Genomic DNA, 57671 nt, shown 5'->3' with positions numbered 1-57671 from the left:
TATTTCCTGACCAAATCAACACAGTGGCCAGTGGCGGTAAAAAGTAAATCAATGGCATAGCGCGTTCCCTTGTCGTTAGCCTGGTAATGTGACGTGCTTTCGCAAGAGGAGCAAGTGCTTTGCCACAAAGGTTGATGGTTTCGCAAGGCGGCTAAAGGGTGACAGATTAAGGGGTGTAAAGGACTGTACGTGAGGCGGTGTATGTCATACGCTTGTTTGAATGTGCTTAATAATATAAAGGAGTACCGTGATGAACCATACGCCCGCTTACCCGCATCTGTTTCGACCACTGACCGTTGGCCATTTAACGCTACCTAATCGCGTATTGATGGGGTCAATGCACACCAATTTAGAAGAAGCTCCCAACGGTTTTGAGCGCCTAGCAGCCTTTTATGCTGAGCGAGCTCGTGCGGGTGTCAGCCTGATTGTGACGGGCGGCATTGCTCCTAATGCTGAAGGTGCTGTGTTCCAAGGGGCAAATGCCCTTACCGACGAGTCTCAGCTCGCTGAGCATAAGAGCGTTGTTGATGCCGTTCATGACGCAGGCGGGCATTTGTGTATGCAGATTCTCCATGCCGGGCGCTATGCCTACTCGCCAGAGCTGGTGGCACCTTCTGCGCTGCAGGCACCGATCAACCCGTTTATGCCTCGGGCACTTTCAAGCGACGACGTTGAGCAGCAGATAGACGACTATGTGCGCTGTGCGCAGCTTGCCCAGCAGGCAGGCTATGACGGTATTGAGGTAATGGGCTCTGAAGGTTATTTGATCAACCAGTTTATTTGTCGTCGCACCAATCAGCGTGATGATGCGTGGGGCGGTGATTTTGAGCGACGTATTCGCTTCCCGATCGAAATTGTGAAACGCATTCGCGCGGCAGTGGGCGAGCGTTTTTTGATGATCTTTCGCCTATCGATGATTGATCTGGTGGAAGAAGGCAGCACGTGGGAAGAAGTGGTGCAACTTGGCCAAGCCATTGAAGCTGCTGGCGCGAATGTAATTAACACAGGTATTGGCTGGCACGAAGCTCGGGTGCCAACCATTGTAACCAGCGTGCCTCGTGCAGCGTTTACCGAAGTTACTAAACGCATTAGATCGGCACTATCCATCCCGCTGATTACCACCAACCGTATCAATATGCCCGAGGTGGCGGAGCGTGTGTTGGCTGATGGGCATGCGGATATGGTGTCGATGGCACGCCCGTTTTTGGCTGACCCTGAATGGGTGCGTAAAGCCGAGGCGGATCTTTCAGACGAAATTAATACCTGTATTGCCTGTAACCAAGCCTGCTTAGACCACACCTTTATGGGCAAGCTCACATCGTGTTTGGTTAACCCCAGAGCGTGCCATGAAACCGAGCTGACCCTCGAACCCACGCAAACACCCAAGCGGGTAGCGGTTGTCGGCGGCGGTCCCGCGGGGCTTGCCACCGCCGTGGCCGCTGCTAGCCGGGGGCATCATGTGGTGTTGTTTGAGCGACGTAGTGAGTTGGGTGGGCAGTTTAATTACGCCCGTAAAATTCCCGGTAAAGAGGAGTTCAACGAAACGTTGCGCTACTTCCGGGTGATGTTAGAAAAACACGCGGTAGATGTTCGCCTAAATACGGCGGCTACCCTCGATACACTAGCTGAATTTGACGAGGTGGTGATTGCCACCGGCGTTACCCCCCGTGAGCTTGCGCTACCGGGGGCCGATCATGCCAGTGTGCTTAGCTACGCTGAAGCTATTGAGCACCCTGAACGTGTGGGCCAGCGTGTAGCGGTGATTGGCGCTGGTGGTATTGGCTTTGATGTATCAGAGCTGCTCGCTGACCAGGGACATCCTGAAATGGATGTGGCAGCCTGGTGTGATGAGTGGGGCGTTGACCTTGCCGTGGACGATCGTGGCGGTCTAAAGCCGCCAATGCCGCCAGTCTCTCCCCGTGACATTGTTATGCTTCAGCGCAAAAGCTCTAAGCCAGGTAAGAACCTGGGCAAAACCTCGGGCTGGGTACATCGTGCATCACTAAAACAGCGGGGAGTTAAAACCCTGACTGGCTGCGAGTATTTGAAAATCGATGATGCCGGTCTTCACATTCGCCGCGATGGCGAGGAGCAGGTGCTGGCGGTGGACACTGTCGTGGTATGCGCTGGGCAGGAGTCGGTTCGCGAGCTTATCGCGCCCTTAATCCAGGCGGGAGCATGCTTTCATGTGATTGGCGGTGCCGATGAAGCTGCGGAGCTAGACGCTAAACGAGCCATCGATCAAGGCACGCGTCTTGCCGCTTCCCTGTAGCGATAGGGCCAAGCGAGTCAGGCGGGTGACGTAAGCGCTGCAATGGCGATAGACTGGTCGATCAAGGTGGCTGTTAACCACAGTTAACAAATTAAGGCGCGAGTGGCACCCAGCTTGCGCCGTAAGATCGTCAGATAAAAGGACTATCGTCATGACCTCGGAGTGTACCCCACGATTTTTAGCCAGTGACAACACCTCAGGTATCTGCCCAGAGGCTATGGAATACCTGCTTGAAGCCAATCAAGCTGATGATTTGGCCTACGGCAATGACCGTTGGACTGCCCGTGCCGCAGATCGTTTTCGTGAAATGTTTGACTACGATTGCGATGTTTTTTTTGTGTTTAACGGTACTGCAGCAAACTCACTGGCACTTTCTGCAATGGGGCGCAGCTACCACAGCGTTATTTGTCATGAATTGGCTCATATTGAAACCGATGAGTGTGGTGGCCCTGAGTTCTTTTCTAACGGCGCGAAGCTGCTGACCTCGCCAGGGGCTAACGGTAAGCTAACGCCACAGGGCATTGAAGCGCTGGTCACTAAGCGTAGTGATATTCACTATCCAAAGCCTAAAGTAGTGTCGCTTACCCAAGCGACAGAAGTTGGCACGGTCTACTCTCGGGAAGAGTTACTGGCAATACGTGCCATGGCAGACAAGCACGATTTACGCTTACATATGGACGGCGCGCGGTTCGCCAATGCCTGCGCTGGTCTTAATGCAAGCCCCGCTGAGCTAACGTGGCAGGTAGGCGTCGATGCGTTGTGCTTTTCAGGAACCAAGAACGGGCTAGCGTTTGGTGAGGCTATTCTTTTTTTCAACCGTGATTTGGCTGAGGACTTTTCCTACCGTTGCAAACAGGCAGGTCAACTGGCTTCGAAAATGCGCTACGTTTCTGCCCCATGGCTAGGGTTGTTGGAAAGCGGCGCGTGGTTAACCAACGCTGAGCATGCCAATGCCATGGCACGGTATTTATCCGAAGGGCTGCAAGCACTCCCTGGCGTTTCACTAATGTTTCCGACTCAGGCGAATAGTGTTTTCGTTGAGTTTCCTCCTCATGCTATCGAGGCGTTGAAAGCCAAAGGCTGGACCTTCTATACCTTTATTGGAGCGGGTGGTGCGCGTTTTGTATGCGCTTGGAACACTACCGTTGAATTGCTGGATCAACTGTTGGCAGATGTAAAAGAAGTGCTGGGATAATACTGCCTAAACGGTGTCTTTTCGACGCGTTGTTACCCGCCATAGCGCCGCCTGAAAGGCGGCGCTATGCGTTCTGAACACTGTTTTTAGGGCCATCGCACATTCAACGCAACTTAATCTCTCCTACCGTGCTCAAATTATTAAACATTGTGCGTTGAAGGTTTAGTCATCACTTTTTGCTAATGCTGACTACGCTGATAGAGCAACACCTCGTATTGCGCACCGCTTGATGTTTGGGCTTGGCGGTAGCTGCTGGGGGATGGGCCACAGGAGAGTTCCATGAGCATCTTTGATCACGTTCAAGACCGATTTGCCCGCGTTCAGCAAGAAGACATGAGCCTAGAGGAGTATTTGGCGCTTTGTCGCCGTGATCCAAAGGTTTATGCCAGCGCCTCGGAGCGTATGCTGGAAGCCATTGGCGAGCCTGAAGTGATCGACACGGCGAAAGACCCGCGTCTATCACGCATTTTCTCGAACAAGGTGATTCGCCGCTATCCTGCTTTTGCTGAATTTCATGGTATGGAAGAAGCTATCGAGCAAATTGTGTCGTACTTCCGTCATGCCGCGCAGGGATTAGAGGAGCGTAAGCAAATCCTCTATTTACTAGGGCCAGTAGGTGGCGGTAAATCGTCGCTGGCTGAACGCTTGAAGCTGTTGATGGAACGTATCCCGTTCTATGCCATTAAAGATTCACCCGTGTATGAGTCACCGCTAGGACTTTTTTCGCCGGAAGAAGATGGTGAGCTTCTGGAGCAAGAGTACGGTATTCCCCAGCGCTATCTGCGCAGTGTTATGTCGCCATGGGCGGCGAAGCGCTTAAAAGAAGCGGGCGGCGATATTTCTCAGTTCCGGGTGGTGCGCCTTTATCCCTCGCGGTTAAATCAAATTGCCATCTCCAAAACTGAGCCTGGCGATGAAAATAACCAGGATATCTCGTCGTTAGTAGGTAAAGTCGATATTCGTCAGTTGGAGCTTTACTCGCAAGATGACCCCGATGCCTACAGCTTCTCTGGCGGGCTTTGCCGCGCTAACCAAGGGTTGATGGAGTTCGTTGAGATGTTTAAAGCGCCGATTAAGGTGCTGCATCCATTACTTACCGCCACCCAAGAAGGTAACTACAACCCTACCGAAGGCATGGGGGCAATTCCCTTTGACGGTGTGATTTTAGCCCACTCAAACGAATCGGAATGGCAGGCGTTTCGTAATAATCGCAACAACGAGGCATTTTTGGATCGTGTCTATATCGTCAAAGTGCCTTACTGCCTGCGGGTCTCCGAAGAGATCAAGATTTACCAAAAGCTGCTCGAAGACTCCTCGCTTAACGCAGCCCCTTGCGCCCCTGATACGCTGCGTATGTTGGCGCAGTTTTCAGTGCTTTCGCGGCTAAAAGTGCCAGAAAACTCCAGCATCTACTCCAAGATGCGCGTTTATGACGGCGAAAACCTGAAAGACACCGATCCTCGAGCAAAGTCGATCCAGGAGTATCGTGATGCGGCGGGGGTGGATGAGGGCATGCAGGGGTTGTCTACCCGTTTCGCCTTCAAGATACTTTCTAAAGTGTTTAACTTCGATGGCACTGAAGTCGCCGCGAACCCTGTGCATTTGCTGTATGTGCTAGAGCAAGCATTAGAGCGCGAGCAACTGCCTTCAGAAGTATTTGAGCGTTATATCGGCTTTATCAAAGAGTTTCTGGCACCGCGCTATGTCGATTTCATTGGTAAGGAAATCCAAACAGCGTACCTGGAGTCTTACAGCGAGTATGGGCAGAACATCTTTGATCGCTACGTAACCTACGCGGATTTCTGGATTCAAGATCAGGAGTATCGCGACCCCGAAACGGGCGAATTGTTGAACCGTCAGTCACTGAATGACGAGCTCGAAAAAATTGAGAAACCAGCAGGCATCTCTAACCCGAAAGACTTCCGTCACGAAGTGGTTAATTTCGTATTGCGGGCGCGTGCACAAAACAATGGCATGAACCCCAGCTGGCAGTCTTATGAAAAGCTCAAAGGCGTTATCGAGCATAAGATGTTTGCGAATACTGAAGAGCTATTACCGGTTATTTCGTTTAATGCGAAGGCGTCGAAGTCGGATCAGAAGAAGCACGAGGACTTTGTGGCGCGCATGGTGGATCGTGGCTATACCGAGAAACAGGTTCGGCTGCTTTCCGAGTGGTACCTACGCGTGCGCAAGTCCCAGTAGCGGATAATCGGGAGGTCGTATGACCTACTTTATTGATCGAAGGCCTAACGCTAAGCATAAAAGCGCGGTCAATCGGCAGCGCTTTTTGGAACGTTATCGCAAACATATCAAGCGTTCGGTGGAGGAGGCGGTTAACCGCCGCTCCATTACCGATATGGAGCGAGGGGAAAAGGTATCCATTCCTACCAAGGATATCTCTGAACCGGTGTTTCAACATGGCCCGGGCGGTGCGCGCAATATCGTATCGCCCGGCAACAAGGAGTTTTTAGAAGGAGATAAAATTCGCCGCCCTGGTGGCCAGGGCGGCGGAGATGGCGCGGGCGAAGGTGGTGCTTCCAATCAAGGCGAGGGTGACGACGAGTTTGCTTTTACCCTGAGCCGCGAGGAGTTTTTGGAGTTTGTATTTGATGGTCTTGAGTTGCCTAATTTGCAGCGCAAGCCATTGAAGTCACTCGAAGAGGTAAAAATGGTGCGTGCGGGGCTCGCGCGTGACGGGGTGCCGTCGCGAATTAGCATCACCCGATCAATGCGGGAAGCTTACGCACGTCGCATTGCCATGCGTGCCCCCATTAAGCGAGCGTTGAAAGAGGCTCAAGAGGCGCTCGCCGCAGAAGAACGCAAGGATCCGGTGCTGCGCAATCCGGCGAGAATAGTTGAGCTAAAGGCAGAAATAGAGCGCTTGGAAAAGCGCATTGAGGCGGTGCCATTTATTGACACCTATGATCTGCGTTACCACCAGTTGGCAGCGCAGCCTCAGCCTTCCAGTCAGGCGGTGATGTTCTGTGTCATGGATGTTTCTGGTTCCATGACCCAAAACCATAAGGACATTGCTAAGCGGTTTTTCCTATTACTTTATCTATTTTTGGAAAAGCATTACGAGAAAGTAGAGCTGGTATTTGTGCGCCACCACACGGCTGCGCGGGAGGTAAACGAGGAGGAGTTTTTCTATTCCCGTGAAACTGGTGGCACCATCGTTTCCAGCGCGCTCACCCTGGTAAATAAAATCATCGAAAAACGCTATCCCGCTGGGCAGTGGAATCTGTATATCGCTCAGGCATCGGACGGCGATAACTGGGATGATGATTCGAATATTTGCCGGGACTTACTGGTTAAACAGCTCATGCCGCAGTTGCAGTACTACGCTTATGTGGAAATTACTCCCCATGAGCATCAGTCGCTGTGGCATGAATACGAAACGGTCGCCGCGCAATTTCCCGAACGGTTTGCGATGCGCCAAATTGTCGATGCTGGGGATATCTACCCGGTCTTCCGTGAGCTGTTTAAACGTCGGTTGAGTCAAGAGCAGTAACGCGAACCGAGGAGTACGCCATGAGTGTAGCCCGTAAGCCAATAGCGACTGGTTCCGACTGGAATTTTAGTGTGTTGGAGCGCTTCGACGAGGAGCTCGCTAGGCTCGCCGATGAGTACCGCCTAGATACTTATCCCAATCAGATAGAAGTGATTACCACTGAACAGATGATGGATGCCTACGCGAGCGTAGGGATGCCGGTAGGGTATCACCACTGGTCGTTTGGTAAGCAGTTTCTTGCCGTTGAACAAGCCTATAAGCGCGGCCAGATGGGGCTTGCCTATGAGTTGGTGATTAACTCCAACCCATGTATTGCCTATCTAATGGAAGAGAACACGCTAATGATGCAGGTATTGGTCATTGCGCATGCCTGCTATGGGCATAACTCTTTCTTTAAAGGCAATTACTTGTTCCGTGCCTGGACCGATGCCGACTCCATCGTTGATTACCTAGTATTTGCTCGTAAGTATATTGCTCAGTGCGAAGAGCGCCACGGTGTCCATGCTGTGGAGCAATTGTTAGATGCCTGTCACGCTCTCCAAAACTACGGTGTAGACCGTTACAAGCGACCCTCACCCATTTCTGCTGAAGAAGAGGTAAGGCGTCAAGAAGAGCGCGAAGCCTACCTGCAGACCCAGGTCAATATGTTGTGGCGCACGATCCCTGGCGCGCCCGATGGCGTTTCTCCACTGCCGGGTAGCCTGCACAGCGAGGCAGATCCACTTGGCCTGCACAGAGGCGGTATTTATCCCTCAGAGCCACAGGAAAACTTGCTCTATTTTATTGAGAAAAATGCGCCGCTTCTAGCTCCCTGGCAGCGCGAAATTGTGCGTATCGTACGTAAACTGGCGCAGTACTTTTACCCCCAGAGACAAACCCAGGTGATGAACGAAGGATGGGCTTGTTTCTGGCACTATACGCTGATGAATCGTTTATACGATGAAGGGAAAGTCGATGAAGGCTTGATGCTGGAGTTTTTGCAATCCCATGCCGCGGTTATCAATCAGCCAGGCTTTGATAGCCCACACTACAGCGGCCTTAATCCCTACGCGTTAGGGTTTGCGATCTTTATGGACATTAAGCGGATTTGTGATGCGCCAACGGATGAAGATCGGGAGTGGTTTCCCGATATTGCAGGTAGCCCGTGGCGCGATACCGTTGAGTTTGCAATGCGGAACTTTAAGGATGAGTCGTTTATACAGCAGTTTTTATCCCCCAAGGTAATACGCGATCTCAAGCTGTTCTTAATTGTTGATGATGATCAGATGGAAACACTGGAAGTCGCAGCAATTCATAATGAGCGAGGCTATCGGCGAGTGCGTGAGGCGCTGTCAACTCAATATGCGCTATCGGTGCGTGAGCCCAATATTCAAGTTGTCGAAGCGGCTATACGCGGGGATCGTTCGTTGACGTTACACCATGTACAAGATAGCCGTCGGCCCCTTGGTCGCAGCGTATATCCGGTGATTCGCCATTTGCAGCAGCTATGGGGATTTCCGGTGCATTTGGTCTCAATGGAAGAGGGGCGTGTGACGCGCCGTTACCAGTGGCCGATTGAGGAGGAAAACAAAGAGGTGAGTTAAGGTTAAATAACTACCCCGCGGCAAGCGCGGGGTAGTGGTCAAGCTTGATTGTTTCACCAAGATCAGTTGGCTACTAATATTAGCCTTTGGCAGTCCAGGACTGACACCAGCCGCCTGCTTCAACGCTATTTTGCGGGAACAGCTGGCAACCTGCGGTTTCTGCATTAAAGAACATGCAGTTTGAGCACAGCTCCCCTTCCTCGTAGGCCGGGTGGTCGCTTGCGTCACTGGCTACTTCTACGTAATTAAGTGCCTGGGCAGTAGAGTTAGATGGGTCAAGGCGAGGCAGTTCCTGGGCAAAAGCAGTCTTTGACAGGATGCCAGCACCAAATGGCAGGGCGGCTAGACCCATTACGCTATTACGCATGAACTTACGACGGCTCTGATTGGCCATGGTGTCTCCTTAGCGTCACGGTTTGACGTTTTTTTGCTTATGTTATTGGGTGGTGAACCACCTCTAATACTCCGACAGAGCTAATAAGCCGGAGTTCTCTAAGCCATGCTAGCGCATGCTCAAAATTAGTGCGAATAACCTTATGAAAAGCGCGACAATTAACCACGTCACTGAGTGGTGCTTGGTCTTATCAAGCAGCCTGTTATACTCGCCTCTGATTGCTGATTAGATTGTTGTTAACGCTATTTTGGGGGTGCTATGCAAAACGCTGTGATTTTAATCAATACTGAGAAAGGCCAGGTAAAAGCAGTCGCCGAGCGCCTTGCTGATGTAGACGGTATTAGTGAAGTCTATTCGACGTGTGGTCGCTATGATTTGGTCGCCATTGCCCGGACCCCTGATTTTGAAAGCCTTGCAGAACTGGTCACGGAACGTCTAAACGCTGTCGAGGGTATTAGCGATACCGAAACGCTGAATGCCATGCAGGTGCACTCCCGTCACGACCTAGAAACGATGTTTTCCCTGGGCTGGTAACCAATAAATTACCTGACATAAAAAGCAGGATGCAGAATCATTATTGTAGGGAGTAAGTCTGTTGGGGAAATCGCTTTCGCGCTGGCGTCGTCAGGGAAAACGCCTGGGTATCGCTGTGCTTTTTGTCATAGTAGGAACGGGGCTTTGGGAGTTTCAGGAGCGTCAGCATCAGGATGACTATACCTGGATGGGTGTGCCTACCTGGGATGGATTTCAGCTAACAACGTTTCACCGTGTGCTGAGAAACGATGGCTTCTTAGCGGGATGGTCTGATGTGCGGGTAAACCCACTTTGGGTCAGTTATCAAGTTGAAGCGGTGTCCGATGATACTCGTATTGGCCCACGGCCTAATTTTAAGGCCGACTGGCGAACGTTATGGCCAATAGGTACGGATAGCTATTCCGGCAGTGGCTATGATCGCGGACACTTGGCACCTAACTATGCCATTGCAGCGGTGCATGGTCGTAACGCTCAGGTCGATACCTTCTTGATGAGTAACATGACGCCTCAGCGACCTAATCTGAATCGCCAGCTTTGGCAGCGTCTTGAAGAGTCGGTGATGGATCATTTTGCACCGCGCTTTGATCGCTTGCAGGTGATTACTGGGCCTATTTTTCCTGAGCGCTACATGGACAATGTGTTTAATCGCGTTGGTTTTGTGGAAGTGCCAGAAGCGTTCTATAAGATCATTGTTGTGCCGGATGAAGAGGCTCCGTTGGCGCTTGCCTTTATCATGCCGCAAGACGTTCGTGGTAATGAACCGTTAGATGATTATCTGGTAACTATCGATGAGATCGAGTCGCGCACAGGGCTAAACTTCTTCCCTGATTTAGCGGCAGAGCGTGAAGCTGTATTGGAAGGGCAATTGCGTACTCAAGGCTGGGCACTAGAAGAAGTATCGCGTCGTCCTGGGCGTTTCCAATAATGCAAAAATACCGCGATGGCGAAGACGGTCGCTTGAGCGGTGTTTTTTTGAGCGGATCTTTCTAGGCAGGATTTTCTGAATAGTATTTTCTGAATAGGGAGGGGCTAAACAAATAGTCTAGATAGATAGTGGGAGCATCAAGCAGGAAGCGTTGAAGTTAGTTGCTGAACGGCGAGTGGTGAAGTGTTGATCAGCGCTGATGTAAACTGAATCTATGAAATGGTGCCCAGGAGAGGACTTGAACCTCCACGACCATACGGTCACTAGCACCTGAAGCTAGCGCGTCTACCAATTCCGCCACCTGGGCATATCATATTTCGTTACTGATCTTACTGCTGTTTGTATTCGTATGGTGCCCAGGAGAGGACTTGAACCTCCACGTCCATACGGACACTAGCACCTGAAGCTAGCGCGTCTACCAATTCCGCCACCTGGGCGAATACAAACGTTTTGCTAATACTTTATCAATACTATTTCTAAATAGTACTGCTTGCCGCTACACCATTTTACACCATGAAAAGGGGATAACATGACATAAAGTGGTGCCCAGAAGAGGACTTGAACCTCCACGTCCATACGGACACTAGCACCTGAAGCTAGCGCGTCTACCAATTCCGCCATCTGGGCAAGTGGCGCGTATGATACCGAGGCCACGCTTAAATGCAAGACCCGGTAACTGTTTTTTATCATTAAAATCGTACAATTGCCGTGCTAGGTGGTTGGGTGATTGAGCGGGCAGCGCTATAATGCAGTTATGACCAAACCAAACATGATGTTTTTCAGTCGATCAATGGCTGAATCCCCCCGCCCGCAGCGCACTGCGCCTGCGCAAACTGTCTGCCTCCCGCAAACGCAATCAAGGATGTTGATCGCATGAAGTACTGGACGTTGAGTGATGATCCGCACGCCGAGCGCGAGGCGCAAAAGTATGATAATCCTGCGCCCAGCCGCGAATATTTATTAGCTGCCCTGGAAACGTACGGCAAGCCAATAACCCACGAAAATATGAGCCGCATGCTCGGCATTGAAGATGAAGATCATCTTGAAGCTATTCGCCGTCGTATGGCTGCCATGGAGCGTGATGGTCAGGTGCTGCGCGATCGACGCGGCGCTTATGCACTAATTGATAAACTTGACCTTATTAAAGGGAAGGTACTGGGCCACCGAGATGGTTTTGGCTTCCTACTGCGTGATGATGGTAAAAAGCCAGACTTAGTATTGCCCCCTCGTCAGATGCGCCGTGTTTTCCACGGCGATTATGTGCTGGCGCGTGTTAGTGGCCGCGACCGCCGCGGTCGTGATGAGGCGACTATTGCCGATGTGATTGCGAGAAATACCCAAACGATTGTGGGTGTATACCGTAGTAATTCACCTGAGTTTGGTGTGCTGATTCCTGAGAATCCCCGCATTACCCAGGAAGTTATCATTCCTCATACTGCAAGCGCTGGCGCGAAAGATGGGCAGGTGATATCAGCGAAAATCGTTCAGCAGCCGGCTACGCGAGTTCAGCCAGTTGGTGAAGTTATCGAAGTGCTGGGTGAACGGATGGATCCTGGCATGGAAATAGATATCGCGATTCGTAGCTACGATATACCCGCTGAGTTTCCGCCAGAAGTGCTTGACCAAACCAGCGGTATTTCAGCAGAAGTATTAGAGGAAGATAAGCAACACCGTGTCGATTTGCGTGAGATTCCGTTGGTCACCATTGACGATGAGTCCGCCAAAGACTTTGACGATGCGGTATGCGCTTGGAAGACCAAGTCGGGCAGTTGGAAGCTGCTGGTAGCGATTGCTGATGTATCGCACTACGTGCGCCCGGGGACTGCGCTTGATGATGAGGCGCGTACGCGGGGGAACTCGGTGTACTTCCCAGGCCAGGTTGTGCCGATGCTGCCTGAGCTGCTCTCAAATGGCTTGTGTTCGTTAAATCCTCAAGTAGATCGCCTTGTGATGGTTTGCGAGATGAATATCTCCAAGACGGGCGCTATTAGCCGCTACTCATTCTATGAGGCGGTAATGAACTCCCACGCTCGCCTGACCTACAATAAAGTGGCGGCCATCCTCGATAAAGAGAGTGATGAAGGGGAAGCGCTGCGCAATGAGCACAAGGCGCTAGTGAAGCCGTTGCAAAATTTGCACGAGCTTTATGGCCTGCTGCGTAGTGCCCGAGAAGAGCGTGGTGCGATTGATTTTGACACCACCGAAACGGCGATTATCTTCAATGATGAGCGCAAGATTGAAAAAATTGTCCCGCGTACTCGCAACGATGCTCATAAGCTAATTGAGGAGTGTATGCTGGCGGCCAATGTGGCTACCGCGCGCTTCCTGGATAAGCATGACTTGCCCGCTCTTTACCGTATTCACGAGCGCCCGACCCCGGAACGCCTTGATAAACTGCGTCTGTTCTTGAGCGAGCTGGGGCTTTCCGTTGGTGGTGGCGATATGCCGACGCCTCAAGACTATCAAGCGTTACGTGAGGCGATTATTGATCGCCCAGATGCTGACATCATCCAAACTGTCATGCTGCGCTCAATGAACCAGGCGGTTTATTCGCCCCAGAATGAGGGCCATTTTGGCTTGGCTTACCAGGCCTATGCGCACTTCACTTCACCGATTCGTCGTTACCCTGATCTATTGGTGCATCGCGCCATTCGCTCAGTCATTCGCGGGCCACGGCAAACCAATACGGTTGTTCGGGTAGAAGGCGCACCGGTTGATCCGCCAAGCAAGTGGTGCCCTTATACCTTCGAGCAAATGCTTGAGTTGGGTGAGCACTGCTCAATGACCGAGCGGCGGGCTGATGAAGCAACCCGTGATGTTGAAAGTTGGCTTAAGTGTGAGTTTATGTCCGACAAGCTGGGCGAAACGTTCGAAGGTACTATCGCCTCAGTGACTCAGTTTGGCTTGTTTGTGCGACTGGATGACTTCTATGTCGAAGGGTTGGTGCATGTCACCTCGCTGCCCTCTGACTACTACCACTATGAGGCAGAGAAGCATCGCCTCAAAGGTGAGCGCACAGGCACGACCTACCGCTTGGGTGACGGGCTTACGGTTCAGGTTGCGCGGGTAGATATGGATGATCGTAAGATCGACTTTGGTTTAGCTGACGAGAAACCCCGGCCACGCCGCCAGCCGCGCAAACGCCGCGGTGGAGAAGGTGGTGCTGGAGTAGAAGGGGGAGCTAGCAAAGCAGCATCAGCTGATAAGCAGCCGACGCGCCGTGGGCCAAGACGCACGCGTAATGGCCCGCGTAAACCATCACCGAATAAGGGTTGAGCATGAAATCGTCGTCTCGACGTAGCTCGCGTCCGGCTGTTCGTACTCCGGATGGGCTAGACCAAGTGTATGGCGTTCACGCCCTGGAAAGTCTGCTGGAACGGGGCGAAACGCCCCTTGAGTTGTGGGTGCAGCAAGGAGCGGGTAACCGCTTGAAGGAAGTGGTTGCGAGTGCTCAGGCTCGTGGTGCGCGGATTAAAGAGCAGTCTCGCGACTTGCTGGATCAGCTTACGCAGGGTGCGGCCCACCAAGGAGTTGTGGCATTTTGCCCGCCGCTGGTTCCCGAAGGGGAAGAGTCGTTGTGGTTGAAGCTACGCGCATGGCAAGCGTCTGCACCGCCGCTATTGTTAGTGCTGGATGGTGTTACCGATGTCCATAACTTTGGTGCGTGCCTGCGCAGCGCGGATGCCGCCGGTGCTCACGGTGTGATTGTGGCTAAGGATAAAGCCGCGCCGCTGAACGCGACGGTGCGGAAAGTGGCTTGCGGCGCAGCCGAGGTGGTGCCTGTTTATCAGGTTACTAACCTATCGCGTACATTGGCTAAGCTAAAAGATGCCGGTGTATGGATTACTGGTACTGCTGGTGAAGCTGAGGCTAGCCTGTTTGAGATTGATATGACTGGCCCGACTGCATTAGTGATGGGCGCTGAAGGGAAGGGCATGCGCCGGTTAACCAGGGAAGCCTGCGATAACTTGGCAAAGTTGCCTATGGCCGGACAGGTGTCCAGCCTGAACGTATCGGTCGCGACAGGCATTTGTTTGTTTGAAGCTGTTCGGCAGAGGCGGCTTGCAAGTTAAGCACTAGCCCACTAGAATGCTTTCGCCCGTTTAACTTTAAGCGGGCGCTCGTATTGGTTAACAGTTAATACGAAAAACAGTTCTGCTTGATGCCCCAAATGACATCGTTCGCGGTGAGCAACGGGCATTTCAGTTAACTCCTTGCTTCCCTGTCGTCATTGATACAGCTGTGTCAATACACACCGGAAGCTGTCAAACCGCAAGGAGATTCCATGCGTCATTATGAAATCGTGTTTATGGTCCACCCGGATCAGAGCGAGCAAGTGCCGGCTATGGTCGAGCGCTACACCAGCATTGTTACCGAAAACGGTGGCACTGTGCATCGCTTGGAAGATTGGGGCCGTCGTCACCTGGCTTACCCGATCAACAAGATCCACAAAGCCCACTACGTGCTGATGAACGTTGAGTGCACCGGCGAGACTCTCGAAGAAATCGAGAACATCTTCCGTTTCAACGACGCCATCATCCGCAGCTTGGTTGTTCGCTGCAAAGAAGCGATCACCGAAGCTTCTCCGATGATGAAGCCGGCAGAAGAAAAGCGTCCGCGTCGCGAAGATAAACCGCGCGCAGAAGAAGCTGAAGAAGAAACTGCCTAATTTCATCCACCGCACGTTTTAAGGAGCTAGTCCATGGCACGTTTTTTCCGTCGCCGTAAGTTTTGCCGCTTCACTGCTGAAGGCGTCAAGCAGATCGACTACAAAGATCTCGATACGCTGAAGGCTTACATCACCGAAACCGGCAAGATCGTTCCGAGCCGTATCACCGGCACCAAAGCACGCTATCAGCGTCAGTTGGCGACTGCTATCAAGCGTTCGCGTTACCTGGCACTGCTGCCCTACTCCGATAGCCATCAGTAAGCGTTTAACGTGATGCTGGCACTGGCGAGATGGCTCATGCGGAGCACGCCCTATGCCATTGGCGGGGCGGCGTTAGCGACGCTAGTGCCTTGGCTGTTCTGGTTAGGGGCAGCCATCGCCGCGCTAGTTACCTTACGCAAAGGTTTTGCACCTGCGCTTCCGGTAATTATCGCTGCTGCACTACCTGCGGGTTTCTGGTGGTCTCAAGGTGACGTCATTCCACTTGCTAGCGTACTGCTAGTAACGCTGATGGCGGTTATCCTGCGTGAGAGGATGCGTTGGAGTGAAGCGTTAATCGTTGGCGCATTGGCGGCAGCGGTTATGGTTCAACTCGGCATCTTTATACCGCCAGGTGGAACAGAGTTGATGCTGGAGCAACTGCGAGCAAGCTCTACTGAGATTGATCGCATGCTGACAGAATTTGCTAACCAAGGTATTGATGCACCCACGCTCGCCGCTATGGTGATCGGTGGTGTAACAGGCTTGGTGGTATTGTTGGCCGCTATTGCGTGTTTGGCTTTGGCGCGAAGCTGGCAAGCTGGGCTTTATAACCCAGGCGGCTTCCGCGAAGAGTTTCACGCACTGCGCCTATCGCCCAAAGAGCTGGCTGTTTTAGTCGTGCTTGGTGTGGGGGGTATGGTGTTGGGAGCGCACGCTCTGGCAATGCTTGGTTGGATTCCACTGCTGGTAGCTGGCATTGCGCTAGTGCATGGGTTTATTGGAATAAAGGGGATGAACGGGCTGTGGCTGGTGGCATTTTATGTGCTGCTGATCACGACCTGGCCCACGATTCTCATTGTGCTGCTGTTGGGGCTGATTGATACATTCGCGAACGTTCGCGCACGCCTTGCCCGCAGCAACTGACAAGAGGTTTACGAGATGGAAGTCATTCTGCTCGACAACATTGGTAAGCTGGGCGGCCTGGGTGACAAAGTCACTGTAAAGCCCGGTTATGGTCGTAACTATTTGGTTCCTTACGGCCTAGCCGTGCCGGCAACCAAAGATAACGTTGAAGCATTCAAAGCCCAGCGTGCTGAGCTTGAAGCCCAAGCCGCTGAGCGTAAAGCAGAAGCTGAAGCGCGTGCTGAGCAGCTTAACGACATCGAATTGTCGTTGGTTTCTAAAGCAGGCGATGAAGGCAAACTGTTCGGTTCTATCGGTCCTCGTGACTTGGCCGACGCTATTTCCTCTGCTGGCATCGAAGTTGCCAAGAGCGAAGTACGTATGCCGCAAGGTCCGATTCGCCAAACTGGCGAATACGACATCGCTCTACACCTGCATGCAGAAGTAGATGCTGTTGTTCGCGTGGTTGTTGTCGCAGAGTAAACGCTCTCGCCAACGCTGACGCCTCAAAGGGCGCGGGTCTTCCCGCGCCCTTTGTCTTTTTAATCTAAACCGTTCTAAGCGCGGTCAAAAACGTTTGAGGTGTGGGTCGAATTTTTTTGAACGTCGCTTGGCGTAGATAGGTCGCTTATGGTGGGTTTGAGATTGTCCCGCTAAGATAGTCATCGTTATTGGCTACGCTTTATGATTAAGGAGCTCACTATGCAGGACCAGCCTTCTGCTGATCAGGAAACGGCAGCGATAAAGCTGCCGCCGCACTCTCTTGAGGCGGAGCAGTCGGTGCTAGGTGGGCTAATGTTGGATAACCAAGCCTGGGACAATGTTTCGGAACGGTTGGTGGCGGATGATTTTTACCGCTATGAGCATCGCTTGGTATTCAATGTGATGATTCATTTGGCCGAATCCGGGCAGCCGCTTGACGTTATAACGCTGTCAGAGGCATTAGAAGCGCGTGATCAGTTGGATACGGTGGGTGGTTTGGCATTCTTAGCTGAGCTGGCCCGCAACACGCCTTCTGCCAGTAATATTCGTGCTTATGCGGATATCGTTCGCGAGCGGGCAACGCTGCGCAAATTAATCCGTGCGGCCAATCAAATTGCTGACGGGGCGTTTTCCCCGCAGGGCCGTCCTGCTGATGAGCTGCTTAACGAAGCTGAGCGACTAGTCTTTCAGATTGCCGAAGAGCGGCCGAAAACGGGCGGTCCTATCGGCATGAGTGAACTGCTAACCAAAGCCGTTGATCGCATTGATGAGCTGTTCAACCTAAAGGGTGAAATGACAGGGCTCTCCTCGGGGTTTCGTGACCTCGATGAAATGACTTCAGGCTTACAGCCCTCAGATTTGGTGATTATCGCGGGCCGCCCGTCAATGGGTAAAACCACTTTTGCCATGAATTTGGTGGAGCATGCGGTTATTGCTAGCGATAAGCCGGTGATGGTGTTCTCCATGGAGATGCCCGCGGAATCTCTGATGCTGCGTATGCTCTCTTCGTTGGGTCGGATTGATCAAACCCGTGTGCGTTCGGGGCAGTTGGAAGATGAAGATTGGCCGCGGCTGACATCAGCGGTCAACCTGCTCAAAGACAAGCAGTTATTTATTGATGATACTGCGGCGCTTTCGCCTAATGAAATGCGCTCACGCCTGCGCAGAGTGGTGCGTGAGCACGGCAATATGGCGCTCATCATGATTGACTATCTGCAGCTAATGCAGATTCCTGGCTTCTCTGAAAACCGTACCGGTGAGATATCGGAGATTTCCCGCTCGCTAAAAGGGCTGGCAAAAGAGTTTCAATGCCCTGTTGTAGCACTTTCACAGCTTAACCGTTCGTTGGAGCAGCGCCCCAACAAGCGTCCTGTCATGTCGGATCTGCGTGAATCCGGCGCGATTGAGCAGGATGCCGACGTCATTGCGTTTGTTTACCGAGATGAGGTGTATAACCCTGACAATCCTGACAACCAAGGGATTGCCGAGCTGATTATTGGTAAACAGCGTAACGGGCCTATCGGTACGGTACATATGGCCTTTATTGGTAAATACACACGCTTCGAAGACCTTGCGCCCGATAGCTATGGCGAAGCGTTCGGTGATTAACTTGAGCGTTAGGGGGGAGAACGTATAATGCTCCTCCCCGACCAAGCAGATAGACAGGAGTAGCAAATGGCAGGTGGTTTTAGACGTGGTAACCGTAAGCGTCTTCCTAAGCTGGAAGGCCGTGGGGAACTGCAGTCACTAGAGCGAGAAGGGCCATTTAAAGAGTGGTTGGGAATGCCTGACCTCTACCGTTACTTCCTGGTAGTGGAAGGGGAAAAATATAGCTACCAAACTGAAGATTCAGAACTACCGGTAACGGTAGGCGATAAAGTAGTTTTCCGTTACAAGGAAACTAAAGGCGGTAACTGGATAGATCGCAATTCGTTAGGTAAAGCAATCGACCCCTCTGAGTATCAATAATTCGACGAATAAGTTGACGTTTTGGTCAGGAACTCTTTTGTGATGTTGCCGTCATAGGCAGTTAGTGCCAAGGTAATAAAATTGTCATGGGGTATCGTCATGCTGTGCCCCATGATGATGAACAATCACAGGAGGGAGCCATGGAACTTAAAGAACTGAAGCAATTTGTTGCGGGTCACGATAATTTTGAAATACGCGTTATCACGCATTCGGGCAGCCGCTTTTATCAACTAGAGCTTGAAGATGTAGAGGGCGAGCGGCATATGTTGACCCAGCGCGGTAAGCCAATGCTGTTTCGCTCGCTAGATGATGTTTATCTTGAGCTAAAGCGTGCTGGGATTCACCGTGCTTACTTAGTGCAGCATGTACCCCAGGATGAAGTGATTGGACGCGATGCTCATTACAGTTCGCCGTTAACATCACGTATGCCGCTAGTGTTTTAACACTACAAGCATTGCAACATCCTATGGCGTCCTCACTTGTTTGCGTGACGCTTCTCCCACCATCGCCCTAGCCGTACACGGCGACGGGCAAAAAAACGATAGCCTGCATCCATTACTCCTCGCAGGCCTGGTAAGCAAGAAAGCCATACTAGCCACCGGTAGCCCAGTACCGCATAGAGGGCCCGGCTGGCATCCATCCCGATATACCAATTTCCTTGGCTATCTTTAACATGCAGCAGCCCCATCATGTCGTCAAATCTGCGTCCTACATCGGCTGCATTGAAATCACTGCTCTGAATATCCACTAGCGTGACACGTTCTTGATGGCGATGCTTTGCAAGCCAGGCGACTTCCACGCGGCAAAAAGGGCAGTGACCATCGTGATATAGCGTGACAGGTGACGTTGCGTGAAGCGTAGAGAAACGGCTCATTGAGTGCCCTTTGATAGATAGCCTTGTGTGTGGGAGGTCTGGCCGTAGCCTGGACTGGTGGGTAGTGAAGCAAGAAACTGTTCAGCCTGCTGACGCATCGCGTCACGCTTTTCGTCTTTCATGCGAGAGAGTGAGCCATAGATCAACTTCATGCGCGGATTGCGGTTCAGCTGTTCAGCGTTGGTTTCCAGAAAGTGCCAGTAAAGGCTGTTAAACGGACACGCCTTTGGACCTGTTACCTGTTTTGGAGAGTAGCGGCAGTGCTGGCAGTGGTCAGACATTTTGTCGATATATTTACCTGAAGCGCAGTAAGGTTTGGAGCCCATTAAGCCGCCGTCAGCGTGCAGTACCATGCCTAAGGTGTTGGGCAGCTCTACCCATTCGCAGGCATCGGCATACACCGCTAGATACCAGTCACAGAGTGCTTCAGGCTTAACACCGCACAGTAGGGCAAAGTTGCCGGTTACCATCAAACGCTGAATATGGTGGGCGTAGCTGTTATCGATGGTCATTTGAATGGCGCGCTGTAAACAGCGCATATCGGTATTGCCATCCCAGTAAAATGCTGGTAATTCTCGCTCAAAGCCAAGTCGATTCTCTCGCTTGTAAGTCGGCATTTGTGTCCAATAAAGCCCTCGAACATACTCTCGCCAACCCAGTATTTGACGAATGAATCCTTCGACTGCATTGATAGGCGCATGACCTGTTAGGTAGCGCTGCTCAGCGGCTTCACAGACTTCATGAGGTGTAAGCAGGCCGATATTGAGCGCCGCCGATAGTCTGGAGTGAAAAAGGAACGGTTCTTTATCGCTAATCGCATCTTGGTAGCGCCCAAAGTCGGCCAACCCATGGTCAAGGAAGTGGTTTAAATCCACCAGCGCCTGTCGGCGGGTGACGGGGAGGTTGAAGTTATCCAGGGATCCCATGTGTTCGCTAAAATGCTGCTTGGCATCATTGAGCGCTTCCTGGGTCAGTGCATCTTGGCGATGGGTGGGAGGCGATGGAAAGCTGAGCATTGCTTGAATCGGCTCACGGTTGTCGTGATCAAAGTTCCATTTTCCTCCAGCAGGTGTATCGCCCTCCATCAGTAGCCCAGTTCGTTTGCGCTGCTCCCGATAGAAATACTCCAGACGCAGCTGTTTACGTCCTTTAGCCCAGTTGGCAAAGTCATCAGGCGAGCTGAAAAAGCGATCATCTTCGATCACTTTCCAGGGTAGGGCGGCTGCTTGGCGCTGTTGCATGGCATCCCAAAGTCGCCATTCACCAGGTCTTGCTACACGCACTTCATGGCAACCGTACTGAGTGGCAATACGTTCAGCTTCCGTGATGAGTGACTGGGTATTGTCAGCATCATCAATGCGGCTGTAGTGAACGTTGTAGCCTTTATCGCGCAGCGCTTGAGCAAAGTGCCGCATGACGGCCATAAACAAGCCGACTTTATGTATATGGTGAGGCACATAGCGCGCTTCTTCGGCGACCTCGCAAAGAGCGATGACTGCGTCAGTTGGCGCATTGCGCAGGGTTGCCAATGAAAGCGAAAGCTGATCACCAAGGACTAACAGTAAAGGCTTCGACATGAGTTGGCCTGCAGTTATACAAATAATGTTGATAGTATAACTTTATGCCGCAACTTTGCCGAAAAGTGTTAAGATTTTGCCAACTATTTAAAGTATCCGAGGAGTTAGCGACATGGTCGATAGCGTTGTGAAAGATCAGCCGGGAGAAGGGCGCTTGGTCCATGCGCCAAGTGATCATCCTGCCGTTCCCCCTGCAAAAGTCGGCGTGGTGTTGGCTAACTTGGGCACCCCGGACGCAACCGACTATTGGTCTATGCGGCGCTACCTTAGTGAGTTTTTGTCCGATAAGCGTGTTGTTGATTACGCTAATTGGAAGTGGCAGCCGCTTTTACAACTAATTATTTTGACCAAACGTCCTTTTTCTTCTGGTAACGCTTATAAAAGTATTTGGAACAACGAGAAGAACGAGAGTCCGTTGTTAACGACGACGCGTGCCCAAACTGAAAAAATGGCTGCACGTTTGAAAGCGCTCTACGGCGATAGCGTCGAAGTTGATTTCTGTATGCGCTATGGCAATCCGTCGACTGAAAGTGTTCTCAACCGCATGAAAGAGAAGGGGTGTGAGCGGATTGTTTTCTTCCCGCTTTATCCCCAGTACGGCTCGCCTACGACCGCAACGGCAAATGATCAGGCATTTCGTACGTTGATGAAAATGAAATGGCAGCCCTATATTCGTACGGTGCCCGCTTATTTTGAGCATCCCGCCTATATTCAGGCGCTGGCGAATTCAGTTCAGGAAGCTTATGAAGGTTTTGAAACGCGTCCGACGAAACTGGTAGCAAGCTACCACGGCGTCCCCGAACGTTACTTATTAGAAGGTGACCCCTACCATTGCCAATGTCAGAAAACGACGCGTTTGATGCGTGAAAAACTGGGGCTAAGCAAAGAGGAAGTAGACACCGCCTTTCAGTCTCAGTTTGGCCCAGAAAAGTGGGTTGGCCCGCAAACCGTCGATCATGTGGCTGAACTTGCCAAGCAAGGGCACAAGCATATTGCGATTATGTCGCCTGCTTTCTCTTCCGATTGTGTTGAAACGCTGGAAGAGATCAAAGAAGAGATTCACGATAGCTTTATGGAAGCAGGAGGGGAGACGTTTAGTTATATTCCTTGCCTGAATGATCGAGACGATCACATTGATGCCCTGCTAGCGGTTGTTAACAACGAGTTGGCGGGGTGGCTGTCCGCTTCTTAATAGCGCGTTTTGTCAAAAGCCGCCAAAGTGAACTGCACCCCAAAAGTGCTCAACTAAGGCGGCTTTTTTTATGGGTGACTAGTTTTATAGAAACGTAATCAACCTTGGTATAAGGTTTGTGCATTAATAATCACATTTATTCAACGCTTAGGGCCGTTTTGGTCTTGCTACTGCCTTGGGGTTAACTGACACGTTCTTATAGGGAGAAACCACCGGATGCAATTCGCTGTATTAATGGGCTTTGTGCTGGCAGCGTCGTCGCCTATGCTCAACCGCTGGTTTGGAGAACGGACGAGCCTCGTACTGGCGCTGTTTCCTGCCTTAATGGCTATCTGGCTGTTCAGTCAGGCACCTATTGTTATGAGTGAAGGGTCACTTCTGTTGGAGTGGTCTTGGGTGCCATCCTTAGGCATTAGCCTGAGCTTCCTGCTTGATGGGCTGTCACTGTTATTTGGGCTGTTGATTACCGTTATCGGCACTTTCGTGTTGATCTATGCTGGTGGTTATCTCAAAGGCCATACGGATATTGCACGCTTTCATTTAGCGCTTGTTGCGTTTATGGCCTCTATGTTGGGGCTAGTGCTTGCCGATGGATTGCTTACGCTTTTCGTATTCTGGGAACTTACCAGCATCACCTCTTATTTGCTGATTGGCTTTAACCATACCGATATGGAGGCAAGAAAATCCGCACGTCAGGGGCTTTTTGTAACGGTTGCCGGTGGTTTGGCGCTGATGGCAGGTCTGGTGCTGTTAGGGGGGGCAAGCGGAAGCTGGTCGTTTTATGAGATTGGCCAAATGGAAAGCGATCTGCGTGAACATTCGCTTTATACCCCGATGCTCATTTGCTTGCTGCTGGGGGCATTCACAAAATCAGCCCAGTTTCCTTTTCATTTTTGGTTACCCAGCGCCATGGCGGCGCCAACGCCAGTGTCGGCATACCTCCACTCGGCCACCATGGTCAAAGCGGGTATTTACTTGCTGGCGCGCTTACACCCTGAATTGGGTGGCACAGCGCTATGGATCGGAATACTGTCGGTCGTCGGTGCGATTACCATGCTGACAGGCGCCTTCTTAGCGATTCATCACACCAATATTAAAAAGCTGTTGGCTTATTCCACCATTATGGCGCTTGGCACGCTAACTATGTTGCTGGGCATTGGTTCTGAGTACGCCATGACGGCATTTGTAACGTTCTTGCTTGCCCACTCAATGTACAAAGGGGCACTGTTTATGGTCGCCGGTATTCTGGACCATGAGACAGGCACCAAAGATGTCACCGCAATGGGCGGCTTGAGGTCTGCCATGCCAATCACTGCGGTGATTGCTTTTGTCGCGGCACTGTCGTTGGCAGGCGTGCCACCGCTATTTGGCTTCATTGGTAAAGAGCTAATGCTAGAGGCAGCGCTGGGGGCGGAGCGCTTCGATATGTTGTTAGTCCTGTTTGCTTTCCTGGCCGCTATTTTGACGATTGCAGTGGCTGCCATTATCGCCTTCCGCCCCTTCTATGGTCGGCAAATTGAAACACCCAAAACACCCCATGAAGCGCCTTTTAGTATGTTGATTGGGCCCGCTGTATTGGCGCTTGGTTCACTTGTGTTAGGGCTGGCGCCAGCCATGCTTGGTGCTGATGCGCTGCTTACGTCAGCGGCGACAGCGGTGGTAGGTGAGCCGCTGCAAGTGTCATTATCGCTTTGGTATGGCATCAATATGGCGCTGATCATGTCGATTGCCAGTCTTGGGCTAGGCTTTTTACTGTTTAAGCGCTGGGATGGTGTGCGTAGCAAGCTGGCAATGCTGGCACCAGCGATGCGGCATGGCCCCGAAGCGGGTTACGAAGGTTTAATGAACGGTATTGTGCGCTTTTCTGAATGGCAAACACGCCTGCTGCAAAACGGCTATATGCGCAACTATATTCTCGTCATGCTGGTGGTGCTGATTGCCTTGATTGGCAACTCAATACTTGTGCGCCATGCGCCTCAACTGGCGCTGACGCTGGACGTGCGCTTCCATGAGGTAATTGTCGCTGGCACCATGGTGATGGGGGCTTTGTTTGCCACTATTTCTCGTTCACGCCTTGGTGCTGTGGTATCGGTCGGCATTATGGGGTTCTCGATTGCGCTGATTTTTATTCTCTTTAGTGCACCTGATTTAGGCATTACCCAACTGTTGGTTGAGACCATGACCGTTATCTTGTTGGTCTTAGTGCTCTTCAGGCTGCCGCGTTTTTCAAACCTTTCCACAACCTTGGAGCGTATTCGTGACGGCGCAGTGGCCGCAATGATGGGAATATTGATTTTTCTACTGATTATGACCGCTTGGAGTATTAATCAGTTTGAGCCTATTTCAATGTACATGGTAGAGAACAGTGCGCCCCTGGCTTATGGTCGCAACATCGTTAACGTCATTTTGGTGGACTATCGAGCACTCGACACGTTAGGCGAGATGTTTGTGCTTGCACTTGCCGCTATAGGGGTTATCGCCATGCTTAAACTGCGCCACGGCGAAAATGAAAGCAAATCAGTAGAAGGCGAAAACGGCGAGAAAGCCAGTGTTAAGGAGCCGTACGATGGTTAAATCCGGCACCATTATTCTCAACACTGCGGCGCGGTTTTTGATGCCGCTACAACTGATGTTTTCAATTTTCCTATTGCTGCGTGGGCACGATGAGCCCGGTGGTGGATTTATTGCTGGGCTAGTAGCAGCAGGGGCTTTCACTCTCTATCTGTTTGCCTTTGGTGTCAGTGCCACCAAAGAGGTGCTGCGTATGGTCGACCCACGCGACTTAATTGGGGCAGGGCTATTGTTGGGGATGATTTCGGTGGTGCCTGCTTGGTTCATGGGCCAGCCGTTTTTAACCGCTCAGTGGTGGACTATCCCCGTGATCGATTTTAAAGCATCTACACCGCTCATTTTCGATGTAGGGGTGTACTTTGCCGTTCTTGGCTCGGTGATGGGCATGGTGATGGCGCTGATGGAGGTGGATAAGGATGAACCCTAATGCATCAGGAGGCTCCGTATGGAACCGCTAATGGCACTAGCAATTGGGCTACTCTACGCTGCCGCAATCTTTATGATGTTACGTCGCTCTATTGTGAAATTGGTGATTGGTCTACTGCTGCTGTCGAACGCTGCTAATTTGCTGATTTTCACTACCGCAGGCATGACGCGCGGCGCCCCACCATTAATACCGGAAGGTATGCTACAGCCATTAGGTGAAGTAGCCGACCCGCTGCCTCAAGCTGTTGTATTGACGGCGATTGTCATTGCATTTGGGGTGCTGGCATTTGCTGTTGTGTTAATTCGCCGCGCCTACGAAATTGTAAAAGCAGATGATCTGGACAAAATGAAGGATACCGACACGTGAGGCCTGAAGTTGCACTGCCCGTCCTATTGCCACTGCTTTCTGGCGCACTTTCATTACTTTTTTGGCGTTCTCGACCCGTTCAACGTTTCATTGCGGTAGCAGGTAATGTCGCGCTGCTACTGGTGAGTGTATGGCTGTTTGTCGCCGTGCTAGCTGATGGTTACATCACTATGCAGATGGGCAGCTGGCCAGCTCCGTTTGGGATTACGCTCATTGCCGATATGTTGAGTGCCGTTATGATTTTAATGACGGGGATCATTGGTTTGGCAATGGGGATTTATTCGCTGGCCACCACAGGGCGGGGGCATGAAAAATTTGGCTATTACCCGCTGATGCATTTGTTGTTAGCAGGTGTGGCAGGGGCCTTTTTAACCGGTGATATCTTCAATTTATATGTTTGGTTTGAGGTTATGCTGGTTGCTTCGTTTGCGCTATTGATTCTGGGCGGTGAACGGGCGCAGATGGAAGGCGCAATTAAATACGTCACGTTGAACCTGTTGGCTTCGGTGATTTTTTTAACGGCTGTGGGGCTATTGTATGGCACGGTAGGCACGCTAAACATGGCCGACATTGCGCTGCGTATGGACGAGGCTGAGCACAGCGGAATGGTCGAAGTGCTTGCCGTTATGTTTATGGTAGCTTTTGGTATTAAAGCAGCCGCTTTTCCGCTCTTTTTCTGGCTGCCTGCTTCTTATCACACGCCGCCAGTAGCGGTATCGGCGTTGTTTGCTGGTCTGCTGACAAAGGTGGGGGTGTATTCGTTGTTCCGCGTGTTCACTCTTATTTTTGACCAAACGATGGGGTATCTGCAGGACATTATGCTTTGGGGCGCTGTGTTGACGATGGTTACAGGCGTGCTTGGCGCTGCCGCTCAGTATGAGTTCCGACGGATCCTCTCATTTCACATTGTGAGCCAGATTGGCTACATGATCCTTGGTTTGGCGCTGTATACACCGCTGGCGATTGCAGGCGGTGTATTTGCTATCGTGCATAACATTATTGTTAAAACGAACCTGTTCCTAATCAGCGGTATTACCCACCGTTTGCAAGGCACTTATCAGCTTAAGAAGATGGGTGGGCTTTACCGAGAACGCCCTTGGTTAGCCGTGGCGTTTTTTATCTCAGCATTTTCGCTGGCGGGCATTCCTCCACTATCAGGTTTCTTTGCCAAGTTTGTGCTGGTTCGTGCTGGCCTGGAGGCGGAGGCGTATGTAGCAACAGGTTTTGCGTTGGCAGTAGGGCTCATGACACTTTATTCCATGGTGAAAATTTGGAATGACGTGTTTTGGAAAGCGTTGCCAGAAGAAAATAAAGTGCCCGCCTCACAAACCTCCGTCGGTGATGATGGTCGATTACTAAAACCAAGCCTGTGGATGATGTATACACCCGTCGCTGTGCTGGCCATGATGTCGTTGTTAATCGGTGTTTTCGCAGAAGCTATCATGCAGGTGATGATGCTTATTGGTGATCAGCTAATGTCCCCATCAGGTTATATTGAAGCTGTGCTGGGAGTCTCTGCTAGTGCTGAAGATGCGCTGCTTGACCGGGGTGAGTTGCAGGCGGAGATTATAGGTGACCGTGCGGAGGATGCCCCATGACTGGTGCGATTTGGAACCTTCTGCTCGGGTTAGCCTGGGTACTACTAAGTGGCGATTTTTCCGGACTTAATCTGCTGGTCGGAATGATTTTTGGCTATATTGCGTTGCTGTTAATTGAACCTCAAGTCGACGCGTTAAAAGGCTACCCCGCTCGTGTGCCACGAATTATTGGTTTTATTGGTTTTTTTATTAAGGAGTTGGTGCGGGCAAATCTGCGCGTCGCCTTCGATATATTGACCCCTCCCTGGCACATGAAGCCCGGTGTTATTGCGCTGCCTCTCTCGGCGCGCACGGAAATGGAAATTACTATCGTCGCTAACCTGATTTCGCTAACGCCTGGCACGTTGAGCCTTGATGTCTCTGACGATCGAAAGGTGCTCTATATTCACGCGATGTTTTTAGATGATGAAGAAGAGCTTCGAAATAACTTAAAAGAGATGGAGCACCGTGCATTGGAGTTATTTCGTTAATGGATACCGTTATTCTGATAAGCCAGATAATTATGGGGCTGACGCTTGTACTTACTTTCGTACGTGTCGTTCGTGGCCCTAGTTTACCTGATCGTGTTGTTGCGCTTGAATTGTTTTCCACTACCGTGGTGGGGCTGGTGGGTGTTTATGCTATTCAATCGGGTGTGGCGAGTTTCCTAGATGCGGCAATCGTGATCGCTCTGATGGGTTTTTTAGCCGCGATTGGGTTTGCACGCTTTCTGGAACGTGGAGGACCGCGAGATGATTGAATTTATCAAAGGCGCGCTATTGATAACGGGGTCAAGCTTTATGTTGCTGGCGGCTATCGGTTTGTTGCGGCTGCCGGATCTGCTGACCCGCATGCACGCGACCACTAAGGCTGCAGCGCTTGGCGTTATTTTAATTATGCTGGCATCGGCCATGCATTTTGCCGAAGTTGGTGTGGTTGCGCGCTCGTTCGCGATTATTGTGTTTATTTTAATAACGGCACCGATTGCTGCCCATGTGATTGGCAGGGCTGGTTACTTTGTTGGCTCGCGCCTCTGGAGCGGTACCGTTAAGGATGAGCTGAGACCCAATTATGACCCGCTTACTCATGAGCTTAAAAGTGGCCTAGAAACCCATGAAAATGCCAAACGGCATCCTCGCGCCACAGACCCTGATTGACCAGGACTTGCGGTGCTTTATCTCGTATCACACTCTTTTTCATAGTTATTAATTGCTGCTCCAGTACCTGTTCGAAAAGCCATCCAGCCAGGATGGCTTTTTTTATTTGCAGTGCTTTGGGGAAAAGTTGCAGAGATAAGCGTGAAAAAAATCGGGTAAACAGTAGGAAAGGGGGCTCAGGAAAAAACATGACGTTAAAAACACGCATGTTTATCTATGTACAATAGTTATACCGTGAAGGATAATGTGTCTATGTTTTTGATGCGTGCCGTGTAAGTGTTAGGCAGCGAGATGGAGTGTATGCGACGTAAGCAGGATTTACCGCAAAAATACTGTGTGCAATGCCAGCGTCCTTTTACTTGGCGGAAAAAGTGGGCGCGTTGCTGGGATGAAGTGCGCCATTGCAGTGAACGCTGCCGTCGCGAAGCTAAGCAGTCCAACGCACCAAGGAGGCAAATGCATGAGCAGCACGACTGATATTGTATGGCTTCAGGATAATTTGCGGATAGCTGATAATCCCTTGTTGAATTTTGACTCCCCTCCTGAGCAGATGCTTTGTCTCTATGTGCTAGACCAGAGATGGTTTGAAAGTTCGATTGCGGGTGATGCTTCTCCCAGGCTGGGGCCTGCTCGGATACGCTTTTTATGGCAAAGTTTGATGGAGTTACGTGGCGAGCTGCTGCAGCGTGGCAGTGATTTGCTAGTCCGCATCGGTGATCCTGCCAGCATCGTGCTAGAGACTGCTGCCATGCTTGGTGCAAGAGAAGTACGTGTGGCAGCGCATTCTGGGTATGAAGAGTCACAGCATATTGCGCGGGTCGCTGACCAGCTCCCGCCGGCCTGTCAGTTATTTTGTGCTGATAGCGGTTATTTAATTGACGAAGACGAGCTTCCCTTTGCATTGAATGAGTTGCCGCCCAGCTTTTCGGCATTTCGGCGACGTGTTGAAAAGCATTGTACGTTTTTAGCGCCCTTGCCAGCGCCAGTGACACTACCACCCTGGCCAGAATCTGCTCCCCGAGGGTTTCCCCCGCTCAAGGCAGTATGCGAAGAGAGTGCTGTCTGGCAGCCTGATAATCGCCAGGGCTTTGTATTTGTGGGAGGTGAGTCGGCGGCTAGTGATCGTTTACAACAGTATCTCTGGCGGCAAAACGGCGCGGAATCTTACAAGAAAACCCGCAATGGCTTATTGGGGGCTAATTTTTCCACACGTTTTTCACCGTGGCTGGCGCGAGGTTGTTTATCCGCTCGCCAAGCGTACCAAGAAGTAAAAAACTGGGAGGCCGTTCACGGAAGCTGTGAATCAAGTTATTGGATTATTTTTGAATTAATGTGGCGAGATTATTTCCATCGAGCGGCTCAACTGGAAGGTGCTGCATTATTTGGTCATGAAGAGTTACCGCCCGCTAACAGTGCTTTTGATGCGTGGCGCAACGCTACAACCGGCGTGCCATTTATAGACGCTGCCATGCTAGAACTGAAAGTTACCGGGTGGATATCTAATCGAGCACGCCAAAATGTCGCCAGTTTTCTAGTGAAAGATCTAAACGTCGATTGGCGCCTTGGTGCATCGTGGTTTGAGCGCTGCCTGATTGATTACGATGTGGCGAGTAACTGGGGCAACTGGCGTTATATTGCCGGTGTTGGTCGTGATCCCCGCCAAGACCGTTACTTTAATGTGCTGAAGCAAGCAGGGCATTATGATCCAAACGGGCTTTACGTTGCCTATTGGCTGCCTGAGCTGGATTCGCTTCCGTTAGGAATGGAGCGACACCAACCCTGGCGAGTAGCGTCTTCTAAGTTTGATGCACCTTGCGTAGAGCCCGCTGAGTGGGAGCGTTGGCTAGTGGCTAAAACAGAGCTTCAAGAAACGGATGAGTAAGATTTCACTCAAACACGGACGATAGAGCCCAAAAGATAGGTTGTGCAATATGAGTGAGATAAGTAGTGACCGCCGCGTTGCTTGGTTTCTAGGCCTTGCGGGTTTAGTACCCTTTATTGCTGGAGGGCTCCTAGCCTGGTGGGCACCTCCTGTATGGCAGGTAACGGCGGTATACGCGTTTAGCTATTACAGTGCAGTTATTCTGTCTTTTTTGGGTGGCGTTCATTGGGGGAGTGCTCTTCAAGTGCCTCGCCCAGGTAATACCCGACGTTTGATCATTGCAATGGTGCCCAGCTTAATCGCTTGGCCTGCGTTAATGTTCAACGTCATGACTGGGCTATGGGTATTACTGGCAGGATTTGTTCTAATCGGTGGCTATGATATCAGCCGTGATGGCCGAGAAGGATTTCCACGTTGGTATCTTAAGCTTCGTTGTGTACTGACTTGCGTCGTGGTGGTGTTTCATCTGATTGTTTTGCTGCGGCTAGGTAGGTAGGGCTAGTATCTAAGCTATTTCTGAGCCATTATCGGACGCACGCCAAGGATTGCCAAGAGATTAATGCTATGTCTTTGAAAGTTAAAGGTTCAGTGAGTATTCGCCCTGCATTGTATTTATCGTTTGCACTCGCAGCAGGCAGTGGGGCATTAAGCACAAATGCAGTCGCTAATCAGCAACTGATGAGCGAGGTGGATGCACAGGCGGCAGAACAAGTTAGCTATGCCAACTTTAACCAGTGGTTGGCTGATTTTCGTCGCTATGCTGCTCAGCAGGGTATCAGTGAGGCAACCCTTGCCTCTGCTTTCGATGGTCTTCGCTATCGTGAACGCGTCATTGAGCTTGATCAGTATCAGCCAGAGTTTGTTCGTCCCATTTGGCAATACCTAGACACAGCGGTTTCCAGCACACGGATTAATAACGGTCTAGAGAAGCTTGCGGCTCACCGTGATACCGCGCAACAAATGCAGCAGCGTTATGGTGTTCCCGCGGAAGTCATCGTCGCTATTTGGGGTATCGAAAGTAACTACGGCAGTAATTTTGGTGACTTCTCGACACTTGAGTCACTGGCAACACTTGCCTACGACGGTCGTCGGCGTGATTTCGCACGAGGTGAGCTGTTAGCTGCGTTACGTATTATCGACCAAGGTGATATTGCTGCCGATCAAATGAAAGGCTCTTGGGCTGGTGCCATGGGGCACACGCAGTTTATACCTAGCAGTTTTGAAGCCTATGCCGTGGATGGCGACAATGACGGCCGCCGAGACATTTGGGGCAGTATTCCTGATGTTATGGCTTCTACGGCTAACTACCTTGCGAGGGCAGGGTGGCAAGCTGGTCAGCCTTGGGGCGTTGAAGTGAACTTGCCTGACTCCTTCGATTACTCACAAACGCAACGTCGTAGCAGTGCTGAATGGGCAGCACAAGGCGTTCGCGCATTGAGTGGTGAGCTGCCCGCGTTCGATAGCGCTGCGGTCATTGTCCCAGCAGGAGCAAATGGCCCAGCATTTTTAGTAGGGCCTAATTTTCGGGCAATTTTGCGCTATAACAACGCAACTAGTTATGCGTTAGCCGTGTCTACCTTGGCGGATGCTATTGCGGGGCGTGACGGCATAGCCCAGTCCTGGCCCAGAGATCAGGCACCACTGACACGTGATGATGTGCGTACCCTACAGCAACGCCTAAATAGTGCTGGATATTCGGTGGGTACTGCGGACGGCATCATGGGGCCTAATACGCGTGAGGGCCTACGTGCTTTTCAGCGTGACCAAGGGCTTACGCCCGATGGTTTTGCCACTCAGGCGCTGTTAGAACGGCTGCGTTAATGTTTCGTTTCGATGAGTCTCTTTAGCGAGTCAAATGTCTCACGCTAGGCAAACTTCTCACCAAGGACGAAAGCTAATGGGAAAAACTTTTTTAGGTGTGCTGGCTGCCAGTGTAATGGTCAGTACATTGTCAGTGAGCACAGCCATCCAAGCAGAAGATAAAGTGTTTGGTTGGGTTGAAAATGCCTCAATTGAACCGTGGGGTATCGCTGTAAAAGCGAAGCTAGACAGTGGCGCGCTAACCTCTTCGTTAGACGCGCGTAATATTGAGATGTTCGAGAAAGACGGGGAGGAGTGGGTTCGCTTCCGCCTGAAGCTCGAAGATCAGGAAAGCGGTGAAACGTTTAGCGATCGAATTGAGCGTCCCCTCTATCGAGAGTTAGCGGTGCGTGGCGCAGGTGGCCGTGATGAACGTCCAGTGGTGCTAATGGATGTTTGCATGGGCAATACGGTATATGAAGAGCAGTTTAGTCTGCGAGATCGTGAAGAGATGATCTACCCACTGCTCTTGGGGCGTCGCACAATTAGCCACCTAGGGTTATTAGATGTGCGCGATACCTTCCTTCAAGACCCTGAATGTGGGGACGATGCGGCCTATGTTCCCCACGACCCAGAAGATGAGCAGTCCTGATCAGGGCTCTCTGAGCATATCAGTCTCGTTATGCTGCATACGGGGCTAATCAGCGATTAAAAAAGTCGTGATAAAAGCGCGGTCACGGCAGTTTCTACCCGTAAGATGCGAGGGCCTAGGTGCATGCCCTCGCAGCCTGCCTCAAGTAGTTTTTCAACTTCCCATGGTATAAAGCCGCCTTCCGGCCCAACGAAAAGCAGTACTTCTCCATCAATATTTCGTGGGCAGGCATTCGGCATGCCAGGGTGTGCCACCAGCCCGCGTCGATCTTTGAGTAGCTCGGACAGTTGTTCTTCTAAAAAGGGGCGAAAGCCTTTGCACAACGTCACATTAGGCAACTGTGTGTCTCGCGCTTGTTCCAGGCCAAGCACTAAGTGGTGATGAATTTTTTCTGTACGGAGTTCTGGGGACTGCCAGTAGCTTTTTTCCACCCGTTTACTGTGTAGCAGTGTAATATTTTTTACGCCAAGAGCCGTGACATGCTCTAAGGTACGTGCCAGCATTCTGGGGCGAGGAAGCGCTAATACTAAGTGTACTGGTAGGGGCGGCGGGGGAGGCTCATTCAGGTTGTCCAGCGTAAAGGTTGCCTGAGTATCGAGCAGTTCAGTTAACTGCGCTTTCCCCATCTTGCCACCCTGTAGGCCGACTGTGTAGTAGTCCCCTACACAAGCGCGGTGCACCTCGCGTAAATGGGTGATACGTCGTGTGTCAGTAAGGTAAGCATAAGCTCCCTTCACTTCGCTCGGATCAAGCAGAATAAGATTCATGATTGTCGTCTATTGGTCATAAGGAAGACACGCCTAACGGTACTAATCCGTTAAGCTGGCTTGCATAGGCGCATGTTGCAGGCACAATAGCAGCAACGGCGACAAAGCCTCTACCGCGTTTAAGGAGATGCGCTGTGCGCGTAATTCGCAAATATGCCAACCGTAGGTTGTACGATACTCAACAAAGTCGTTACGTGACGCTTGAGGATCTGCGGCGTTTGATTATTGAAGAAGAACCCTTCCGCGTCGAGGATGCAAAAAGCGGTGAAGACCTGACGCGGACCATTTTGCTGTCGATCATTATCGAGCAAGAGCAGGCTGATAGTGAAGCCGAAGTTTTCTCAAATGACCTGCTGGCTCAGTTGATCCGTGTGTACGATATGTCATCGCCTTTACCGCTAGCACGTTATTTAGAGCAAGGCACCCAGCTCATGCTGGAACAGCAAAAGCGCATGCAAAGCCAGTGGCAACAAGCGATACGCCACTCTCCTATGGAGTTCATGCGTGAGCTGGCCGAAGAAAATATGCGTTTTTGGCAAAAAACGCTTAATCAGCCTAATCAAACAGACGATGACGATACGCCGGATAAAAGCTCCTGACGCCGCTGGTTGAGTCGTTGTGGCATAATATGCCGATTAACGTAGTTACGCTTTCAGCTAATCTCAGCTAGGCACTCCCGTTTGAGAAGGATGATGATGAACGTTTTAATGATAGGTGGCGGTGGTCGCGAGCATGCACTGGCGTGGAAACTAGCGCAGTCTAGTGACGTCGAGCAGGTGTTTGTAGCACCAGGTAATGCAGGTACTGCCACTGAGCCTAAATTGATCAACGTAGCTATTGAAGCAACAGATTTAGACGCGTTGGTGGCGTTTGCCCAGCGCGAGCAGGTAGCGCTAACAGTCGTAGGGCCAGAAGCGCCGTTAGTTGAAGGGGTGGTTGATCGTTTTCAGGCGGCTGGCCTGACAATTTTTGGGCCTTCACAACGCGCCGCACAGTTGGAAGGCTCTAAGTCGTTTACTAAAGATTTTCTGGCACGCCACCAGATTCCTTCTGCCGCGTATCAAACCTTTACAGCGGTAGAGCCAGCCTTGGCTTACTTAGCTGAGATGGGCGCGCCTATTGTCATCAAAGCTGATGGCTTGGCGGCGGGTAAGGGTGTCATTGTAGCGATGAGTGAAGCCGAAGCTGAAGCGGCTATTCGCGATATGTTAGAGGCGAATGCATTTGGCGATGCGGGTGCGCGCGTTGTTATCGAAGAATTTCTGGAAGGCGAAGAAGCCAGCTTTATCGTCATGGTTGATGGTGAGAATGTGGTGCCGATGGCCACTAGCCAAGACCATAAGCGTGCCTATGACGGCGATACCGGCCCCAATACAGGCGGCATGGGAGCTTACTCTCCGGCGCCGGTGGTAACCCCAGAGATCGACGAGCGCATCATGGAGCAGGTTATACTTCCCACCGTGCGGGGCATGGCGGAAGAGGGGAATGCATATACCGGCTTCTTATATGCGGGCCTAATGATTGATGCTGAAGGCAACCCAAAAGTAATCGAATATAACTGCCGTTTTGGTGACCCCGAAACTCAGCCAATCATGATGCGGTTAACGTCAGATTTAGCCGCGCTTTGCTTGGCTGGCGCTAAGGGCGAGCTTGCCGATAAGCAGTGTGAGTGGGACTCCCGCGCAGCCGTGGGTGTTGTGATAGCGGCAGGTGGCTATCCCGGCAGTTACCGCAAAGGCGATGTCATTCATGGCTTGGAGCAGGCAGGCCAGGCGCAGTGCAAAGTATTCCATGCAGGCACTACTCAGGCTGCTGACGGCAGTATCGTAACCGCAGGCGGGCGAGTGCTATGCGTAACCGCATTAGGCAACACAGTATCTGCTGCTCAACAGCAAGCATACCAGGGGGTTAAAGCGATTCACTGGGAGGGTGCTGAATTCCGCCGTGATATCGCATTCCGTGCTATCGCCCGAGAAAAATAGCGATCAGCGATGATCTCGCCGGAGCTAAACCACCACTGACAAGGAGCTAAGCATGGAGCGTGTCACGCTAGATTTCCCCACGGCAGCGATTATTCATCGGCATCCTTTAACGGTGCGCGTCACGGATATGAATTACGGTCGCCACTTGGGGCATGACGCTTTAGTATCGCTGCTACATGAAGCTCGCGTGCATGCGTTCGCTGCGCTAGGTTTGCCTGAGTGGGATATGAAAGGCTACCCGAGCATTGTTGCTGACCTAGCCGTTCAATACCAGAGTGAGGCGCGCTGGCCAGATGCTTTGGTAATTGAAACCGCTGTCCCTGAGCCACAAGGCAAAGCGTTGACGGTTTATCAGCGCATTTGTCATGCAGAAACCGATAAGGTGGTGGCAACTGCTCGGGTTAACCAGCTTCTTTTAGACCTTTCTTCTGGGCGGCCTGTCAAAGTGCCTGATGAAGTTGCGCAGGCGATTGCTCGCGCGACTGCTCAGGAGAGAGGTGCTTAATGTCGCGGGAATATCCAATCATTGCCATCACGGGCTCTTCAGGCGCGGGTACTACGACGGTGCGTCGCAGCTTTGAGCGCATGTTCCTGCGTGAAGATGTGCACGCTGCCATGGTGGACGGCGATGCCTTTCACCGCTATACCCGTGATGATCTCCAGCGGATTTTTCGTGACGAGCCCGAACGCAAAGATGAGCTTTCTCACTTTGCAGTAGAAGCTAATCTGCTTGATCGGCTTGAAGGGCTTTTTGTTGAGTACGGTGAGCATGGAGCGGGTACGTTCCGTCACTACATTCATGCAGAAGATAAGCAAAAAATTGAGGCAGGTTATAGGGTAGGGACGTTCACTGAGTGGCAGTCACTGCCTTGTGGTACTGATCTGCTCTTTTACGAAGGACTGCATGGCGGCTTGGTGACACAAGAGTATGATATTGCTCGTCACGTAGATTTGTTAGTCGGCGTTGCACCGACCATGAATCTTGAATGGATTCAAAAAATTGATCGTGATACCAAGCTGCGCGGTTATTCCCAGGAAGCGGTCATCGATACCATATTAGGGCGCATGGATGATTACGTGCGCTACATTCAGCCGCAGTTCTCGCGTACCCATATTAATTTCCAGCGTGTGCCCACTGTCGATACGTCGAACCCCTTTGAGGTTCAGGATATTCCGACCGATGCAGAATCGTTTGTGGTGATTCGCTTTAGGGATCCCTCAACGGTGGATTTTCCTTGGCTATTGGCGATGATCAAAGATTCATTTATGACACGCCCGCACACGTTAGTGGTGCCTGGGGCGCGTATGTCGTTAGCGATGGAGCTGATTTTAGCGCCGCTGGTTCGCCATTTGCTGTCTCAGCGCCGTTTTCGCTAAGGCTGTTTTCGCTCGTTAGTTTTCGCCACTTACAAAAATGAAGGAGGCCGTATGGATTGCCTGTTTTGCAAAATCATAAACCGCGAAATTCCCGCAGATATCGTGTTTGAAGATGAGCATGTGCTAGCGTTCAATGACATTAGTCCTCAGGCGCCAACGCATCAGTTGATTATTCCTAAAAAGCATATTGCTACGCTTAACGATATTGCCCCTGAAGACCTAACCTTGGTTGGGCGTTTGCAGCACACTGCCGCACAGCTGGCCAAGCAACAAGGCTTCGCGGAAGATGGATATCGTGTTGTGATGAATTGCAATGAAATGGGTGGTCAGACGGTTTACCACATCCATATGCATTTATTGGGAGGTCGGCAGTTTACTTGGCCGGCAGGCTGATAGCAGGTTCTGTTTATTTTATAGCCCAACAAAAGTAAAAAGCCCCTGTGCGTTTTAGCGTACAAGGGGCTTTTTACGTACTAGCGGTATAGCAACAAATCGTTAGGCGTCGATGCGCTTATACTTCATCCGCTTAGGTGTGTCGTTACCCACGCGCTTCTTGTGGTCTTCTTCATATTCGGTGTAGTTACCATCGAAGAAGACGACTTCAGAATCGCCTTCAAAGGCGAGGATGTGCGTAGCGATACGGTCTAAGAACCAACGATCGTGAGAGATCACCATCGCGCAGCCTGGGAACGCCAGCAGCGCTTCTTCCAGGGCGCGTAGGGTCTCGATGTCCAGATCGTTTGAAGGTTCATCTAACAGCAGTACGTTCGCGCCTTGTTTGAGCGTTTGGGCAAGCTGAAGGCGACCGCGTTCACCACCAGAAAGCTCATCTAGACGCTTCTGCTGATCGTTGCCCTTAAAGTTAAAGCGGCCAACGTAGGCGCGCGAAGAAACTTCATAGCCGTTAATGTTGAGAATATCCTGTCCGTCAGAGACGGCTTCCCAAACAGTTTGCTTGTCGTCTAGCGCGTCACGCAACTGTTCAACGTACGCAATATCAACAGTCTCACCAATCACTACTTCGCCAGCATCCGGCTGTTCTTGGCCGGTGACTAGCTTGAACAGTGTTGATTTACCGGCCCCGTTACCACCTACAATCCCGACAATCGCCCCTTGAGGGATGGTAAAAGAGAGATCCTGGTAGAGCAGTTTGTCATCAAACCGCTTGGTCACGTTATGGAACTCGATGACCTTATCACCCAGGCGCGGGCCAGGCGGAATATAGATCTCATTTGTTTCATTACGCTTTTGAAAGTCGCCAGACTGCATCTCTTCAAAGCGATTAAGGCGTGCCTTACTCTTCGCTTGGCGTCCTTTAGTGTTGCTGCGCACCCACTCAAGCTCTTGCTTGATAGCTTTCTGGCGCGATACTTCCTGTTTGGCTTCTTGGTTCAGGCGCTGCTCTTTCTGCTCCAGCCACTGAGAGTAGTTGCCTTCAAAAGGAATGCCCTGGCCGCGGTCAAGTTCCAGAATCCATCCGGCAACGTTGTCCAGGAAGTAACGGTCGTGGGTGATGGCCACGACAGTGCCGTTATAGTCGTGCAAGAAGCGCTCTAACCAAGCAACGGATTCAGCATCCAAGTGGTTGGTAGGCTCGTCGAGTAAGAGCATGTCGGGGCTGGAAAGCAGCAGGCGGCACAGTGCTACACGGCGGCGCTCGCCCCCAGAAAGATTGCCTACTTTGGCATCCCAAGGTGGCAGGCGCAGCGCTTCAGCTGCAACTTCCAGCTTACGCTCAAGGTTATGCGCATCGGCGGCTTCGATAATATTTTCAAGGCGTGCTTGTTCGCTCGCTAGGGCATCAAAATCTGCATCAGGCTCAGCATACGCAGCATACACCGCATCTAGTTTTTCCTGTGCTTCTTTAATGGCGCCTAACGCCTCTTCTACCGTATCGCGGACGTTCTTTTCGTCATCAAGCTGTGGCTCCTGGGGAAGGTAGCCCACATTAATACCAGGCATCGGACGAGCTTCACCTTCAAACTCTTTATCGACACCGGCCATAATGCGTAGCAGTGTGGATTTACCGGAACCGTTCAAGCCAAGTACGCCAATTTTGGCGCCAGGGAAGAACGATAGCGAAATATCCTTGAGAATTTGCTTTTTGGGCGGCACAACTTTGCCAACCCGGTTCATGGTGAATACGTATTGCGCCATGGAAATCCGTTAGGTTGTTGGAGAAAAGAGTCGCAGCTGTGTGCTGGCGTAGGGCTAAGATGATAGTGCTCCGCGCGGGCAAAGGCCAGAAGCACAGAAGATAAGTCGTTTTGATACGTTGATCAGCAGCCTAGTGAAGGCTCCGTGCGCGACAATTACGTAGAGTAACTAGACATCGTAACTAAGCTGCCAATCAATGAAAGTGATTGAGGCGATCAGGTTATTCCTCTTCATCCCAATCATCTTCAATAGCGCGCTGCAAACGGCGCTCTTCAAGCCATGCTTCTACTTGGCGGCGGGCGCGAAGCGTATCTGCTTTGCTGGGCTTGCTTTTGCCGTAATGGTCATCGTTCACAGCGTCTAAGTTATCGAACTCATCGGCATCGATTGCATCACTGGTATAAGATTCACGATTTAAGGGGTCACGGCTCATGGTATGCCCTCCAACCCAAGCCGGCGCACCGGCATCACAACGGCTTCTTCTTTCAATCGATAGATGAAACAAGAAGCGCCTAGCGCTTTTATGCGCTTAGCCGCTATATACCGCCACTTAGGTTGAAGTTCAAGCCCCTGAGGCTACTTTATTGTCGTTTTTATTTATTCTGTCAGTTCTTGGCGCTTCTGAAGGGCGGCCAATGCTTGCTGTGCTTCTACGCGCTCCGTCACGTCTTTCTGTACGCCGATGTAGTACATCAAGTTATCAGCTTCGTCAAAAACGGGTGTAATGGAGAGCTCGTTCCAGAACATGGTGCCGTCTTTGCGATAATTGCGCAGTACTTCACGAGAAGGGCGACCCTCTTTCAGCGCTTCTCGGATAGAGGTCAGTGCATCTTGGTCACGGTCTTCGTTTTGCAAAAAACGGCAGTCGCGATAAAGAATTTCATCTGCACTGTAGCCGGTGAGGCGTTCGAAGCCTTGGTTGACGTAAATGAGAATGTTTTCATCGCCTTCTTGCTCTGCAACGACGATGCCATCCTCGGAAGCGTCAATAATGCGTTCGAGTAACTCAGGGCTGATCAAAGGAGATCGTTTCATCAATGGGTTCCTGTTGCTGCTCTCGTTCTTCCGAAGCTATGCGCTGTCCATCAACGCGGAGCTAAGCGGCATTTCATATTGCTTAATAAAGGTAGAATAGCAAAAACCCAGCTAATCACCGCTAATTACCTACCATCATGGCGAGCGTTGTGATGCATTGCAATCGGCAGCGCTATTCTGCCTCAGGTAATTGTTGGGCTGATAACATGGCACCGAATGCTGTCCCAGCGAGTATTAACAACAGCGGAGCGCTACCAAGCCACTGAGCCAACCCACCGATTATCCCGCCTACCACCAGCATCAACACCCCAGTCAAGGTGTTAGATAGTGCCACATATAGCGCGCGATTCTCCTGGGTAGCAATGTCGACTAAGTAGGTTTTACGGCCTAGTCGTACGCCGTGATGAACGATAACCAGAAAGGCGTAAATAATCGCATAAGGCCAAACGCTTTCACTCCACTGGCTGGGGAGCCATGCCAGGCTTGCGCCCAGCAGACAGCAAATGGCAGTGCCGATGGCTGCATCTCTCATCACACGGCGACTCGATTGGTCTGCTCGCTTTCCCCATACAGGGCTTGCCACCATCGCAGCAATGCCTGATACCACTACCAGCAGGCCAAGGCCACCTAAGTTAGTACCGCTTTGTTGTTGGCCGAGTAGGGCTAAGTAGGGGAGTGCCAGTGCGCTGGAGAGGAGTAGAGCACGAGCCAGATTGAAGTTTAGAAAATTACGATCTTCTTTGAGTAAAGAAAGCCCTAGCTTAATGCTGTCCCATGCATTTTCCCCGCCTTCCACAGCGCCGGGCACTTCCGCTATGCGCGCCGCACTCACGGCATTTAGTAGCCATCCTGCGGCGGCAACAACCAGTAAAATAGCGAGTGCTACGTTGCCGGGTTGATCACCAAACCACATCAGAACGCCGCCAGCTACCAGGGTTGCGGCGCCTGCTACGCTGCCACTCCACCCCATTAAGGTTCCACGGCGTCGCTTAGCGATGGTTTTACCCAACACATCTTTCGTTGCTATGGATGAGAGTCCTCTGGCCAGCGATAGCAACACTAGTGCTCCTAGCACCATCGCCCCCCCTAAAGATCCGCTGCCCACGAGTGCTAGCAGTGCTAACGCTAATGCCGCCAATGCCTGTATCAACGCGCCTGCTACCCATGCCCACTTACGCGTTGGTTTTAAGCGAATAAAGCCAGCCACAAACAGCTGTGGTAACAGGGCGCCTGCTTCGCGTATAGGTACCAGTAGACCAACCATCCATACCGGAGCACCAATAATGCCCATTAACCAAGGCAATACCAAGCGGGCGCTGGAGAGCTCGTCAGCGAGTTTATTGCCTAACGAGGCGCAAAGATGCAGAAAAAAGTTATGCGGTTGCTCATGGCATGCCTCATCGGGAATGTCATCGCACATTCGGCTGTCATCATCACCTGTTAGCCACTCGTACACTCGGGTTTGAGAAACATGTTGCTTGTTCATTACGTTTCCTTGGCAGTTGCTAATGTAAGGTGACAGAATGAAAAACAAGGATGCCACATTAAAACGTTTAGGAACCTCTGTATGTCACGCATTCAAATACGTTACTGCACGCAGTGCCAGTGGTTGTTGCGCAGTGCTTGGTATGCCCAAGAGCTGCTTTCAACCTTTGGCGAAAGTCTTGCAGAGGTTGCATTGTCTCCCTCCCATGGTGGCACCTTTGAGATATGGTGCGACGAGGCGTTGCTATGGGAAAGAAAACGCGATGGTGGCTTTCCAGATATCAAGGTCCTAAAGCAACGCGTGCGGGATAAGATCGAGCCAGTCCGGGATTTGGGGCATATCGACCGATGAATCAAGATCGTCAAGCGATACTGTATGGTCTTGGAGCGGTGGCGCTATGGTCGACAGTTGCTACGGCTTTTAAGGTCGCTCTTGCCTGGATGAGTCCGCTAGAATTGATGTGGCTCGCGGCCCTTGTATCTTGGGCGTTTATGTTTGTGTTGGTAGTAAAGCAAGGGCATTTAACAGAAGCCCTTCGCTATGGTTGGCGAACCGCTGCATGGGCTGGGTTGATGAATCCTGTTGCCTACTATCTAGTGCTGTTTGCTGCTTACGATAGGCTGCCTGGGCAAGAGGCAATGGCGCTCAATTATACCTGGGCGCTGGCAATGGCGCTTCTGGCGGTACCGATCTTAGGGCAACGGCTCACGCGTATGGATGTGGTTGCGGGGCTTATTGCCTACGCGGGTGTCTGGGTGATAGCAACCCGCGGTAATGTTTTCAATGTTGATTTCGCAGACCCTCTTGGTGTCGTGTTTGCACTTGTGTCGACGCTGTTATGGGCTCTCTACTGGTTACTCAACGCGCGGGATCAAAGAGCGCCCTTAGTCGCACAATGGCAGAACTTCAGCGTCGGCTTGCCTGTTTTAACGCTGCTATTGATTGTGGGGCCAGGGTTCAGTTGGCATGGCTGGCAAGCCTTAGGCGCGGGTGTCTACGTCGGCCTTTTCGAAATGGGAGTCGCTTTTATTCTTTGGCAGATGGCGGTACGCAAGGTCTCGCGTACGGCCAAGGTGTCTAATCTGATCTTTCTATCCCCCCCCGTTTCGCTGCTGCTGCTCTACCTGGTTGTCAATGAGCCATTGTTGGCATCCACGTTGGTAGGATTGATGCTGATCCTTTCAGGGCTGGCGCTGCAGCAGCTGCAATCTTCGAAAGCCTAGCTCTTAGGGCTTGGTGTTGAAGTTCAGTTCTTAAAACCAGGTTCTTAAAACCTAGTTCTTAAAATCCAGCACGTAAAACAAAGCAAAAAACTGCTTTGTAATGTTTTTTTAGGATTTTTATTGTAAAATTTTGTGACTCTTGGCTTCATAGCATCGGCCTAGCGGCTAATGCTATTAAATTAAGCTAAGTAAATGCGCTAATTCGTATCACTGAGTCGTATCAATACTAATTAGTATGAGGTGTTGACCAGAGGGCGAAGCAAGAGAGTCAAGGGTGCCCCAGGGTTGGTGGCGTTTAGCAGCTATTTCTTCAGCAGCGTAAATATTCATTAGGGATCTATGGCGATGAAAGACGGTATTAAAACGACACTAAAAACTTTGTTTTTACAGCGCGCTATTCGACCGCTTACGGTGACTACTCTGGCTTGTCTCCCTCTCTCTGCTTTAGCTCAGGCATTGCCAGCGACGCTTTACGCGCCGGGTACTACTGATCTATCGAGCACCATTCAGCAGGCTATCGTTACCAATCCTCAGGTAAATGCATCCTGGGCCAATTTTAGCGCCTCTGGAAGTGATATCCGGGTTGCTCAAGGTGGTTATTTGCCTACGATTGATGTCAGCGCGGGTATCGGTAGGCAAGACCAGCAAAATGATGGGCGCGGCAGCTACGATAGTGATTTTGCTGAGCTGACCTTAACCCAGATGGTTTTTGATGGTTTTGCAACGCGCAGTGAGGTTGAGCGCTTGGATCGTGCTCGGTTAGTCGCCTATTTCGAACTTTTGGGTGTCAGCGAAGAAGTTGCGCTTGAGGCTTTTCGTAGTTACCTCGATGTATTGCGCTATCGCGAGTTGGTGCGTTTAGCGCAGGATAACTATCGTGAACACCAGCGAGTATTTGCTCAGATTGAAGAGCGTGCGCTTTCTGGTGCAGGGCGGGGTGTTGACCTTGAACAGATCAGTGGCCGCTTAGCTTTAGCCGAATCAAACCTAATGTCGGAAGCGTCAAACCTTCACGATGTTACTGCTCGCTTCCAACGAATTGTTGGTGCGCTACCGGCACAAAACATGGCGCCCGCGCCGTCTCTTGCTACTGAACTGCCCGCGGATATCAGCCAAGCCATTGAGCTGGCGTTCCAGGGGAATCCTGAGTTTCATGCGGCAATTGAGAATATCGCGGTGCAACGCGCTGAGCGTGAAGGTGCCCGCGCTGCCTTTATGCCTCGCCTAGATATTCAAGGACGTACCGGCACTAATAACCAAGACGATTCCGTGGGTGGTCGTCGTGATGAGCACAGTATCCAGCTCGTTGCGAGTATGAATCTTTACCGGGGTGGTTCTGACTATGCTGCCTTCAATGCGGCAACCACGCGAATTGAAGAAGCCGATAGCCAGCGCGAAACAGCATGTACCAATGTTAGACAAACGACACAAATCGCTTATAACGACACGCAGCGTCTCAACGAACAGTTGGAGTATTTAAACGAACACCGGCAGTCAATTGACCGTGTTCGTGGTGCTTATCAACAGCAGTTCGATATTGGCCAGCGCACGCTTTTAGACGTGCTGGATAGTGAGAACGAGTTTTTTGAAGCGAGTCGTGCCTATGCGAACGCACAGTTCGACTTAACGCTGGCCCAAGCACGAACCCTGGCGGCGATGGGGCAGCTAATGCAAACCCTACAAGTAGCCCGTGATGATATTCCTAGCCTTGACGAGCTTGGCTATGAGGATGCTGCGTCTCGTGCAGAGATGGCGTGCGCCGTCGATGGGCCGCGTGGCTTCACGCTTGAAGATTTCACCAGTGGCATTTAATTGCTGATGAGTGGCGGCTATTAAGTCGCCGCCTTAGGCATGCCCACTGGTGAAACTTCAGTGAATGGTTTTCCGACGAATTCATTAGGATAATGAGGTCTCAGTGACGCAACGCAAGCTGGAAGTATCTCGGACTGACCGTAGCAACGGCCAGGAAGAACACGATGAGCTACTGGAGTGTTTAAAGGCAGTTGCTTCATATTATCAGCACGAAGTGTCATCCGAGGCCTTAAAAGCGGGCCTGCCTTTAGAGCAAGGAAAACTGATTCCTTCTGTCTTCGGGCGGGCAGCCTCGCGAGCTGGGCTTACTGCGCATATTGTGAAAAGTAAGCTTTCGGCGCTAAATCCTGCACTGTTTCCGGCAATTTTATTGCTGGAACCAGGGCGTGCTTGTGTGTTGCTCGGGCTGGATCTCAAGCAGCAAAAAGCAAAAGTAATTTTTCCTGAGCTGTCAGAGGCTGATACGGAAATATCGCTAGACGAGCTTCACGCGGGGTACAGCGGTGAAGCCATTTATGTGCGGCCAAAGTTTAGAGCCGACAGCACCTCTGAACCTGGTGTGAAAAAACGCCGGGATCAGCACTGGTTTTGGGGCGTTATTCGTGAAAATCGACGCCTCTATCGCGACATCGTTCTTGGTTCAGTAGCGATCAACTTATTCGCGCTGGCGATGCCGCTGTTTGTGTTGAACGTTTATGACCGTGTTGTCCCTAATCAGGCCACTGAAACGCTTTGGGTGCTGGCAATCGGTATTTTCATCGTGCTGTGTTTTGACTTGGCGCTGCGCTTAATGCGTAGCAGCTTTGTTGATTTAGCAGCCAGCCGGGCAGACGTAAAGCTTTCATCGTCTATTATGGCGAAAACGTTAGGGTTGCGTTTAGAGGAGCGGCCAGTATCGACAGGGTCTTTTACCTCAACGCTTCAATCTTTCGAATCGGTGCGAGCATTTATTGGCTCTGCAACCATTCTTGGTATCGTCGATTTACCCTTTGTACTGCTTTTCGCGGCCATCATTGCGTTGATCAATCCTTGGCTTGTGTTACCTGTGCTCGTTGGTATCGTTTTCGTGCTGTTATATGCCCTTGCAGCACAAGGGAAACTGCATGAGCTTTCACAAACGACTTGGGAGGTAGGTGCGCAGCGTAACGCTTTACTGGTGGAGTCTGTCTCCCAATTAGAAAACGTCAAGGCATTGCGGGCGGAAAGCCGTATTCAACGTCACTGGGAAAAAGCATCTGCCTTTTTATCGAGAACCGGTGCTCAGCTCAAAATGGTGAGTTCATCGGTCTCAAGCGTTGCTCAGTGGGCTCAGCATAGCGTAGCTGTATGCGTCATTATCATTGGTGTCTATCAAATTATCGAAGGTAACTTGACTCAGGGCGGTTTGATTGCCGCCTATATGCTCTCTTCTCGAGCGATGGCGCCTATTAGCCAAGCGGCTGCTTTGCTGGCTCAGTACCATCAGTCCTCAACGGCTCTGGAGTCGTTAAATGATGTAATGGCTAAGAGTGTGGAGCGTCATGAAGGTAAAGCCTATGTAGAAAAGCCCAGTTTTACCGGCAGCATTCGCTTAGAGAAAGTTACCTTGCGCTATCCTCATGAAGAAAGAGAAGCATTGCGTGATGTCTCGATTTCTATCAAAGCTGGTGAAAAAGTCGCGTTACTTGGCCGTGTTGGCTGCGGAAAATCATCGCTGAATAAGCTTGTACTTGGTTTTTATCAGCCCACATCCGGCGCGGTGCTGGTGGATGGCGTTGATATTCGTCAGTTAGATCCTCTGCAACTTCGTCGTCATATTGGTTATGTGCCTCAGGACGTCAGCCTATTCGCTGGCACGCTACGGGATAATATTGTTGCTGGTGGTGGAAACGACCGAGTTGATGATGAGGCGTTATTCCGAGCAATCGAAATTGCTGGTCTTGATTCACTGGTTAATAGCCACCCCAAAGGCGTTGATCTTGAAGTAGGTGAACGAGGGCAGGCGCTTTCAGGCGGGCAAAAACAAGCCGTAGCCATCGCAAGGGCCGTTGTCCAAGATCCACCAATATTGCTGCTTGATGAGCCAACCAGCTCAATGGATAACGCCAGTGAGGAAGCGTTTAAAGCGAATCTAACGAGTGTTGCGCCAGGAAAAACCATCTTGGTTGTTACTCATCGTACATCGCTGCTATCCCTCGTTGACCGCATTATCGTTATGGATGCTGGAAAAGTGGTGGCAGATGGTCCTCGCGATACGGTTGTAGAGGCGTTGCGTAAAGGCCAGATCGGGAGGGCGTCATAATGGCGAAAAAAACCACCTCCACGAGTGAGCAAAAAGGCTTTGAGGCCATTGGGCGATTTTCTGAGAAAGGGAAGAAGCCGTTTCGTCCTTTTATGGATCGACTCTTTGCTCGCCGTGTCACCTCTGCGCATCTTAATCGTGACTGGGCAAGCGACACTGATTGGGCGCGTATGCAGCAAGAGCCGATTCGTGCGCGTCTATTTCTCTACACTGTTTTATTAACCATCATCGTGCTGGTGGTTTGGGCATCAGTTGCTGCCATCGACGAAGTAACCCGTGGCGCGGGACGCGTTATTCCGGCAAGCCAATTGCAGCGCATTCAATCGTTTGACGGCGGTGCGATAGAACAGATCATGGTGCGAGAAGGGCAGGTGGTCAGTGCTGGTGAAGTGTTAATGCAAATTGACCCAACGCGGTTCGTTTCTGATTTTCGCGAAAACCGTGCTCAGCGTTTTGCACTTGAAGCACGCGCTGAGCGGCTGCGGGCGTTGGCCACTGGCACTACTTTTGAGCCTTCCGAAGAGTTGCGTCAAGAAGTGCCCGATATCGTAATGCAGGAACGAGAAGTGTACGAAAGTCGCCGTGAAGAGCTGCGCGAGCAGGAAAATGTGCTCAACGATCGTATCCGACAGCGTCAAGAAGAACTCCGAGAAGCGCAGTCTCGACTTGATACTGCCCAACGCGAAGCAAGTATGGCAGGGCAAGAGCTTAATTTGACGCGCCCGCTACTTGCCTCAGGTGCTGTTTCAGAAGTTGAGGTATTGCGCTTACAGCGTGAAGTATCGCGTGCCACAGGTGAGCGCAACCAAGCTGCTGCTGCTGTTTCACGTCTGGAAGCGGGAGTAGAAGAAGCAGAGGGACAGCTACTAGAGTTAGGTGCCGAACGGAGAAGTGAGTGGCGAGATGAGCTTGCTCAGACGTTAGGCGACTTAAATGCGCTTCAGCAGTCAGGTACTGGCCTTCAAGATAGAGTGCGACTTACCGAAATACGCTCACCTGTCGATGGTGTGATTCAGCGTCTTCATGTTAATACGATTGGCGGAGTACTTCAGCCAGGCCAAGAAGTGTTGGATATCGTGCCCAGCGATGACCAACTACTGGTTGAAGCGCGCATTGCTCCCCAGGATATTGCTTTTCTCCACCCCGGTCAGCCCGCGACGATTAAGCTCACTGCCTACGACTATGCCATTTATGGTGGCTTGCAGGCTGAGCTTGATCACATCAGCGCAGATACGATTACTGATGATGATGGCAATACGTTTTATTTGGTTCGGGTTCGCAGTTTACAAGATGAAAGTATTGCTGAGCGCCTTCAGGTGATTCCAGGGATGACAGCACAGGTAGATATTGTGACAGGCAAAAGAACGGTCATGCAGTTCTTACTAAAACCTGTTTTAAGGGCGTGGCGAGATTCCATGGGGGAGCGCTAATGAAACATTGGTTTGTAACAACGGATGGTAGCCTAAAGGCGCGCTGGGAAAGTGCTTTTCCTGCAAGTGTAGCCACCACGCCAGATAGCGTATTAGGTAAGGCGGAGCCAGGGGATGTGGTTTGGCTAACGACCATGGTTGAAAACTGGAAGGAGTTAGTTCCAGCGGCAACCGCAAGAAATGCAATTGTGGTAATGCTCAGCTATGCGCCTAATGATCGCGAGGCGCTAAGGGCGCTTGACCTTGGAGCGCGTGGCTACGTGCACACACTGGCGGCACCTGATGTACTTAAGCAAGTGGCCCTTGTGGTGACCAATCAAGGCGTGTGGGTAGGTCAAGAGCTGCTTGCCAAAGTGATGGGTGGAACATTTAAGGCCCTACAAAATCGCCAGAACGGTGAAAGTCATCAGCACAGAGAATATTTGAACCTGCTCACGGAGCGCGAGCGAGGCGTGGCGTTAGCCGTTGCCCGCGGTGCAACCAACAAAGAAGTTGCTCGCCAATTAGATATTACTGAGCGCACGGTAAAAGCTCATCTAAGCGCGATATTTAAGAAGTTATCCGTTCGTGACCGCCTGCAGTTAATTCTGAAGTTAGCGCCCGTTGCTGAGAGTTTTTCAGAACGACTCTAATGACCATGCCTGAATGTGAGCGATGTATCGAAAGGTGTTAGCACGAAAACGCTAAACTTCAGGCTTTTGCATTAGCCCATATTTTTGAGCATTTGAATGCCCGATAATAAACGTTATTCACTGCCTGGCCAGCTTATACAAAGTCAGCAGGGGGCTGGGAAAGATATACAGGCTGCCCGACAAGTTGACTTAGTGCATGCTTTAGATGGTATCGGCGAAACGGTGATGCCTATGTGGTTGAACCGGCATGCGCAGCCAGCAGAGTTTGCTCAGCTAATGCTTATCTCGGCAAGCGATGGCTATGAGCGCGCTCAAGTCACCTCTGTGCAGCTTGATTTAGACAACTTGCAGGCAGGCAACTGGGCCGCAATACTCCCCATGCTTAAGCAGGCACTAGAACGACTTGAGCGAAAGTTCCCGCATCCTTTGGTGTGGTGCCGGTTGGAGTGGCCTTTTGCAGTGCGTGAATGGCATTGGAAAGCCCTAAAACAGGAGGTTAAGCGTTATAAGCGCAACTATTTCCGTAGTGGCTTAGCCTTTGTGGGAAAGAAGCTTCCCCGACTCTTGCTAACAGAGATGGAACTTAACGCAAATGCCTGTTTGTATGCAGGCAATCAGGTGGTGCATGCCGATGTTAATCAGGCTCACCTAGAGCGCTATATAAAAGCGCGTCATGGCTCAAGTCAGATGCCAGACTTTGCCGATAATATGCCAGCTTGGAGCTTTTCCACCGCTGGAGTATTTGTGGATGTTGGCGGCGAAAATGCTAACGTTCATGCTCTGGATACTCGGCCGAGATGCTGGGGCAGGCGAGAAGCTCCTCCTCTAACAGCGGTATCCACAGGAGAGTTAATCGCACGTTCCACCCGCTTTTTAGGCAAACAAGTAAATGAAGATGGCCGCTATGTGTATGGCTATTTTCCCTGTTTTGACCGTCGTATTAACACCTACAACGTATTACGCCACGCTAGTAGTACCTATGCCTTATTGGAAGGCTATGAAGTCTGCGCGGAGCAAGGGCTTTTAAGTAATGAGCAGCTAGACGTTTTACGCCAGCAGATTACTAGCGCGCTTTCTGGTTTATGTTCCAGGTTCGTTATTCATCGCCAAGGCGCAGCCTATGTGGTGGATGTAGGCGACATTATCAAGCTGGGAGCCAATGCGGTCGCTATTCTTGCACTAGTGAAATATCACCAAGTCACGGGGGATGGTCGCTATGCTAATTTGGCGGATGCGCTGGCGCTGGGGATTTCGAGAATGCAGGAAGCCGACGGTAGCTTTGTGCACGTGCTCAATGCTGCGGATTTATCGGTTAAGGAAAAGACACGGATCATTTATTACGATGGCGAAGCTGCTTTTGCCTTAATGCGGCTTTACGACCATACCCGAAATAACCGTTGGCTGGAGTGTGTGGTCAAAGCGTTTGACCACTTTATTGCTAGTGGTCACGAAAATGCTCACGACCATTGGCTTGCGTATTGCTCTAATGAACTGGTGACGCATCTTCCAGAGCGCAAGTATTTTGCGTTTGCGGTGCGCAATATCACTGGTTATGTCGACTTTATTCACAAGCGGGCCACGACGTTTCCAACGTTGCTTGAACTATCAATGGCGTTTCACAAAACGCTGCTCAAGCTGGAAGCACGCCCTGATTTAGCCGATGTGCTGAACGGCTTTGATATCAATGCGTTTTACCGTGCGCTTCACGCCAGGGCGAATTATCTACTCAACGGTTTCTTCTGGCCGGAAGTCGCTATGTACTTTAAGGCGCCGGCGACCATCGTGGATGGCTTTTTTATTCGTCATCACAGTTTTCGCGTCAGGATAGACGATGTAGAGCACTACTTATCAGGGCTGGTGGCGTACCAGCATATGCTGCGTGAGGCAAGCTATGCCAGTGTAAAGACACGAGTAGGGAGTCGGCTGGATGCCAAGGCCATCGCCTCAGCAACTGAGGGAGTATGGGCATCAGTGCCGCCTGATGATTGGCAGGCGATAGGACTATGCTGCTGGCCAAAATCTTTTCAACCGGGGCAGGTTGTTGTCGCTCGCAGCAAGGAAATGGATAAAGGTTTTTTGCCATTCGCCGCAGTCAAGTCTCTGGTAAGTAAAGGTGCTTCCGCTGTCATTTGCGATAATCGCGAGACGTATCGTGATATCGGCGTGCCCGTGCTGTACGTAGCTGATGTGCGTGCAGCGACGCTGGCGATAGGTCAGTGGCAGCGCCGTAATTACGCTGGGCGTGTCATCGGTGTTACCGGCAGTGCCGGTAAAACAACGGCAGTAGCGATGCTAGCCCATGTGCTGAACTACACCGGTGCTGTCGGACAAACGCAAGGCAGTGCCAATTTACCGATTGGCATTGCTTGGAACATGGCTTCGATGCCACAAGAAGCACCGTACTGGGTGGTTGAAATGGCCATCGGCTCCATGGCCCAGAATACCGATCTTGCTCGCCCTGACATCGCCATTATTACTAATATTGCTGCATCGCATCTGGTGTATCACCGATCTCTGGACGAAATTGCTCGAAAGAAAGCGCTTATTTTTCAGGGTATGCCACCCAATGGGAGCGCTATTCTCTACCGCGATATGCCTCAATATATTTATCTGGCTGAGCAGGCGAGGCGCTATCACCTACAGGTGGTCAGTTTCGGTGAACATCCTGACGCAGACATACGCATGCTTGAATTTGCAGGGAATAGCGGTCGCATTATGTGTGATGGCGTTGTGTATGAACTTGGCTTGAGTGCTGCTGGGCGACATATGCTGCTGAATGCGATGGCAGTATTAGCCGTGGCTAGACAAGATAATTTACCTTTAGACATCATCATATCCCGTTTGGCATCTTTTCAAGCGGTGGCAGGGCGGGGCGAGGTGCGGGCTATAGACTGCTATGGGATCCCAATCACTCTGTACGATGAAACGTACAATGCCAATCCTCTATCTATGCGTATGGCGTTAGAGGCCTTCTCCTCACTCCCTGTGGACGCCAATAAAAAGCTGTTGATTATTGGCGATATGCTAGAGCTAGGGGCAGAGTCAGAACGTTTCCACCAGGAGCTTGCCCCAATCCTTGCTGCGCAATCAGCTAGGAGCATACTGCTCTGTGGTCAGCACTGCCAAGCGTTGTTGCCGTTGCTGGGTGGAGAGGCTTCTGGCGTCTTTCACTTCGCCGATGTTGAGGCTCTTGAAGCTGCATTGCCTGACCATTTAGTGCCTCAAGATAGCGTGCTTGTTAAGGCGTCTCATGGCATCGGACTGCACGCGCTTTTTTCTCAGTTACCTCATGATTAAACATCTATCGCCATACCAGCGTGGGTGGGTTGCACTGATAATACTTTGCGCCATGATCGGCAAGCTAACGCCAGTGATTGCCCAGCCGACCCCGGAAGCAGGTGAGTGCCATTATCTACAGCGCGACAGATTGCTTGAGGTAGTGGCAAGTGAGCCGAACCAAGCCGAGGGGATAGAGAAGCATATTCACTTCTTTGTCGAGGCAACTGATCAGGGCGTGCCGCTAAGCGCGACAAGACTTAATGACTTGAAAATACAGCTTGAAGCCGCCGATGTACTCTATCGTGAAGTATTGGGGCTCACACCACCTTTACATATGCCACGCTATCAGCGTGCAAATTTTATTATGGTGATGTTGCGTGCTGACCAAGTGCGCGGCGGGCAAGCGTATGATGAAGTGGTACGCAGCCCCGCAGTGTCTGATTGCCATATTCGCATGGCTCTAGGTAGTCAAGTGAATGCAGCAGAAAACTTAACCCCTGCACATGAGCTATTTCATCTGTATCAAAATGCACACATGATGTTCAAGCAAGGTTGGGTGCATGAAGGGTTAGCCCGCTGGTCAGAATCGCTACTTAGAGGGGATATACAAAAAGGGGATCCCTTGCCTACTAATGCCGAAGCGCTGGAAGTGGTGATACAAGATAGCTATGGCGCCGCAATCTTTTGGCAGAGACTGTTTTATCTGCTTGATCCTCAAGGCGACAGCTCTATCCCGAAGGTACTAAGAGAGATGCGCTATCACGATGGCAGCCAAGTAGTGGCAGTGAGTGAGCGCTATGGCAGCGCATTTCTACCGTTACTTTTCTCCTCGCTAAATGAAGCGGGGGAGGCACTGGCCCATCAAGAACAATGGCCCGTGTATGGTTGGGCAGAAGCAGAACAGCGTGACCTGCGGCACAATAGAGCCATCCTATCCGCAGTGCACCATGCTGTTTCCCTATATATGCCGATAGCCGATCAACCGGACGAATTACGTACATTCATGCAACTTATTGAACCCATGATTGATCGATGAGCAACCAGATGACTAACAGTGAGAGAGACGAGATTCACGGAGATCAAGTTCTCGACCTGATGGCTGCGTTAGCTCGTGCGGTGTTGTGGCCATTTCGTTGGCGCGTATTGACTATCTTGCTAATACAAATTGTAAGTCAGGTCATGCTGTTGGCAAGCCTAGTGCTACCCTGGCAACTGCTTCAAGTGTTGATCACCGGCCATAGCCGTATAGATGGTTGGGTTCCTAGGGTGGATAACCACGGTGACAAGATAGCGGTATTAATCGCATTGGCAGTGCTCTGCTTTTGCACCTACGCCTTACTTCAATGGCTAGTCAAAAAAGCCATTGCGCATCTTTCGACCCTAATTCTTGGTCATTTGAATAAAACCCGTTTAGTTGCCAACCACCGATTACTTGGCAAACGCGTGTTAGGCATTGTGATAGGTGCTTTGTCATCAACGGTGATTGCACTGCTTTTCTGTCTTTTAATCGCTCTTCTACATCCTCTGCTAGCGCTATTAGCAGTTACTTGTGTGTTGGGGCTGGTGATGATCGTTGGCTTTTACTATCGCTTTGAGCGGGTGACGAAAATTCAGAATATGTTGCAAGGCAACGTTCTGACAGTCATCAATATCAGCTTTGCGTTAGGGTTTTTAATTATTGTCCTAGATTATTTCAATGGGACGATGCGTCCACTCCTGACACTGTTCATATTGCTGCTGGGAATGCGCCAATTAATGGCGGCCAGTGTTAATGGATTGGTCAATTTCTTGAGTATCATCAAGTATTTTCAGCAGATTAATATGCTGCTTTTGCCTCGCTCCCAGCAGATATCTCTCTTTTCAACCACGGATTTTGTACAACGTTTTGAACAAGTAACTCTTCAGCGTTGGCTATTACCATGGTTAGTTGAGTGTAATTATTGCCACCGCGATCCTGAGATTTTGCAGTGTCGCCTGCTTTCTGGGCGAGCTATCGCACACGTATTGGTTCGGGATGTGGATAGCAATAGCTTCCCTCGCTATAGGTTGTTGAAGTGCTACGTCCCTGCTCGGGAAAACGAAGCGCTTCATGAAATATCGCTATTGAGTGAAGTCGGTGGCTATTGTTACGGAGTCATCCCTACTGTGCCTGTGTTACGAGCCAGTGGTCGTTTGCCCTGGTGCTCCTTTTTGTTATTGGAAGTGGGGGGCAAACCTCCTCAGTGGAAGAACTCTGAAGAACGTAAGCCTTGGATGAGTGAGCTACGTCAAGGCTTGCGACATGTTCCTGTGCCAAACAATATCATTGCCCGGTACGCTGCAACGTTTGCCTCATTACCTGAGCGCATGAGAAATATTGAGGCATCGCATTTTTCCTATCTGACGCAAGAAGACAATCAGACCTTTCAAGTTGAGCGTTTCATGAAGTTATGGCCGCTTATGATCGTTGAGATAGAAAGGCTCCCCAAATGCTTGACGGTGCAAAATGCGAGTAGCGCGCGTATGGCAACCATAGGCAAGTATATGCTTCTGCTGGACTGGCATGGTTGGGTGTATGACACGCTGGGGGCCCACTGGCCGCTATCTGCAAAGCTAAATGCGGAAGTCCTTGAGCTAATCAGCACTCAATGGGAAAGCCCTAATAATCAGCAAGGTTGGTCCGAGTTCGCCTCCCCCGCCATGGCGGCGAACTGTGTCGCACTCGCTGCGCGTGCTCATGAATTCTGCCAACGTTGTCATCTTAATAATGATTCAGGCGCACTCAATATGATGTCCGGGCTTATAAAAGCCTATGAAACTATTGAGCTGGTTGATGAACAAAAAGCCGTAGTAGAACGCTCCGTTCAGTATTAAAAAATCATCATAATTTTCAGCATATCCGCCAGCCCACTCCTATCACTGTGCTAGTACTGTCCACCGGTACAATATGAATTCGCCGTCATCAAGATTAGCCTTGCTGCAAAATGCCGTTAATGAATATTTACTTTCTTCGTTTTTTACAAAAGCGGCGAACTCTTTAATGAAACAGCGGGTGGGATACAGCACATGGCGACAGTGATCGCGATTTCAGGTCAGGCTTGGGCACGTGACGAAGATGGCAACCTACGAGAACTTCGTGTTGGTGATGTTCTTCAGGAAGGTGAAACGATTATCACGTCTGCGGATGGTCGTGTAGATCTAGACTTTGCCGACGGAACAGGTGTTAACGTTGTTGAAGGCGGCCAAGAAGTTGCTGTCACTCCCGAGCTTGATCTTGACGCGATTGTAGCCACCGATGCCAGCGCCCAAGATGACGATTTAGAAGCGCTGCTCGCCGCTCTTGATGATGAAGATGGCGACCTACTTGAACTGCTAGATGCTACCGCAGCCGGTGGCGCCGCCGGTGGTGGTGGTGGCGGTAGCAGCTTTGTGCGCCTTGCCCGTATTGCCGAAGAAACCGATCCGCTTAGTTTTAGCACTACTGAAGGAGGTCTTGAAGGGGCTGAGTTCGTCGAGTTTGATGGTGGTGTAGCCGCTGCTGCAGCACTAGATGACACTGACGCGGACGCAGATTCTGACGCCGACGCCGACGCCGACGCCGACGCCGACGCCGACGCAGATGCAGATGCAGATGCGGACGCCGATGCTGATGCCGACGCAGATGCTGACGCAGATGCTGACGCAGATGCTGACGCCGATGCGGACGCCGACGCCGACGCCGATGCTGACGCGGACGCGGATGCCGACGCGGATGCTGATGCTGATGCCGATGCCGATGCTGACGCAGATTCAGATGCTGATGCCGACGCCGACGCCGACGCCGACGCCGACGCCGACGCCGACGCAGATGCGGACGCCGATGCTGATGCTGATGCGGACGCAGATTCAGATGCGGATGCTGATGCGGACGCCGACGCCGACGCCGACGCCGACGCTGATGCCGATGCTGACGCGGATGCCGATGCCGATGCCGATGCCGACGCGGATGCGGATGCGGACGCGGACGCAGATTCAGATGCCGATGCGGATGCGGATGCGGACGCCGATTCAGACGCCGATGCGGATGCAGATGCGGATGCAGATGCGGACGCTGACGCGGATGCTGATGCGGATGCGGACGCCGACTCTGATGCCGATGCTGACGCGGATGCCGATGCCGATACCGATGCTGACGCTGATGCCGACGCGGATGCGGATTCAGATGCGGACGCTGATGCCGATGCCGATGCCGATGCCGATGCCGATGCCGATGCAGACGCTGATGCCGATGCCGATGCCGATGCGGATGCGGACGCCGATGCGGATGCGGACGCCGATGCTGATGCGGACGCCGACGCCGACGCAGATGCTGATGCGGACGCCGATTCAGACGCCGATGCGGATGCAGATGCGGACGCTGACGCCGACGCCGACGCTGATGCGGATGCGGATGCGGATGCGGATGCGGATGCGGACGCCGATGCAGATTCGGATGCAGATTCGGATGCAGATTCGGATGCTGATGCGGACGCTGACGCTGACGCTGACGCCGACGCCGACGCTGATGCAGATGCAGATGCAGATGCGGATGCGGACGCCGATGCAGATTCGGATGCAGATTCGGATGCTGATGCGGACGCTGACGCTGACGCTGACGCAGATTCCGATGCAGACGCCGATGCCGATGCCGATGCAGATGCAGATGCAGATTCGGATGCTGATGCCGATGCCGATGCCGATGCCGATGCCGATGCCGATGCCGATGCGGACGCGGACGCTGACGCAGATTCCGATGCGGATGCAGACGCCGATGCTGACGCCGATGCCGATGCTGATGCAGATGCAGATGCGGATGCAGACGCGGATGCAGACGCTGACGCGGATGCAGATGCAGATGCCGACGCAGATGCCGACGCAGATGCCGACGCAGATGCCGACGCAGATGCAGATGCCGACGCCGACGCCGATGCCGATGCTGATGCCGACGCGGATGCTGACGCGGATGCCGACGCCGATTCAGATTCTGATGTCGAGCTAGAAGCTACGATCACCATCGACACCATAGCTGGTGACGATGTGATCAACGGTTTAGAAGCCGAAGGTGGCATCACTATCACCGGCACCGTGGGTGGCGATGCCCGCGAAGGCGACACCGTCACCCTGACCGTGGGTGGTGAGACATTCACCGGCCAAGTCGATGAAAACCTGAACTACGCCATCGATGTCCCTGGCGCACTTTTGGCCGACAATGGCAGCATCACGGCTGACGTGATTGGTGAAGACGACGCAGGCAATATCTACAGTGCTGATGTCGAGCGTGACTACAGTGTCGACGCCACCGCGCCGACGGTCAGCGTTGCGCTGGAAGACGCCTCTGGCGATATCTACAGCGCCGACGAAATCGCTGACGGCGTCAATGCCACCGTCACTCTGGGCGGCAGCACTGAAGTGGGCGACACCCTGGTGGTCACCGACGGCAAGGGCAACACGCTACTGGATCGTGAAGTGACGCAGGACGACCTGGACAACGGTGTCACCG

Annotated in this window: 53 protein-coding genes and 3 tRNA genes (1 of these 56 running past the window's edge); 44 read left to right on the top strand and 12 right to left on the bottom strand. The window is 51.5% G+C overall.

Features of this window, described 5'->3' with window-relative positions:
- Positions 1–58, bottom strand: the beginning of a protein-coding gene (locus K7H08_RS06465) for a DMT family transporter (protein WP_038477006.1). The gene continues 860 nt to the left of window position 1, outside the view; only the first 58 of its 918 coding nucleotides appear in the window; the start codon lies at positions 56–58; its stop codon lies off the left edge, out of view.
- Positions 59–250: 192 nt separating this feature from the next.
- On the opposite strand from K7H08_RS06465, the gene K7H08_RS06460 reads away from it, so the two are divergent.
- The 5 genes from K7H08_RS06460 to K7H08_RS06440 all read left to right on the top strand — a co-directional run bounded on the left by K7H08_RS06460 (position 251) and on the right by K7H08_RS06440 (position 8561).
- The gene (locus K7H08_RS06460) at positions 251–2272 is read left to right on the top strand and encodes an NADPH-dependent 2,4-dienoyl-CoA reductase (RefSeq protein ID WP_231657490.1); all 2022 of its coding nucleotides are present in this window, start codon (positions 251–253) and stop codon (positions 2270–2272) included.
- A gap of 151 nt (positions 2273–2423) precedes the next feature.
- Positions 2424–3467 (top strand): threonine aldolase family protein, encoded by a 1044-nt coding sequence (locus K7H08_RS06455; RefSeq protein WP_038476998.1) that lies wholly within the window; start codon positions 2424–2426, stop codon positions 3465–3467.
- Between the two features lie 279 nt (positions 3468–3746).
- On the top strand, positions 3747–5669 hold the full coding sequence (locus K7H08_RS06450) for a PrkA family serine protein kinase (protein ID WP_038476995.1): 1923 nt from the start codon (positions 3747–3749) through the stop codon (positions 5667–5669).
- Positions 5670–5688: 19 nt separating this feature from the next.
- Positions 5689–6978, top strand: a complete 1290-nt coding sequence (locus K7H08_RS06445) for a YeaH/YhbH family protein (RefSeq protein WP_231657489.1) — start codon at positions 5689–5691, stop codon at positions 6976–6978.
- A gap of 20 nt (positions 6979–6998) precedes the next feature.
- On the top strand, positions 6999–8561 hold the full coding sequence (locus tag K7H08_RS06440) for a SpoVR family protein (RefSeq protein ID WP_038476989.1): 1563 nt from the start codon (positions 6999–7001) through the stop codon (positions 8559–8561).
- Positions 8562–8640: 79 nt separating this feature from the next.
- On the opposite strand, the gene K7H08_RS06435 is transcribed toward K7H08_RS06440, so the two are convergent.
- Entirely contained in the window at positions 8641–8955 is a 315-nt protein-coding gene (locus tag K7H08_RS06435; protein WP_038476986.1) for a high-potential iron-sulfur protein, read from the bottom strand.
- A gap of 258 nt (positions 8956–9213) precedes the next feature.
- Between K7H08_RS06435 and K7H08_RS06430 the strand changes: the two genes are divergently transcribed.
- Together K7H08_RS06430 and K7H08_RS06425 are read left to right on the top strand one after the other, a co-directional pair.
- Positions 9214–9489 (top strand): Lrp/AsnC family transcriptional regulator, encoded by a 276-nt coding sequence (locus K7H08_RS06430; RefSeq protein ID WP_009721675.1) that lies wholly within the window; start codon positions 9214–9216, stop codon positions 9487–9489.
- A gap of 61 nt (positions 9490–9550) precedes the next feature.
- A complete protein-coding gene (locus tag K7H08_RS06425; protein ID WP_038476982.1) occupies positions 9551–10414 on the top strand; it encodes a DNA/RNA non-specific endonuclease in 864 nt (287 codons plus the stop codon).
- A 220-nt stretch (positions 10415–10634) separates the two neighbouring features.
- Here the strand turns inward: K7H08_RS06425 and K7H08_RS06420 are convergent.
- The 3 genes from K7H08_RS06420 to K7H08_RS06410 form a co-directional block, all read right to left on the bottom strand.
- Positions 10635–10721 (bottom strand) — tRNA-Leu (locus tag K7H08_RS06420).
- A 43-nt stretch (positions 10722–10764) separates the two neighbouring features.
- Positions 10765–10851 (bottom strand) — tRNA-Leu (locus K7H08_RS06415).
- A 103-nt stretch (positions 10852–10954) separates the two neighbouring features.
- A tRNA-Leu gene (locus K7H08_RS06410) sits at positions 10955–11041 on the bottom strand.
- Between the two features lie 246 nt (positions 11042–11287).
- On the opposite strand from K7H08_RS06410, the gene rnr reads away from it, so the two are divergent.
- The 9 genes from rnr to K7H08_RS06365 all read left to right on the top strand — a co-directional run bounded on the left by rnr (position 11288) and on the right by K7H08_RS06365 (position 19081).
- Positions 11288–13690 (top strand): ribonuclease R, encoded by a 2403-nt coding sequence (gene rnr / locus K7H08_RS06405; protein WP_038476979.1) that lies wholly within the window; start codon positions 11288–11290, stop codon positions 13688–13690.
- A gap of 2 nt (positions 13691–13692) precedes the next feature.
- Positions 13693–14487, top strand: coding sequence for a 23S rRNA (guanosine(2251)-2'-O)-methyltransferase RlmB (rlmB, locus tag K7H08_RS06400; protein ID WP_038476977.1), 795 nt, complete (start codon positions 13693–13695; stop codon positions 14485–14487).
- A gap of 212 nt (positions 14488–14699) precedes the next feature.
- Complete coding sequence (gene rpsF, locus K7H08_RS06395; protein WP_009721681.1) at positions 14700–15083, top strand: 30S ribosomal protein S6; 384 nt, start codon at positions 14700–14702, stop codon at positions 15081–15083.
- 33 nt (positions 15084–15116) lie between these two features.
- Positions 15117–15344 carry a 30S ribosomal protein S18 gene (rpsR, locus tag K7H08_RS06390; RefSeq protein ID WP_009097135.1) on the top strand — a complete coding sequence of 76 codons (228 nt, stop codon included), beginning with the start codon at positions 15117–15119 and terminating at the stop codon, positions 15342–15344.
- Positions 15345–15356: 12 nt separating this feature from the next.
- Positions 15357–16208, top strand: coding sequence for a hypothetical protein (locus K7H08_RS06385; protein WP_089039381.1), 852 nt, complete (start codon positions 15357–15359; stop codon positions 16206–16208).
- A 15-nt stretch (positions 16209–16223) separates the two neighbouring features.
- Entirely contained in the window at positions 16224–16670 is a 447-nt protein-coding gene (gene rplI, locus K7H08_RS06380) for a 50S ribosomal protein L9 (RefSeq protein WP_038476968.1), read from the top strand.
- A gap of 219 nt (positions 16671–16889) precedes the next feature.
- Positions 16890–18278: a replicative DNA helicase gene (gene dnaB, locus K7H08_RS06375; RefSeq protein ID WP_009721684.1), complete on the top strand. Its 1389-nt coding sequence runs from the start codon at positions 16890–16892 to the stop codon at positions 18276–18278.
- A 66-nt stretch (positions 18279–18344) separates the two neighbouring features.
- Entirely contained in the window at positions 18345–18638 is a 294-nt protein-coding gene (locus tag K7H08_RS06370; protein ID WP_009721685.1) for a hypothetical protein, read from the top strand.
- Between the two features lie 140 nt (positions 18639–18778).
- A complete protein-coding gene (locus K7H08_RS06365; RefSeq protein ID WP_038476962.1) occupies positions 18779–19081 on the top strand; it encodes a DUF6482 family protein in 303 nt (100 codons plus the stop codon).
- A gap of 32 nt (positions 19082–19113) precedes the next feature.
- Here the strand turns inward: K7H08_RS06365 and K7H08_RS06360 are convergent, their stop codons facing one another.
- Both K7H08_RS06360 and K7H08_RS06355 read right to left on the bottom strand, forming a co-directional pair.
- Positions 19114–19512, bottom strand: a complete 399-nt coding sequence (locus K7H08_RS06360; protein WP_038476959.1) for a thiol-disulfide oxidoreductase DCC family protein — start codon at positions 19510–19512, stop codon at positions 19114–19116.
- On the bottom strand, positions 19509–21089 hold the full coding sequence (locus tag K7H08_RS06355; RefSeq protein WP_231657488.1) for a cryptochrome/photolyase family protein: 1581 nt from the start codon (positions 21087–21089) through the stop codon (positions 19509–19511). The genes K7H08_RS06360 and K7H08_RS06355 overlap by 4 nt, the downstream gene beginning before the upstream one ends.
- A 112-nt stretch (positions 21090–21201) precedes the next feature.
- Here K7H08_RS06355 and hemH point away from each other — a divergent pair, with 112 nt between their 5' ends.
- From hemH to rloA3, 13 genes are all read left to right on the top strand, one after another.
- A complete protein-coding gene (hemH, locus tag K7H08_RS06350) occupies positions 21202–22281 on the top strand; it encodes a ferrochelatase (protein WP_038476953.1) in 1080 nt (359 codons plus the stop codon).
- Positions 22282–22497: 216 nt separating this feature from the next.
- Positions 22498–24855 carry a putative monovalent cation/H+ antiporter subunit A gene (locus tag K7H08_RS06345; protein WP_038476950.1) on the top strand — a complete coding sequence of 786 codons (2358 nt, stop codon included), beginning with the start codon at positions 22498–22500 and terminating at the stop codon, positions 24853–24855.
- Entirely contained in the window at positions 24848–25279 is a 432-nt protein-coding gene (locus K7H08_RS06340) for a Na+/H+ antiporter subunit B (RefSeq protein WP_038476947.1), read from the top strand. Before K7H08_RS06345 ends, K7H08_RS06340 begins: the two co-directional genes overlap by 8 nt.
- A gap of 18 nt (positions 25280–25297) precedes the next feature.
- Positions 25298–25645, top strand: a complete 348-nt coding sequence (locus K7H08_RS06335) for a Na+/H+ antiporter subunit C (RefSeq protein WP_009721692.1) — start codon at positions 25298–25300, stop codon at positions 25643–25645.
- Positions 25642–27243: a Na+/H+ antiporter subunit D gene (locus K7H08_RS06330; protein ID WP_231657487.1), complete on the top strand. Its 1602-nt coding sequence runs from the start codon at positions 25642–25644 to the stop codon at positions 27241–27243. The genes K7H08_RS06335 and K7H08_RS06330 overlap by 4 nt, the downstream gene beginning before the upstream one ends.
- The gene (locus K7H08_RS06325) at positions 27240–27713 is read left to right on the top strand and encodes a Na+/H+ antiporter subunit E (protein WP_038476938.1); all 474 of its coding nucleotides are present in this window, start codon (positions 27240–27242) and stop codon (positions 27711–27713) included. Before K7H08_RS06330 ends, K7H08_RS06325 begins: the two co-directional genes overlap by 4 nt.
- The gene (locus K7H08_RS06320; RefSeq protein WP_120386609.1) at positions 27713–27982 is read left to right on the top strand and encodes a monovalent cation/H+ antiporter complex subunit F; all 270 of its coding nucleotides are present in this window, start codon (positions 27713–27715) and stop codon (positions 27980–27982) included. Before K7H08_RS06325 ends, K7H08_RS06320 begins: the two co-directional genes overlap by 1 nt.
- The gene (gene mnhG, locus K7H08_RS06315) at positions 27975–28379 is read left to right on the top strand and encodes a monovalent cation/H(+) antiporter subunit G (protein ID WP_038476932.1); all 405 of its coding nucleotides are present in this window, start codon (positions 27975–27977) and stop codon (positions 28377–28379) included. Before K7H08_RS06320 ends, mnhG begins: the two co-directional genes overlap by 8 nt.
- A 291-nt stretch (positions 28380–28670) precedes the next feature.
- Entirely contained in the window at positions 28671–28856 is a 186-nt protein-coding gene (locus K7H08_RS06310; RefSeq protein WP_084183572.1) for a DUF2256 domain-containing protein, read from the top strand.
- Entirely contained in the window at positions 28840–30261 is a 1422-nt protein-coding gene (locus K7H08_RS06305; RefSeq protein ID WP_120386611.1) for a DASH family cryptochrome, read from the top strand. The genes K7H08_RS06310 and K7H08_RS06305 overlap by 17 nt, the downstream gene beginning before the upstream one ends.
- A gap of 49 nt (positions 30262–30310) precedes the next feature.
- A complete protein-coding gene (locus K7H08_RS06300) occupies positions 30311–30757 on the top strand; it encodes a DUF3429 domain-containing protein (protein WP_038476927.1) in 447 nt (148 codons plus the stop codon).
- 68 nt (positions 30758–30825) lie between these two features.
- Positions 30826–32082, top strand: coding sequence for a lytic murein transglycosylase (locus K7H08_RS06295; RefSeq protein ID WP_038476924.1), 1257 nt, complete (start codon positions 30826–30828; stop codon positions 32080–32082).
- A gap of 76 nt (positions 32083–32158) precedes the next feature.
- On the top strand, positions 32159–32713 hold the full coding sequence (gene rloA3 / locus K7H08_RS06290; RefSeq protein ID WP_038476921.1) for a retropepsin-like aspartic peptidase RloA3: 555 nt from the start codon (positions 32159–32161) through the stop codon (positions 32711–32713).
- 56 nt (positions 32714–32769) lie between these two features.
- On the opposite strand, the gene K7H08_RS06285 is transcribed toward rloA3, so the two are convergent.
- A complete protein-coding gene (locus K7H08_RS06285; protein WP_095603810.1) occupies positions 32770–33480 on the bottom strand; it encodes a 16S rRNA (uracil(1498)-N(3))-methyltransferase in 711 nt (236 codons plus the stop codon).
- Between the two features lie 134 nt (positions 33481–33614).
- On the opposite strand from K7H08_RS06285, the gene phaR reads away from it, so the two are divergent.
- The 5 genes from phaR to K7H08_RS06260 all read left to right on the top strand — a co-directional run bounded on the left by phaR (position 33615) and on the right by K7H08_RS06260 (position 37232).
- The gene (phaR, locus tag K7H08_RS06280; protein ID WP_038476915.1) at positions 33615–34079 is read left to right on the top strand and encodes a polyhydroxyalkanoate synthesis repressor PhaR; all 465 of its coding nucleotides are present in this window, start codon (positions 33615–33617) and stop codon (positions 34077–34079) included.
- 96 nt (positions 34080–34175) lie between these two features.
- Positions 34176–35462 (top strand): phosphoribosylamine--glycine ligase, encoded by a 1287-nt coding sequence (gene purD, locus K7H08_RS06275; protein WP_120386612.1) that lies wholly within the window; start codon positions 34176–34178, stop codon positions 35460–35462.
- A gap of 52 nt (positions 35463–35514) precedes the next feature.
- Positions 35515–35967 (top strand): acyl-CoA thioesterase, encoded by a 453-nt coding sequence (locus tag K7H08_RS06270; RefSeq protein ID WP_095603808.1) that lies wholly within the window; start codon positions 35515–35517, stop codon positions 35965–35967.
- Entirely contained in the window at positions 35967–36839 is an 873-nt protein-coding gene (locus K7H08_RS06265) for a phosphoribulokinase (protein ID WP_038476906.1), read from the top strand. Before K7H08_RS06270 ends, K7H08_RS06265 begins: the two co-directional genes overlap by 1 nt.
- 51 nt (positions 36840–36890) lie before the next feature.
- Entirely contained in the window at positions 36891–37232 is a 342-nt protein-coding gene (locus K7H08_RS06260) for a histidine triad nucleotide-binding protein (protein ID WP_231657486.1), read from the top strand.
- Positions 37233–37334: 102 nt separating this feature from the next.
- Here K7H08_RS06260 and ettA read toward each other — a convergent pair whose 3' ends face one another.
- From ettA to K7H08_RS06240, 4 genes are all read right to left on the bottom strand, one after another.
- A complete protein-coding gene (gene ettA / locus K7H08_RS06255; protein WP_038476899.1) occupies positions 37335–38996 on the bottom strand; it encodes an energy-dependent translational throttle protein EttA in 1662 nt (553 codons plus the stop codon).
- Positions 38997–39216: 220 nt separating this feature from the next.
- Positions 39217–39429: a PA3496 family putative envelope integrity protein gene (locus K7H08_RS06250; RefSeq protein WP_038476896.1), complete on the bottom strand. Its 213-nt coding sequence runs from the start codon at positions 39427–39429 to the stop codon at positions 39217–39219.
- Positions 39430–39593: 164 nt separating this feature from the next.
- Entirely contained in the window at positions 39594–40031 is a 438-nt protein-coding gene (locus tag K7H08_RS06245) for a PAS domain S-box protein (protein WP_038476893.1), read from the bottom strand.
- A gap of 172 nt (positions 40032–40203) precedes the next feature.
- A complete protein-coding gene (locus tag K7H08_RS06240) occupies positions 40204–41517 on the bottom strand; it encodes an MFS transporter (protein ID WP_120386613.1) in 1314 nt (437 codons plus the stop codon).
- Between the two features lie 81 nt (positions 41518–41598).
- On the opposite strand from K7H08_RS06240, the gene K7H08_RS06235 reads away from it, so the two are divergent.
- From K7H08_RS06235 to K7H08_RS06190, 10 genes are all read left to right on the top strand, one after another.
- Positions 41599–41868 carry a SelT/SelW/SelH family protein gene (locus K7H08_RS06235; protein WP_120386614.1) on the top strand — a complete coding sequence of 90 codons (270 nt, stop codon included), beginning with the start codon at positions 41599–41601 and terminating at the stop codon, positions 41866–41868.
- Positions 41865–42740, top strand: coding sequence for a DMT family transporter (locus K7H08_RS06230; protein WP_038476884.1), 876 nt, complete (start codon positions 41865–41867; stop codon positions 42738–42740). Before K7H08_RS06235 ends, K7H08_RS06230 begins: the two co-directional genes overlap by 4 nt.
- 345 nt (positions 42741–43085) lie before the next feature.
- Positions 43086–44552 carry a TolC family outer membrane protein gene (locus K7H08_RS06225; protein ID WP_231657485.1) on the top strand — a complete coding sequence of 489 codons (1467 nt, stop codon included), beginning with the start codon at positions 43086–43088 and terminating at the stop codon, positions 44550–44552.
- Between the two features lie 103 nt (positions 44553–44655).
- Positions 44656–46833, top strand: a complete 2178-nt coding sequence (locus tag K7H08_RS06220; RefSeq protein WP_231657484.1) for a type I secretion system permease/ATPase — start codon at positions 44656–44658, stop codon at positions 46831–46833.
- On the top strand, positions 46833–48263 hold the full coding sequence (locus tag K7H08_RS06215) for an HlyD family type I secretion periplasmic adaptor subunit (protein ID WP_120386617.1): 1431 nt from the start codon (positions 46833–46835) through the stop codon (positions 48261–48263). Before K7H08_RS06220 ends, K7H08_RS06215 begins: the two co-directional genes overlap by 1 nt.
- On the top strand, positions 48263–48895 hold the full coding sequence (locus tag K7H08_RS06210; RefSeq protein WP_231657483.1) for a helix-turn-helix transcriptional regulator: 633 nt from the start codon (positions 48263–48265) through the stop codon (positions 48893–48895). Before K7H08_RS06215 ends, K7H08_RS06210 begins: the two co-directional genes overlap by 1 nt.
- 96 nt (positions 48896–48991) lie before the next feature.
- A complete protein-coding gene (locus K7H08_RS06205; protein ID WP_231657482.1) occupies positions 48992–52192 on the top strand; it encodes a UDP-N-acetylmuramoyl-tripeptide--D-alanyl-D-alanine ligase in 3201 nt (1066 codons plus the stop codon).
- A gap of 52 nt (positions 52193–52244) precedes the next feature.
- Entirely contained in the window at positions 52245–53210 is a 966-nt protein-coding gene (locus K7H08_RS06200) for a hypothetical protein (RefSeq protein ID WP_231657481.1), read from the top strand.
- A gap of 230 nt (positions 53211–53440) precedes the next feature.
- Positions 53441–55027 (top strand): ABC transporter ATP-binding protein, encoded by a 1587-nt coding sequence (locus K7H08_RS06195; RefSeq protein ID WP_231657480.1) that lies wholly within the window; start codon positions 53441–53443, stop codon positions 55025–55027.
- A 192-nt stretch (positions 55028–55219) separates the two neighbouring features.
- A partial coding sequence (locus tag K7H08_RS06190) for a retention module-containing protein (RefSeq protein ID WP_231657479.1) occupies positions 55220–57671 on the top strand: 2452 nt, incomplete at its 3' end.

Source organism: Halomonas sp. IOP_6 (genome assembly GCF_021151565.1).
In the GTDB taxonomy this organism is placed as follows: Bacteria; Pseudomonadota; Gammaproteobacteria; order Pseudomonadales; family Halomonadaceae; genus Vreelandella; species Vreelandella alkaliphila.
Note: the sequence above shows the minus strand (reverse complement) of the source record. Positions and strands in the feature narration are given on the sequence as shown.

Bases quoted from the DNA above. Each gene is read 5' to 3' on its own strand.
- ettA (WP_038476899.1), bottom strand. From the start codon at position 38,996: ATGGCGCAATACGTATTCACCATGAACCGGGTTGGCAAAGTTGTGCCG.
- K7H08_RS06325 (WP_038476938.1), top strand. From the start codon at position 27,240: ATGACTGGTGCGATTTGGAACCTTCTGCTCGGGTTAGCCTGGGTACTA.
- purD (WP_120386612.1), top strand. From the start codon at position 34,176: ATGAACGTTTTAATGATAGGTGGCGGTGGTCGCGAGCATGCACTGGCG.
- K7H08_RS06300 (WP_038476927.1), top strand. From the start codon at position 30,311: ATGAGTGAGATAAGTAGTGACCGCCGCGTTGCTTGGTTTCTAGGCCTT.
- K7H08_RS06250 (WP_038476896.1), bottom strand. From the start codon at position 39,429: ATGAGCCGTGACCCCTTAAATCGTGAATCTTATACCAGTGATGCAATC.
- mnhG (WP_038476932.1), top strand. From the start codon at position 27,975: ATGATTGAATTTATCAAAGGCGCGCTATTGATAACGGGGTCAAGCTTT.
- K7H08_RS06210 (WP_231657483.1), top strand. From the start codon at position 48,263: ATGAAACATTGGTTTGTAACAACGGATGGTAGCCTAAAGGCGCGCTGG.
- rloA3 (WP_038476921.1), top strand. From the start codon at position 32,159: ATGGGAAAAACTTTTTTAGGTGTGCTGGCTGCCAGTGTAATGGTCAGT.
- K7H08_RS06245 (WP_038476893.1), bottom strand. From the start codon at position 40,031: ATGAAACGATCTCCTTTGATCAGCCCTGAGTTACTCGAACGCATTATT.
- K7H08_RS06265 (WP_038476906.1), top strand. From the start codon at position 35,967: ATGTCGCGGGAATATCCAATCATTGCCATCACGGGCTCTTCAGGCGCG.
- K7H08_RS06295 (WP_038476924.1), top strand. From the start codon at position 30,826: ATGTCTTTGAAAGTTAAAGGTTCAGTGAGTATTCGCCCTGCATTGTAT.
- K7H08_RS06200 (WP_231657481.1), top strand. From the start codon at position 52,245: ATGATCGGCAAGCTAACGCCAGTGATTGCCCAGCCGACCCCGGAAGCA.
- K7H08_RS06440 (WP_038476989.1), top strand. From the start codon at position 6,999: ATGAGTGTAGCCCGTAAGCCAATAGCGACTGGTTCCGACTGGAATTTT.
- K7H08_RS06430 (WP_009721675.1), top strand. From the start codon at position 9,214: ATGCAAAACGCTGTGATTTTAATCAATACTGAGAAAGGCCAGGTAAAA.
- K7H08_RS06370 (WP_009721685.1), top strand. From the start codon at position 18,345: ATGGCAGGTGGTTTTAGACGTGGTAACCGTAAGCGTCTTCCTAAGCTG.
- K7H08_RS06205 (WP_231657482.1), top strand. From the start codon at position 48,992: ATGCCCGATAATAAACGTTATTCACTGCCTGGCCAGCTTATACAAAGT.
- K7H08_RS06310 (WP_084183572.1), top strand. From the start codon at position 28,671: ATGGAGTGTATGCGACGTAAGCAGGATTTACCGCAAAAATACTGTGTG.
- K7H08_RS06360 (WP_038476959.1), bottom strand. From the start codon at position 19,512: ATGAGCCGTTTCTCTACGCTTCACGCAACGTCACCTGTCACGCTATAT.
- K7H08_RS06320 (WP_120386609.1), top strand. From the start codon at position 27,713: ATGGATACCGTTATTCTGATAAGCCAGATAATTATGGGGCTGACGCTT.
- K7H08_RS06365 (WP_038476962.1), top strand. From the start codon at position 18,779: ATGGAACTTAAAGAACTGAAGCAATTTGTTGCGGGTCACGATAATTTT.
- rplI (WP_038476968.1), top strand. From the start codon at position 16,224: ATGGAAGTCATTCTGCTCGACAACATTGGTAAGCTGGGCGGCCTGGGT.
- rpsR (WP_009097135.1), top strand. From the start codon at position 15,117: ATGGCACGTTTTTTCCGTCGCCGTAAGTTTTGCCGCTTCACTGCTGAA.
- K7H08_RS06260 (WP_231657486.1), top strand. From the start codon at position 36,891: ATGGATTGCCTGTTTTGCAAAATCATAAACCGCGAAATTCCCGCAGAT.
- K7H08_RS06335 (WP_009721692.1), top strand. From the start codon at position 25,298: ATGGAACCGCTAATGGCACTAGCAATTGGGCTACTCTACGCTGCCGCA.
- K7H08_RS06270 (WP_095603808.1), top strand. From the start codon at position 35,515: ATGGAGCGTGTCACGCTAGATTTCCCCACGGCAGCGATTATTCATCGG.
- K7H08_RS06345 (WP_038476950.1), top strand. From the start codon at position 22,498: ATGCAATTCGCTGTATTAATGGGCTTTGTGCTGGCAGCGTCGTCGCCT.
- K7H08_RS06215 (WP_120386617.1), top strand. From the start codon at position 46,833: ATGGCGAAAAAAACCACCTCCACGAGTGAGCAAAAAGGCTTTGAGGCC.
- K7H08_RS06230 (WP_038476884.1), top strand. From the start codon at position 41,865: ATGAATCAAGATCGTCAAGCGATACTGTATGGTCTTGGAGCGGTGGCG.
- rpsF (WP_009721681.1), top strand. From the start codon at position 14,700: ATGCGTCATTATGAAATCGTGTTTATGGTCCACCCGGATCAGAGCGAG.
- K7H08_RS06460 (WP_231657490.1), top strand. From the start codon at position 251: ATGAACCATACGCCCGCTTACCCGCATCTGTTTCGACCACTGACCGTT.
- hemH (WP_038476953.1), top strand. From the start codon at position 21,202: ATGGTCGATAGCGTTGTGAAAGATCAGCCGGGAGAAGGGCGCTTGGTC.
- K7H08_RS06240 (WP_120386613.1), bottom strand. From the start codon at position 41,517: ATGAACAAGCAACATGTTTCTCAAACCCGAGTGTACGAGTGGCTAACA.
- K7H08_RS06235 (WP_120386614.1), top strand. From the start codon at position 41,599: ATGTCACGCATTCAAATACGTTACTGCACGCAGTGCCAGTGGTTGTTG.
- K7H08_RS06355 (WP_231657488.1), bottom strand. From the start codon at position 21,089: ATGTCGAAGCCTTTACTGTTAGTCCTTGGTGATCAGCTTTCGCTTTCA.
- K7H08_RS06450 (WP_038476995.1), top strand. From the start codon at position 3,747: ATGAGCATCTTTGATCACGTTCAAGACCGATTTGCCCGCGTTCAGCAA.
- K7H08_RS06435 (WP_038476986.1), bottom strand. From the start codon at position 8,955: ATGGCCAATCAGAGCCGTCGTAAGTTCATGCGTAATAGCGTAATGGGT.
- K7H08_RS06445 (WP_231657489.1), top strand. From the start codon at position 5,689: ATGACCTACTTTATTGATCGAAGGCCTAACGCTAAGCATAAAAGCGCG.
- K7H08_RS06225 (WP_231657485.1), top strand. From the start codon at position 43,086: ATGAAAGACGGTATTAAAACGACACTAAAAACTTTGTTTTTACAGCGC.
- K7H08_RS06340 (WP_038476947.1), top strand. From the start codon at position 24,848: ATGGTTAAATCCGGCACCATTATTCTCAACACTGCGGCGCGGTTTTTG.
- K7H08_RS06385 (WP_089039381.1), top strand. From the start codon at position 15,357: ATGCTGGCACTGGCGAGATGGCTCATGCGGAGCACGCCCTATGCCATT.
- rnr (WP_038476979.1), top strand. From the start codon at position 11,288: ATGAAGTACTGGACGTTGAGTGATGATCCGCACGCCGAGCGCGAGGCG.
- K7H08_RS06305 (WP_120386611.1), top strand. From the start codon at position 28,840: ATGAGCAGCACGACTGATATTGTATGGCTTCAGGATAATTTGCGGATA.
- K7H08_RS06455 (WP_038476998.1), top strand. From the start codon at position 2,424: ATGACCTCGGAGTGTACCCCACGATTTTTAGCCAGTGACAACACCTCA.
- rlmB (WP_038476977.1), top strand. From the start codon at position 13,693: ATGAAATCGTCGTCTCGACGTAGCTCGCGTCCGGCTGTTCGTACTCCG.
- dnaB (WP_009721684.1), top strand. From the start codon at position 16,890: ATGCAGGACCAGCCTTCTGCTGATCAGGAAACGGCAGCGATAAAGCTG.
- K7H08_RS06285 (WP_095603810.1), bottom strand. From the start codon at position 33,480: ATGAATCTTATTCTGCTTGATCCGAGCGAAGTGAAGGGAGCTTATGCT.